Source organism: Yoonia sp. GPGPB17, assembly GCF_037892195.1.
GTDB lineage: Bacteria > Pseudomonadota > Alphaproteobacteria > Rhodobacterales > Rhodobacteraceae > Yoonia.
The window spans coordinates 513,627-571,297 of sequence record NZ_JATACI010000002.1 but is presented as its reverse complement, the minus strand read 5'-3'; the positions used below and the strand labels follow the sequence as shown (position 1 = coordinate 571,297).

53 protein-coding genes, 3 tRNA genes and 3 pseudogenes (2 of these 59 cut by a window edge) are annotated in these 57,671 nt (G+C 56.9%); 30 read left to right on the top strand and 29 right to left on the bottom strand.

The annotated features are described in order from the left end of the window. Positions 1-105, top strand: a pseudogene (locus tag QTO30_RS03210) (CoA-acylating methylmalonate-semialdehyde dehydrogenase); it begins 1,396 nt to the left of the window's first position. A gap of 3 nt (positions 106-108) precedes the next feature. On the opposite strand, the gene QTO30_RS03205 reads toward QTO30_RS03210, so the two are convergent. Continuing rightward, positions 109-1,095, bottom strand: coding sequence for a glycosyltransferase family 2 protein (locus QTO30_RS03205; RefSeq protein ID WP_340422463.1), 987 nt, complete (start codon positions 1,093-1,095; stop codon positions 109-111). A gap of 122 nt (positions 1,096-1,217) precedes the next feature. Between QTO30_RS03205 and QTO30_RS03200 the strand changes: the two genes are divergently transcribed. Genes QTO30_RS03200 through mmsB form a run of 3 tightly spaced genes read left to right on the top strand, consistent with a single transcriptional unit; the run spans position 1,218 to position 4,257 of the window. After that, positions 1,218-2,354, top strand: coding sequence for an acyl-CoA dehydrogenase family protein (locus QTO30_RS03200; RefSeq protein WP_340422462.1), 1,137 nt, complete (start codon positions 1,218-1,220; stop codon positions 2,352-2,354). Beyond that, complete coding sequence (locus tag QTO30_RS03195; protein ID WP_340422461.1) at positions 2,351-3,394, top strand: enoyl-CoA hydratase/isomerase family protein; 1,044 nt, start codon at positions 2,351-2,353, stop codon at positions 3,392-3,394. The genes QTO30_RS03200 and QTO30_RS03195 overlap by 4 nt, the downstream gene beginning before the upstream one ends. Then, entirely contained in the window at positions 3,391-4,257 is an 867-nt protein-coding gene (mmsB, locus tag QTO30_RS03190; protein ID WP_340422460.1) for a 3-hydroxyisobutyrate dehydrogenase, read from the top strand. The genes QTO30_RS03195 and mmsB overlap by 4 nt, the downstream gene beginning before the upstream one ends. A 12-nt stretch (positions 4,258-4,269) precedes the next feature. Here mmsB and uvrA read toward each other — a convergent pair. Further along, positions 4,270-7,128 (bottom strand): annotated as a pseudogene (gene uvrA, locus QTO30_RS03185) (excinuclease ABC subunit UvrA). A gap of 242 nt (positions 7,129-7,370) precedes the next feature. Here uvrA and QTO30_RS03180 point away from each other — a divergent pair. Further along, a complete protein-coding gene (locus QTO30_RS03180; RefSeq protein WP_340422458.1) occupies positions 7,371-9,872 on the top strand; it encodes a VWA domain-containing protein in 2,502 nt (833 codons plus the stop codon). A 71-nt stretch (positions 9,873-9,943) separates the two neighbouring features. Here the strand turns inward: QTO30_RS03180 and lpdA are convergent, their stop codons facing one another. The 5 genes from lpdA to QTO30_RS03155 all read right to left on the bottom strand — a co-directional run bounded on the left by lpdA (position 9,944) and on the right by QTO30_RS03155 (position 17,679). After that, positions 9,944-11,338 carry a dihydrolipoyl dehydrogenase gene (gene lpdA, locus QTO30_RS03175; protein ID WP_340422456.1) on the bottom strand — a complete coding sequence of 465 codons (1,395 nt, stop codon included), beginning with the start codon at positions 11,336-11,338 and terminating at the stop codon, positions 9,944-9,946. A 103-nt stretch (positions 11,339-11,441) separates the two neighbouring features. Continuing rightward, on the bottom strand, positions 11,442-12,023 hold the full coding sequence (locus QTO30_RS03170; RefSeq protein WP_340422455.1) for a DUF924 family protein: 582 nt from the start codon (positions 12,021-12,023) through the stop codon (positions 11,442-11,444). A 134-nt stretch (positions 12,024-12,157) separates the two neighbouring features. Then, positions 12,158-13,426: an MFS transporter gene (locus QTO30_RS03165; protein ID WP_340422453.1), complete on the bottom strand. Its 1,269-nt coding sequence runs from the start codon at positions 13,424-13,426 to the stop codon at positions 12,158-12,160. A gap of 96 nt (positions 13,427-13,522) precedes the next feature. Then, entirely contained in the window at positions 13,523-14,575 is a 1,053-nt protein-coding gene (gene queA, locus QTO30_RS03160) for a tRNA preQ1(34) S-adenosylmethionine ribosyltransferase-isomerase QueA (RefSeq protein ID WP_340422451.1), read from the bottom strand. Beyond that, a complete protein-coding gene (locus tag QTO30_RS03155) occupies positions 14,572-17,679 on the bottom strand; it encodes a YhdP family protein (RefSeq protein ID WP_340422449.1) in 3,108 nt (1,035 codons plus the stop codon). The genes queA and QTO30_RS03155 overlap by 4 nt, the downstream gene beginning before the upstream one ends. Positions 17,680-17,720: 41 nt before the next feature. Here QTO30_RS03155 and QTO30_RS03150 point away from each other — a divergent pair, with 41 nt between their 5' ends. The 5 genes from QTO30_RS03150 (at position 17,721) to QTO30_RS03130 (ending at position 21,201) form a co-directional block, all read left to right on the top strand. Continuing rightward, entirely contained in the window at positions 17,721-17,966 is a 246-nt protein-coding gene (locus tag QTO30_RS03150; protein WP_340422448.1) for a hypothetical protein, read from the top strand. Beyond that, complete coding sequence (gene bcp, locus QTO30_RS03145) at positions 17,963-18,430, top strand: thioredoxin-dependent thiol peroxidase (protein WP_340422447.1); 468 nt, start codon at positions 17,963-17,965, stop codon at positions 18,428-18,430. Before QTO30_RS03150 ends, bcp begins: the two co-directional genes overlap by 4 nt. After that, entirely contained in the window at positions 18,427-19,260 is an 834-nt protein-coding gene (locus tag QTO30_RS03140) for a ferritin-like domain-containing protein (protein WP_340422446.1), read from the top strand. Before bcp ends, QTO30_RS03140 begins: the two co-directional genes overlap by 4 nt. A 149-nt stretch (positions 19,261-19,409) precedes the next feature. Further along, positions 19,410-20,717: a M23 family metallopeptidase gene (locus QTO30_RS03135; RefSeq protein ID WP_340422444.1), complete on the top strand. Its 1,308-nt coding sequence runs from the start codon at positions 19,410-19,412 to the stop codon at positions 20,715-20,717. After that, a complete protein-coding gene (locus QTO30_RS03130) occupies positions 20,707-21,201 on the top strand; it encodes a bactofilin family protein (RefSeq protein ID WP_340422443.1) in 495 nt (164 codons plus the stop codon). The genes QTO30_RS03135 and QTO30_RS03130 overlap by 11 nt, the downstream gene beginning before the upstream one ends. Before the next feature lie 53 nt (positions 21,202-21,254). Here the strand turns inward: QTO30_RS03130 and QTO30_RS03125 are convergent, their stop codons facing one another. The 3 genes from QTO30_RS03125 to QTO30_RS03115 all read right to left on the bottom strand — a co-directional run bounded on the left by QTO30_RS03125 (position 21,255) and on the right by QTO30_RS03115 (position 25,819). Continuing rightward, positions 21,255-22,028: a DUF2189 domain-containing protein gene (locus QTO30_RS03125; protein ID WP_340422442.1), complete on the bottom strand. Its 774-nt coding sequence runs from the start codon at positions 22,026-22,028 to the stop codon at positions 21,255-21,257. 72 nt (positions 22,029-22,100) lie between these two features. Then, on the bottom strand, positions 22,101-23,225 hold the full coding sequence (gene prfB, locus QTO30_RS03120) for a peptide chain release factor 2 (protein WP_340422440.1): 1,125 nt from the start codon (positions 23,223-23,225) through the stop codon (positions 22,101-22,103). A 77-nt stretch (positions 23,226-23,302) separates the two neighbouring features. Beyond that, a complete protein-coding gene (locus QTO30_RS03115) occupies positions 23,303-25,819 on the bottom strand; it encodes a penicillin-binding protein 1A (protein ID WP_340422439.1) in 2,517 nt (838 codons plus the stop codon). A gap of 149 nt (positions 25,820-25,968) precedes the next feature. Between QTO30_RS03115 and QTO30_RS03110 the strand changes: the two genes are divergently transcribed. Together QTO30_RS03110 and QTO30_RS03105 are read left to right on the top strand one after the other, a co-directional pair. Then, positions 25,969-26,184 carry a hypothetical protein gene (locus QTO30_RS03110; RefSeq protein WP_340422437.1) on the top strand — a complete coding sequence of 72 codons (216 nt, stop codon included), beginning with the start codon at positions 25,969-25,971 and terminating at the stop codon, positions 26,182-26,184. After that, on the top strand, positions 26,178-26,588 hold the full coding sequence (locus tag QTO30_RS03105) for a class I SAM-dependent methyltransferase (protein WP_340422436.1): 411 nt from the start codon (positions 26,178-26,180) through the stop codon (positions 26,586-26,588). Before QTO30_RS03110 ends, QTO30_RS03105 begins: the two co-directional genes overlap by 7 nt. On the opposite strand, the gene QTO30_RS03100 is transcribed toward QTO30_RS03105, so the two are convergent. From QTO30_RS03100 to hemA, 5 genes and pseudogenes are all read right to left on the bottom strand, one after another. Next, entirely contained in the window at positions 26,585-27,739 is a 1,155-nt protein-coding gene (locus QTO30_RS03100) for an N-acetylmuramoyl-L-alanine amidase (protein ID WP_340422435.1), read from the bottom strand. The genes QTO30_RS03105 and QTO30_RS03100 overlap by 4 nt on opposite strands. Next, entirely contained in the window at positions 27,736-28,881 is a 1,146-nt protein-coding gene (locus QTO30_RS03095; protein ID WP_340422433.1) for a pyridoxal phosphate-dependent aminotransferase, read from the bottom strand. The genes QTO30_RS03100 and QTO30_RS03095 overlap by 4 nt, the downstream gene beginning before the upstream one ends. 13 nt (positions 28,882-28,894) lie before the next feature. After that, positions 28,895-30,058 (bottom strand): flavodoxin-dependent (E)-4-hydroxy-3-methylbut-2-enyl-diphosphate synthase, encoded by a 1,164-nt coding sequence (gene ispG / locus QTO30_RS03090; RefSeq protein ID WP_445327124.1) that lies wholly within the window; start codon positions 30,056-30,058, stop codon positions 28,895-28,897. Positions 30,059-30,139: 81 nt separating this feature from the next. Continuing rightward, positions 30,140-31,336 (bottom strand): annotated as a pseudogene (locus QTO30_RS03085) (helix-turn-helix domain-containing protein). A 116-nt stretch (positions 31,337-31,452) separates the two neighbouring features. Beyond that, the gene (gene hemA, locus QTO30_RS03080) at positions 31,453-32,676 is read right to left on the bottom strand and encodes a 5-aminolevulinate synthase (protein ID WP_340422432.1); all 1,224 of its coding nucleotides are present in this window, start codon (positions 32,674-32,676) and stop codon (positions 31,453-31,455) included. A 276-nt stretch (positions 32,677-32,952) separates the two neighbouring features. Here hemA and QTO30_RS03075 point away from each other — a divergent pair, with 276 nt between their 5' ends. Together QTO30_RS03075 and QTO30_RS03070 are read left to right on the top strand one after the other, a co-directional pair. Next, a complete protein-coding gene (locus tag QTO30_RS03075; protein ID WP_340422431.1) occupies positions 32,953-34,326 on the top strand; it encodes a M20/M25/M40 family metallo-hydrolase in 1,374 nt (457 codons plus the stop codon). Between the two features lie 45 nt (positions 34,327-34,371). Further along, on the top strand, positions 34,372-35,169 hold the full coding sequence (locus QTO30_RS03070) for an ATP-grasp domain-containing protein (RefSeq protein WP_340422430.1): 798 nt from the start codon (positions 34,372-34,374) through the stop codon (positions 35,167-35,169). Here QTO30_RS03070 and QTO30_RS03065 read toward each other — a convergent pair. The 9 genes from QTO30_RS03065 to tgt form a co-directional block, all read right to left on the bottom strand. Beyond that, positions 35,158-35,234, bottom strand: a tRNA-Asp gene (locus tag QTO30_RS03065). The two genes, QTO30_RS03070 and QTO30_RS03065, sit on opposite strands and share 12 nt — an antisense overlap. Before the next feature lie 104 nt (positions 35,235-35,338). Then, a tRNA-Asp gene (locus tag QTO30_RS03060) sits at positions 35,339-35,415 on the bottom strand. Between the two features lie 71 nt (positions 35,416-35,486). Continuing rightward, complete coding sequence (locus QTO30_RS03055; RefSeq protein ID WP_340422429.1) at positions 35,487-36,425, bottom strand: pirin family protein; 939 nt, start codon at positions 36,423-36,425, stop codon at positions 35,487-35,489. A gap of 165 nt (positions 36,426-36,590) precedes the next feature. Next, a tRNA-Val gene (locus QTO30_RS03050) sits at positions 36,591-36,666 on the bottom strand. 42 nt (positions 36,667-36,708) lie between these two features. Further along, the gene (locus tag QTO30_RS03045) at positions 36,709-37,269 is read right to left on the bottom strand and encodes a histidine phosphatase family protein (protein WP_340422428.1); all 561 of its coding nucleotides are present in this window, start codon (positions 37,267-37,269) and stop codon (positions 36,709-36,711) included. A gap of 24 nt (positions 37,270-37,293) precedes the next feature. Beyond that, on the bottom strand, positions 37,294-37,590 hold the full coding sequence (locus QTO30_RS03040) for an HU family DNA-binding protein (protein WP_340422426.1): 297 nt from the start codon (positions 37,588-37,590) through the stop codon (positions 37,294-37,296). A gap of 95 nt (positions 37,591-37,685) precedes the next feature. Continuing rightward, positions 37,686-38,120: a universal stress protein gene (locus QTO30_RS03035; protein WP_340422425.1), complete on the bottom strand. Its 435-nt coding sequence runs from the start codon at positions 38,118-38,120 to the stop codon at positions 37,686-37,688. 137 nt (positions 38,121-38,257) lie between these two features. After that, positions 38,258-40,663 (bottom strand): endopeptidase La, encoded by a 2,406-nt coding sequence (gene lon, locus QTO30_RS03030; RefSeq protein ID WP_340422424.1) that lies wholly within the window; start codon positions 40,661-40,663, stop codon positions 38,258-38,260. Positions 40,664-40,864: 201 nt separating this feature from the next. Beyond that, entirely contained in the window at positions 40,865-41,998 is a 1,134-nt protein-coding gene (tgt, locus tag QTO30_RS03025; RefSeq protein WP_340422423.1) for a tRNA guanosine(34) transglycosylase Tgt, read from the bottom strand. Positions 41,999-42,101: 103 nt separating this feature from the next. On the opposite strand from tgt, the gene QTO30_RS03020 reads away from it, so the two are divergent. The 8 genes from QTO30_RS03020 to tpiA all read left to right on the top strand — a co-directional run bounded on the left by QTO30_RS03020 (position 42,102) and on the right by tpiA (position 46,994). Then, complete coding sequence (locus tag QTO30_RS03020; RefSeq protein ID WP_340422421.1) at positions 42,102-42,353, top strand: hypothetical protein; 252 nt, start codon at positions 42,102-42,104, stop codon at positions 42,351-42,353. 70 nt (positions 42,354-42,423) lie between these two features. Then, positions 42,424-42,786 carry an SUF system Fe-S cluster assembly protein gene (locus QTO30_RS03015; protein ID WP_008234524.1) on the top strand — a complete coding sequence of 121 codons (363 nt, stop codon included), beginning with the start codon at positions 42,424-42,426 and terminating at the stop codon, positions 42,784-42,786. 84 nt (positions 42,787-42,870) lie between these two features. Then, on the top strand, positions 42,871-44,073 hold the full coding sequence (locus tag QTO30_RS03010; protein ID WP_340422417.1) for a glycerophosphodiester phosphodiesterase family protein: 1,203 nt from the start codon (positions 42,871-42,873) through the stop codon (positions 44,071-44,073). A 120-nt stretch (positions 44,074-44,193) separates the two neighbouring features. Continuing rightward, positions 44,194-44,835 (top strand): SatD family protein, encoded by a 642-nt coding sequence (locus QTO30_RS03005; protein WP_340422416.1) that lies wholly within the window; start codon positions 44,194-44,196, stop codon positions 44,833-44,835. 9 nt (positions 44,836-44,844) lie between these two features. Then, positions 44,845-45,546, top strand: coding sequence for a DUF3307 domain-containing protein (locus QTO30_RS03000; RefSeq protein WP_340422415.1), 702 nt, complete (start codon positions 44,845-44,847; stop codon positions 45,544-45,546). A 45-nt stretch (positions 45,547-45,591) separates the two neighbouring features. Then, positions 45,592-45,954, top strand: coding sequence for a HesB/IscA family protein (locus QTO30_RS02995; protein WP_340422414.1), 363 nt, complete (start codon positions 45,592-45,594; stop codon positions 45,952-45,954). Beyond that, the gene (locus tag QTO30_RS02990) at positions 45,954-46,253 is read left to right on the top strand and encodes a TfoX/Sxy family protein (protein WP_340422413.1); all 300 of its coding nucleotides are present in this window, start codon (positions 45,954-45,956) and stop codon (positions 46,251-46,253) included. The genes QTO30_RS02995 and QTO30_RS02990 overlap by 1 nt, the downstream gene beginning before the upstream one ends. A gap of 9 nt (positions 46,254-46,262) precedes the next feature. Further along, positions 46,263-46,994 carry a triose-phosphate isomerase gene (gene tpiA / locus QTO30_RS02985; RefSeq protein WP_340422411.1) on the top strand — a complete coding sequence of 244 codons (732 nt, stop codon included), beginning with the start codon at positions 46,263-46,265 and terminating at the stop codon, positions 46,992-46,994. Here the strand turns inward: tpiA and QTO30_RS02980 are convergent. Next, positions 46,991-47,818, bottom strand: a complete 828-nt coding sequence (locus QTO30_RS02980; RefSeq protein ID WP_340422409.1) for a cobalamin B12-binding domain-containing protein — start codon at positions 47,816-47,818, stop codon at positions 46,991-46,993. The two genes, tpiA and QTO30_RS02980, sit on opposite strands and share 4 nt — an antisense overlap. Before the next feature lie 212 nt (positions 47,819-48,030). On the opposite strand from QTO30_RS02980, the gene QTO30_RS02975 reads away from it, so the two are divergent. Continuing rightward, complete coding sequence (locus tag QTO30_RS02975) at positions 48,031-49,200, top strand: cytochrome P450 (RefSeq protein WP_340422408.1); 1,170 nt, start codon at positions 48,031-48,033, stop codon at positions 49,198-49,200. Between the two features lie 62 nt (positions 49,201-49,262). On the opposite strand, the gene QTO30_RS02970 is transcribed toward QTO30_RS02975, so the two are convergent. From QTO30_RS02970 to QTO30_RS02960, 3 genes are all read right to left on the bottom strand, one after another. Continuing rightward, complete coding sequence (locus QTO30_RS02970) at positions 49,263-50,006, bottom strand: DUF2145 domain-containing protein (protein WP_340422407.1); 744 nt, start codon at positions 50,004-50,006, stop codon at positions 49,263-49,265. Between the two features lie 12 nt (positions 50,007-50,018). Continuing rightward, positions 50,019-50,366, bottom strand: coding sequence for a hypothetical protein (locus tag QTO30_RS02965; protein WP_340422406.1), 348 nt, complete (start codon positions 50,364-50,366; stop codon positions 50,019-50,021). A gap of 114 nt (positions 50,367-50,480) precedes the next feature. Continuing rightward, complete coding sequence (locus QTO30_RS02960; protein WP_340422405.1) at positions 50,481-50,942, bottom strand: Lrp/AsnC family transcriptional regulator; 462 nt, start codon at positions 50,940-50,942, stop codon at positions 50,481-50,483. A 137-nt stretch (positions 50,943-51,079) separates the two neighbouring features. Here QTO30_RS02960 and cysG point away from each other — a divergent pair, with 137 nt between their 5' ends. From cysG to QTO30_RS02930, 6 genes are read left to right on the top strand one after another with little or no spacing between them, the layout of a single operon-like run. Then, entirely contained in the window at positions 51,080-52,471 is a 1,392-nt protein-coding gene (gene cysG, locus QTO30_RS02955) for a siroheme synthase CysG (protein WP_340422404.1), read from the top strand. Then, positions 52,471-52,773, top strand: coding sequence for a DUF2849 domain-containing protein (locus tag QTO30_RS02950; RefSeq protein WP_340422402.1), 303 nt, complete (start codon positions 52,471-52,473; stop codon positions 52,771-52,773). Before cysG ends, QTO30_RS02950 begins: the two co-directional genes overlap by 1 nt. Beyond that, positions 52,773-54,443 (top strand): nitrite/sulfite reductase, encoded by a 1,671-nt coding sequence (locus tag QTO30_RS02945; RefSeq protein WP_340422400.1) that lies wholly within the window; start codon positions 52,773-52,775, stop codon positions 54,441-54,443. Before QTO30_RS02950 ends, QTO30_RS02945 begins: the two co-directional genes overlap by 1 nt. Next, entirely contained in the window at positions 54,433-55,152 is a 720-nt protein-coding gene (locus QTO30_RS02940) for a phosphoadenylyl-sulfate reductase (protein WP_340422399.1), read from the top strand. The genes QTO30_RS02945 and QTO30_RS02940 overlap by 11 nt, the downstream gene beginning before the upstream one ends. Beyond that, entirely contained in the window at positions 55,149-55,559 is a 411-nt protein-coding gene (locus QTO30_RS02935; protein ID WP_340422397.1) for a DUF934 domain-containing protein, read from the top strand. The genes QTO30_RS02940 and QTO30_RS02935 overlap by 4 nt, the downstream gene beginning before the upstream one ends. 60 nt (positions 55,560-55,619) lie before the next feature. Further along, positions 55,620-56,477 carry a ferredoxin--NADP reductase gene (locus QTO30_RS02930; protein ID WP_340422395.1) on the top strand — a complete coding sequence of 286 codons (858 nt, stop codon included), beginning with the start codon at positions 55,620-55,622 and terminating at the stop codon, positions 56,475-56,477. Between the two features lie 73 nt (positions 56,478-56,550). On the opposite strand, the gene QTO30_RS02925 is transcribed toward QTO30_RS02930, so the two are convergent. Further along, the gene (locus tag QTO30_RS02925; protein ID WP_340422392.1) at positions 56,551-57,177 is read right to left on the bottom strand and encodes a hypothetical protein; all 627 of its coding nucleotides are present in this window, start codon (positions 57,175-57,177) and stop codon (positions 56,551-56,553) included. A 190-nt stretch (positions 57,178-57,367) separates the two neighbouring features. Between QTO30_RS02925 and infC the strand changes: the two genes are divergently transcribed. Then, positions 57,368-57,671: the 5' portion of a translation initiation factor IF-3 gene (infC, locus tag QTO30_RS02920; RefSeq protein ID WP_340425857.1), read on the top strand. Its footprint extends 251 nt past the window's final position; only the first 304 of its 555 coding nucleotides appear in the window; it begins with the start codon at positions 57,368-57,370; its stop codon lies beyond the right edge, outside the window.

The following is a 57,671-nucleotide window of genomic DNA, read 5'->3' as shown; positions in this document are numbered from 1 at the left end:
GGGCCGGACGCGTTCAAGTTCTATACGCGGACCAAAACGATCACCTCACGCTGGCCATCAGGGATCAAAGAAGGCGGCGAATTTTCCATTCCTTTGATGGAATAAAAGCTATTGCCGCAGAAAATCCTGGACGGGGTCATCATTGACCTCGTCTGATCGCGCATAAAGCGTACTGGATAGGCCGCGACGAGCGCGGATCACACCCGAGAGTTCTGCGACTGAATGAACAACCTCGGCAAATGACTTGTAATCATCAAACACCGCACGGACTATTTTGAAGAAACCAAATATCATGCAACGATTGGACATCAACAACACTGTTTTTAATTTCGGCCGATGCCCAGCCCTTACATAGTTCATAGTGGTTTGGTCGCGCCTACGCCGGTAGAGGTAAGAAAATGTAAGCCTTTTTGCTGGCCAGATTTCTGTTACCCGCGCATCCGAACTCCATCCAGTCAACCCACCGGCCGCTGCAACGTCCGCATAGAACTTTGTATCGGAGCCACCAGTGAAACGGTAAGTCTCATCAAACCGAATACCAAGGCGCTTCTGACTTGAAAGACGAACAATCCAGTTGTGAGTGTAGATATGCACTTTGGCCTCTTTGGGTGTACAGGTGTGCAAGGCTTTGGATGTCTGCAATTCGACAGATCTGTCTAGATAGTATCGCAAAACAAATTTATTCTGCTTCGAAAGAGCGGCGTTCGGCTCGGCAATCACGCTCCACGGACCGCCTACAAGCTCTAATGCGCGCCCTTCAATCGTGGCATAAAGCATGGTCAGCCAGTCTTGGTGTACAATTTGATCGTCATCGACAAACGTCAAAAAATCAAACTTTCCTTCATGCGCCATATCCAGCACGCGGTTGCGGGCAAACGGTATACCACGCTCTTTCTCAAATGATAACTGCACGTCAAAGGGCACTTTCGCACGCAATGTCTCAAGATGAGCATCCACGGTCGGTACATCATCATTTTCTGCAATCAGAACAGTGCATTCTACACCGTCAGGCACCTTCATTTGACCGAAACTTTCCACTAGGCGTACAAGGCCACCCGGTCGCCGATGAGTGATAACACCAAGCCCGATACGCACCTTCGCTGCCTGCATGCCGTGTCCCCCGTTCGCGCGGTGCCGGTCCAAATGACTGGCTTGCAAATGCAGGTGAATAGAACGAACCTCCTCTCCGATGTCCAGATACAAGACAGGCTGAACTGATGAACTTCGAACTGACCGATGAACAATCCGCAATATTCGATATGGCGCAGAGTTTTGGCGCAGAGCACATCGCTCCAAATGCGCGCACTTGGGAATCAGACGGCACGATCCCGAAAGAGCTTTGGACAAATCTTGCTGGGCTGGGGTTTGGCGGTCTTTATGTCTCTGAAGACCGTGGCGGATCGGGCCTGTCTCGGCTTGATGCCACACTGGTCTTCGAAGCGCTCGCGCAGTCATGCGCATCGGTTTCCGCGTTCCTTTCGATCCATAACATGTGCGCCCGTATGATTGATGCCTACGGGTCAGACGCGCTGAAAGATCGCATCTTGCCCAAAGCCCTGACGATGGACACGATCCTGTCGTACTGCCTGACCGAACCCGGCTCGGGCTCTGACGCCGCGGCGCTGAAGACAAAAGCAGCGCGCGACAACGCAGGCTATCAGCTGACCGGAACCAAGGCCTTCATTTCCGGGGGCGGCTATTCCGACGCTTACATCGTGATGGCGCGCACCAGCGATGATGGCCCAAAGGGGATCAGTGCGATTGTTGTCGAAGACGGCACGCAGGGCCTTTCGTTCGGTGGGTTGGAAGACAAGATGGGCTGGCGGTCGCAGCCCACCAGACAAGTGCAAATGGATAGCTGCTCCGTCCCGGCAGAAAACCTGTTGGGCGACGAAGGCATGGGCTTCAAATATGCGATGGCCGGGCTTGATGGCGGACGGCTGAATATTGCGGCCTGTTCCATCGGTGCCGCGCAATCCGCCCTCGATCAAACAGTCGCCTATATGGCCGAGCGTAAGGCCTTCGGCAAATCAATCGATCAGTTCCAGGGGCTACAGTTCCGATTGGCCGATATGGAAATCGCCCTGCAATCGGCCCGTACCTTCCTGCGACAGGCCGCCTGGAAACTCGACACAGGTGCACCAGACGCCACCAAGTTCTGCGCGATGGCCAAGAAACTCTGCACAGAAACCGGCAGCGACGTCGCCGACCAATGCCTGCAACTGCACGGTGGCTACGGGTATCTGGCCGACTACGGGATCGAAAAAATCGTGCGTGATTTGCGGGTGCACCAGATCCTTGAAGGCACCAACGAAATCATGCGCCTCATCACCGCACGCCACATGATCCAATGACGGATATCATCATCCGCAAGACCGGGCGCGCAGGGCATATTACGCTAAACCGTACCAAGGCGCTGAACGCGCTGACATGGGATATGTGTCTGGCAATTGAGGGCGCATTGGATGACTGGCGAAATGACCCCGATGTTGCGCTGATCCTGATAGATGGTGCGGGCGACAGGGCCTTTTGTTCAGGTGGCGATATCGCTGAGATGTACGCCTCTGGTCAACGGGGTGACTATGATTACGGGCGGCGGTTCTGGCGGGATGAGTACCGGCTGAATGCAAAAATCTATAATTATGACAAACCCATCGTCACCTTTCTGCACGGTTTCACCATGGGTGGCGGCGTCGGGGTTGGCTGTCATGGCGGGCACAGGATCGTCTGCGAAAGCAGCCAGATCGCCATGCCGGAATGCTCCATCGGTCTGGTCCCGGATATCGGCGGATCTTTGATTCTGGCCAAGGCGCCGGGACATTGTGGTGAGTTCCTTGGGCTAAGTGGCGACCGCATGGATGCTGGCGATGCAATCTATGTAGGCTTTGCAGATCACTATGTACCGCAAGAGGCGTGGGGCGATCTGAAACAGGCGCTCATCACCAGCGGTGAAAGCACGGTGATCGAGCATCATTGCCAAGCAGGCCCGCCAGCGCGCCTGCGCGCCTGGCAGGACGAAATCGACAGTGTCTTCGCAGCTGGAAATCTGGGCGACATTTACAATGCCATGCCCGATGCGCCCGGCCCTGCCATTGCGCATGTGCGCAAGCTGATGGACCGCAACGCCCCTTTGGCGATGGCCGTTGCGGCCCAGATTATTCAAGCGGCCCGCCACTCAGGGGGCATTGAGGACGCGCTCGATCGCGAATTCCGCTATACCTATCGCTGTGTCGCGCAAGGGGACTTTATCGAGGGGATCCGCGCGGCCATCATTGACCGCGACCGCGCGCCGAAATGGCAGCATGGCAGTTGGGGTGATGTATCAGACCATGACGTCGCAGAGATGACGCGGGATTTGTGCAAGGACGCACTACAATGGAAGGAAAACGCATGAAAATCGGGTTTATCGGGTTGGGAAACATGGGCGCGCCGATGGCCGCCAATCTGGCTAAGTCGCATGAGGTGACAGGGTTCGACACCAAAGCGCAACCTGAAAATCTGACACTGGCAGACAGCGCTGCGGCAGCAGCGAAGGGCGCTGATGTGGTCATCACAATGCTTCCAAACGGAGACATTCTGCGCGCTGTTGCAAAAGAGATTCATCCGGTCATGCAACCGGGCGCAATCCATCTTGATTGCTCGACCGTTGATGTCGAAAGCGCCCGCGCCGTCGCGGCACAGGCTGATGCCGCCGGTCTGCAAGCCGTCGACGCCCCGGTGTCCGGCGGCATTGGCGGGGCCACGAATGGCACGTTGACGTTTATGGCGGGCGGCCCGGCAGAGGCATTTGCAACGGTTCAACCACTCTTTGACATCATGGGCCAAAAGGCCGTGCATTGCGGCAATGCCGGCAACGGACAAGCTGCCAAGATTTGCAACAACATGATCCTTGGCGTCACCATGATCGCCACAAGTGAAGCTTTTGTTCTGGCGGATAAACTCGGCCTCGATCGCCAAGCCATGTTCGACGTGGTCAGCACATCATCGGGCTATTCATGGTCCATGAACTCCTATTGCCCTGCCCCTGGCGTTGGCCCGCAAAGCCCCGCCGATAATAACTATCAACCGGGCTTTGCCGCCGAGTTGATGCTCAAGGACCTGAACCTCGCGCAAATGGCGGCAGAGGCGGCAGACGCAGACACACCGATGGGCCAAGTCGCGCGCGACCTATACAAAAACTTTGTCGAAGACGAAGACGGAATAGGCAAGGACTTCTCAGCCATGCTCCCAAGATTTGAAGAACGCAGCCGAACCTAGCTTTTCGCTGACTTACTCGGCTGCCAATTTAGGCGTGTTCAGCATTTCCTTGAGGTAGCGTCCGGTATGGCTGTCTTCGATCTCGGCGACTTTTTCAGGAGTGCCAGTGGCCACGATGCGCCCACCGCCATCGCCGCCCTCGGGGCCAATATCAATGATATGATCGGCGGTTTTGACCACGTCGAGATTGTGCTCGATCACAATGACAGAATTTCCCTGATCGACCAATTCATGCAACACTTCCAAAAGCTTACGCACATCCTCAAAGTGCAGACCCGTCGTCGGCTCATCCAGAATATAGAGCGTGCGTCCTGTTGAACGCCGCGCCAGTTCTTTCGACAGCTTGACCCGCTGCGCCTCACCACCTGACAGCGTCGTCGCCTGTTGGCCCACTTTGATGTAACCAAGACCGACCCGCATCAGCGCATCCATCTTTTCGCGGATAGATGGGACGGCAGTGAAGAACTGCTGAGCATCTTCGACCGTCATATCCAGCACATCGGCGATGGACTTACCTTTGAACTTAATCTCAAGCGTTTCGCGATTATAGCGCGCGCCCTTGCAGGTCTCGCAGGTCACATAGACGTCGGGCAAAAAGTGCATCTCGATCTTGATGACACCGTCACCCTGACAGGCCTCACATCGCCCGCCTTTCACGTTGAAGCTGAAGCGACCGGGTTTGTACCCGCGCGCCTTTGCCTCTGGCATGCCCGCGAACCATTCGCGGATTGGGGTAAATGCGCCGGTATAGGTCGCCGGATTCGAACGCGGCGTCCGCCCAATCGGGCGCTGGTCAATGTCGATCACCTTATCCAGATGCTCAAACCCTTTGATTGTCTCGCATGGCCCAGGTGTTTGCCGCGCGCCATTGAGCTTCATAGATGCATTCTTGAACAACGTTTCAATCGTCAGTGTCGATTTCCCGCCGCCGGATACACCGGTCACGCAGACGAATTTTTGCAACGGAAAATCCACCGTGACGTTTTGCAGGTTATTCCCGGTGGCCTTCACCACCGTCAGCTTCTTGCCTTTGCCCTTGCGGCGTTTGTCAGGCACTGCGATCTCTTTCGCGCCGATCAGATACTGCCCGGTGATTGATCCTTCATTGGCCATGATCTCTTGCGGGGTGCCTTTGGCGACCACCTGACCGCCATGCACACCTGCCCCCGGGCCAATATCAAAGACATAATCCGCCTCGCGTATCGCTTCTTCATCATGCTCAACCACGATCACGGTATTGCCCTGATCGCGCAGGTTCTTCAGCGTCGTTAGCAAGCGACCATTGTCGCGCTGGTGCAGGCCAATCGAGGGCTCATCCAGCACGTAAAGCACACCTTGCAGACCAGAGCCAATCTGGCTGGCTAGTCGGATCTCGCTGGCTTTCGCCCCCCGACAACGTGCCCGAATTGCGCGACAGCGTCAGATACTCCAGCCCCACGTTATTCAGGAACCCCAGACGCTCGCGGATTTCCTTCAGAATCGCATGTGCAATTTCATTCTTTTGTTTGCTGAGTGCCGCCGGGACCTCAAGACACCAGTCATAGGCCTCTTTGATCGACATCTGCACGACCTGCCCCACATGCAGGCCACCGATTTTCACCGCCAAAGCCTCTTCGCGCAAACGGTAGCCACCGCAGGTGCCGCAATTGCGGTTGTTCTGGTAGTTCTCGAACTCTTCGCGATCCAGTTGCTATCGGTCTCACGATAGCGGCGTTCCATATTCGGGATCACGCCCTCAAAGGCACGTTCGACCTGATAGACCCGCCCGCCTTCATCGTAGCGAAACTTGATCTCTTCCTTGCCCGACCCATAGAGGAAAACCTGCTGTATCTTGGGATCAAGGTCTTTCCAGCGGGCATTTTTGTTAAACCCGTAGTGCTTGGCGATCGCCTCGATGGTTTGCAAGAAATACGGACTCTTGCCCTTCCGCCAAGGCGCAAGCGCGCCGTCGGCGATCTTCAATGTCACATCGGGTACAACAAGTTGTTCATCAAAGAACAACTCAACCCCCAGACCATCGCAAGACGGACAGGCACCAAAGGGGGCATTAAACGAAAAGAGGCGGGGCTCGATTTCCGGGATCGTGAAACCAGACACCGGGCAAGCGAAGTTTTCAGAAAATGTCAGCCGCTCAGGATCGCCCTCTTTTGGCGCCGTCTCCAAAATGGCGATTCCATCGGCCAGATCCAGCGCGGTGCGGAAACTATCCGCCAGCCGCGTCTCCAACCCTTCGCGCACGACGATCCGATCCACGACCACATCAATGTCGTGGCGAAACTTCTTGTCCAGCGTGGGCGGCTCATCCAGTTCGTAGAACTCACCATCAACCTTTACCCGCTGGAAACCTTGCTTGCGCAGCTCCAGAAATTCTTTGCGATACTCGCCTTTGCGGTCGCGGATGATGGGTGCCAGCAGATAACCGCGCGTCCCTTCTTCCAGCGCCATGACACGATCAACCATATCTTGGACCTGTTGGGCCTCAATCGGCAATCCTGTTGTCGGGCTGAACGGGGTCCCGGCACGGGCAAACAACAAGCGCAGGTAATCATAAATCTCGGTAATCGTGCCGACGGTCGACCGCGGGTTCTTCGATGTGGTTTTTTGCTCAATCGAGATCGCGGGCGATAGGCCCGAGATGTGATCAACATCAGGCTTTTCCATCATATCGAGGAACTGTCGGGCATAAGCCGAGAGCGATTCAACGTAGCGGCGCTGCCCTTCCGCATAGATCGTATCAAACGCGAGCGATGACTTGCCCGACCCGGACAGGCCCGTAATCACCACAAGCTGATCGCGCGGAATATCCACATCAATATCCTTGAGGTTATGCTCGCGCGCACCGCGGACTTCGATATTCTTTAACTCAGCCATTCTGACCCCCAGGAGTTCAGCGCTAACAGATAGCAGCCATTGGCAGACCCGCCACCCCCGATTTAGAACATTAAGTGAACAAATGCAAAATTTCTATCGACTGCTGACAAACCGGTGTCAAACGCCCAAACGGTTGGCCGGTTTCGCACATCGGGTCGGGATTTCCCTACTGTTGTCCGATTATTTATATACCAATGATGAACCCCATGATTTTCTGCAATAATCACATTTCAAAAGGCCCAATGATGCGAATTTTGTCGACCTGTCTGTTACTCGGAACCGTTTCCACCACCGCAATTGCCCAGGACCAACCCAATACAATCCTTGTGCTGGACGGCTCGGGGTCGATGTGGGGCCAGATTGACGGCACCGCCAAAATCACCATCGCACAAGAGGTGGTCAGCAGCCTGTTGGAAGACTTTCCTGCCGATCAAGGACTTGGCCTAACCGTTTACGGCCACCGCGAGCGCGGTAACTGCACGGATATTGAAACCATTGTCGCCCCTGCCCCCGGCACGGTCGGTGAGATCGTCACCGCCGTCAACGGGATCAAGCCACTCGGCAAAACCCCGATGACAGATGCGGTGATCGCCGCTGCCGAGGCGCTGCGGTACACCGAAGACAGCGCGACTGTCATTCTGGTGTCTGATGGCGTTGAAACCTGTAACCCAGATCCCTGCGCTGCGGCGCGTTTACTGGAAGAAGCCGGTATTAATTTTACGACCCATGTTGTGGGTTTTGACGTCTCGGACCCCGAAGCGCTTGCACAAATGCAATGTTTGGCCGAAGAAACCGGCGGGCAGTTCCTGACGGCCTCGAACGCAGATGAGTTGGACCTTGCCATGACCGCTATGGTGATGGAACCCGCACCTGTTCCCGAACCTGCACTAGTCAGCATGACATTTAGTGCGGTGATAGGCGAAGATAAAGCGCTGATCGACACGCCTGTTTTGTGGTCAATCAATGAGGGGGCAGAAGTTATCATTGCAGACCAGCAGGCAAACCCATTCGGGTTTGATCTGCCTGAAGGTGCCTATACCGCAACAGCCTATTCCATTGCGGGGGAAGAAACCGGCACGGCACAGTTCGTGGCGATCACCGGCGGCAGCACCGCACTCGAAATCATGTTCGAAGAAAAGCTGCCAACCGCACGTATCATCGCCCCCGCATCTGCTCCCGCAGGTGATACCATTCAGGTTGGCTGGGCTGGGCCCAACCTTGACGGCGACTATGTTGGCATTGGCAAACCAGACGCGACCGGAAATGCGCGGTGGGACAACTTCTTCTATGTCGCCGATGGCAACCCGCATGACCTTTTGATGCCGACGGAACCGGGCGACTATCTGATCAAGTATTACCTTGGCGAAGACCGCACGCCCATCGCAGAAACGCCAATCAGCCTGACACCAGTCACGGCGACGATTGAGGCACCGGCCGAGGCGGTGGTTGGTGCGGATGTCACCATCGTTTGGACTGGTCCCGCCTACGCGGGTGACTATATCGGGATTGGGCTGCCCGACGCGACGGGCAACGCCCGCTGGGAGAATTTCTTCTATCTCGACGGTGGCTCGCCGCAACAGCTGACAATCCCGACCACGGCCGGGACATATGAGATCAGTTATTTCTATGGACAGGATCGCACTGTCCTGACGACGGAAGTGATTACTGTCTCAGAAGTTGGCGCCACCATCACTGCCCCGACTGAGGCCGAGGCCGGATCGGAAATCGCGGTCACATGGACCGGACCAGATTACGATGGCGACTACATTGGCATCGGTCTGCCTGATGCGACAGGCAATGCGCGTTGGGAGAACTTCTTTTACACCGAAGATGGATCGCCCGCGACCCTGACGGTGCCGACGGAACCGGGCGACTACCTGATCCAGTACTTTCTAGGGCAGGATCGCGCCGTGCTGACAACGGTACCCTTCACTGCGACTGAAGTCACCGCATCACTGACGCTGCCCGACGAAGCAGTTGCCGGGTCTACAATCAATGTCGGTTGGACCGGCCCTGCCTATGACGGCGACTACATCGGGATCGGCGAAGTCGACGCGGCGGGAAATGCACGCTGGGACAACTTCTTTTACATCGAAGAAGGCGCTACCGGCGACCTGCTGGTGCCGATGAAGCCAGGAGACTATCTGGTACAGTATTTTCTCGGGCAAGACCGCGCTGTCTTGGTGACAGAGATGATCACTGTCACGGCGGTCAAGGTCGACCTGACAGCGCCTGAGACGGCCATCGCAGGTTCGACAATCAGCGTTGGTTTCGACGGACCAAGCTATGATGGCGATTATGTCGGCATCGGCGAAGTCGGCGCCACCGGAAATGCCCGATGGAATGGCTTTGCCTATACCGAAGACGGGACGCCACTTGATATCCTTGTCCCGGTCATGCCAGGGGACTACCTTATCCAGTATTTCGCGGGACAGGACCGTTCCACATTGCAAACTGTCCCGATCAGCGTGACAGCGGTGTCGGCGCAAATCATAGCGCCGGATACAGCACCTGCTGGCAGTGATCTGATCGTTGGCTGGGATGGCCCTGACTACGATGGCGACTACATCGGGATCGGCCTTGCCGGAGCCGAGCGCAGCGCCCAATGGGACAGTTTTGGATATACTGACAACGGGAATCCCCTAACGATCAGCCTGCCAGAAACGCCGGGGGATTACCTGATCCGGTACTTTGTCGGTCAGGACCGCACGCCTATTGCCAGCCGTCCACTGACACTTCAGTAGGTCCATAAAAACGAGAAGCCCGCACCAGTCAATCTGGTGCGGGCTCACTCGTTCTCGGCGGCTTTCGCGGCCTACATATGGATCACACGATCATAGGCATCCAAGACGCTCTCATGCATCATTTCGGACAGGGTCGGGTGTGGGAAGACCGTGTTCATCAGGTCTTCTTCTGTCGTCTCGAGCTGGCGGCCCACGACATAGCCCTGAATCAACTCTGTAACCTCTGCGCCCACCATATGTGCGCCCAGCAACTCGCCTGTCTTGGCATCAAACACGGTCTTGATCATGCCCTCAGGCTCGCCCAGTGCAATCGCTTTGCCATTGCCGATGAAGGGGAAGCGACCGACCTTGATGTCATATCCCAGTTCTTTGGCCTTCGCCTCGGAGTAGCCGACCGACGCCACTTGCGGATGGCAATAGGTGCAACCTGCAATGCTCTCTGGCCTGACCGGGTGCGCGTGCTTACCCGCGATCAGATCCGCGACCATCACACCTTCGTGGCTGGCTTTGTGCGCCAACCAAGGGGCACCTGCGATATCGCCAATGGCATAAAGGCCATCGACCCCGGTGCGGCAGAACTCATCGGTGACGACATGCGTGCGGTCAATTTTGACGCCCAGCTCTTCCAGACCCAGCCCTTCAACGTTGCCAACAATACCGACGGCAGAAATGACAGTGTCAAACTCCATCTTCTCGGTCTTGCCGCCCGTTTCGATATGCGCAGTGACTTTGCCCTTCCCGCGATCCAGTTGCTTGACCATGGATTTCTCCATGATCTTCATGCCCTGCTTGACGAATTGCTTTTTCGCAAAGGCGGAAATCTCAGCATCCTCAACGGGCAGCACACGGTCCATGACCTCGACCACGGTCGTGTCCGCACCCAAAGTGTTATAGAAGCTTGCGAACTCGATCCCGATGGCACCTGAGCCGATAACCAATAGCTTCTTGGGCATCTTCTTGGGCTCAAGCGCGTGCTTATAAGTCCAGACCAGATCACCGTCCGCTTCAAGACCCGGCAATTCGCGCGCGCGGGCGCCGGTGGCAAGCACGATGTTCTTTGCGGTTAGTTCATCGGTGCCCTTCTCGCCTTTGACCGAAACCTTGCCCTTTGCCGGGATCGTGGCCGCGCCCATGAAGACGGTCACTTTGTTCTTCTTCATCAGGTGACCAATGCCGCCGGACAGTTGCCCCGCAACCGAGCGGCTGCGCTTCACCACCGCATCGAGATCATAATCGACACCCGTTGCCTTGAGGCCAAAGTCCTTGGCGCGTTGCATCAGGTGAAACACCTCAGATGAACGCAACATCGCTTTCGTCGGGATACAGCCCCAGTTCAGGCAAATCCCGCCCAGATGCTCGCGTTCAACAATGGCGACCTTCATACCAAGCTGCGCGCCACGGATCGCCGCCACATAGCCGCCCGGTCCGGCACCAATTACGATAAGATCAAAATTCTGCGCAGCCATGCAGCGGTCCTCCAATTCCAAATTTAGTTGAACACTAAACTACTTTTGGCGCGACCTCTAGTGACCTTAGGTCATATCAGCTACCCGATGCATGCAAGAGGGGCTATTTTGACAATTCCTGCTGGGCGCGAATTGCCGCACCATAACCGCCCGCTTCCAAAAATGCCTGCTCTGCCGGGGTGGTTTTGCGCCCCAGCGCATCGTTGCGATAGGGAAACCGTCCGAAATCGCGGATGACAGCACGATGCGCACAGGCATGGTCAACATTGTTCGCCCCATGCTCTGGCATGCGTGTGTGGATCAACCGCACGGCACGATCTTGGTCGCAGAGGTTTTCAGCGTGCATCAGAGGCAGATAAAAAAATTGCCGCGCTGGTTCATCGATTTTCATGTCCCACTTTCGGTCAATCGCCATTTTGGCTGCCGCACGCGCAATCCCATCCGTTTCAAAAGCCTTTCCGCTATCGCGGAACATGTTGCGCGGGAACTGATCGGTCAGAATGATGTAGGCCAATGTGCCAGAAGGATACGTCAGCCAGAGGCTGAGTGCGCCATCTGCCGCCTCTTGCCATGTCTTTTCGAACTTGTCGCGGATTTTCGCGTCAAGCGCGGGGTCTGATTTATACCAATCAGCCGGAGCACACTCATCCAGCCAGAACGCCAATACCTCTTCGGGGCTTGCCACGACACTGCTCCTTGGTCGTTTACTTCTCTGTTACAATTGCAAGCAGACAAATCGCGGCCTGACAAGTGTTTAGATCAGCGCATGTGTCACTTGATCTTTCGAAGTGACATTTGCGGTGAATGGATAGGCAACTTTCAGGTCGGTGCCGGGTCCTCGCCCATGGCCGCTTCTTCTTCGATATAGACTTCTTGTGCCAACTCGGCGGCAATAGGCGTCGATGCGGCAGAGACGGGTGCATATGGCACCGCCTCTGTATCGATCTCATCACGGCTACGCTGGGTCGTGCGGTAAAGGCCATAGGTACCAACTGCGGCCAGCATAATCCCGGTAAAGAGCCAGAACCCGTTGTTGCCGATCACATCCATCATCAGGCCCACTGTCAGCGGCCCCAAGATCGCCCCGATCCCGTTGATGAACAACAGACCGCCCGAGGCTGCCGCCATATCTTCTTTCTCAAGATAGTCATTCAAGTAGGCAATCAGCAGCGCATAAAGCGGGTTTGACATCCCCCCCACAATGGCACCGCTGATCACGATGAGCAGGAAGTATCCTGGCACCAGGAAGGCGATCATAGATCCCGCCGCACCCACCAGCGAGACCCAAATGATCAGGGTCCGGCGGTCCATCCGATCCGACAGCCAGCCAATGGGGTATTGCAGGACAAGGGCGGCTACATAGATGGACGAGACAAAGAACGAAATCTCGCCCACGGTCAGCCCAACGCGGCTGCCATAAATCGCCGACATCCCAAACTGTGCCGAGAACACCCCGCCCAGCATGAACATCCCCACGCAGGCCAGTGGTGACGCGCTAATCAGGTCACGCAGCTTCATCGGTTTGGTTGCCTCGAATGCGGGCATAGGTTTGACCGACAGCAAGACAGGCGCAAAGGCCAGCGACACCATGATCGACGGGATAATGAACAGGACATAGCCCGACACATCGCCCCGGCTGACGATCCACTGCGCAAAGACGATGCCCGCCATCTGCACGATCATGTAGACAGATAGCGACTTGCCCCGGTTTTCGTTGCTGGACGCATCGTTCAGCCAGCTTTCGGCGGTGATGTAGACACCACAGAAACAAAACCCGATGATGACGCGGCCCACGGCCCAGGCCCATGGATCGATCAAAACCGGATAGGCAATGAGGACAGCCGAAACCATTGAGCCAAGGGCGGCAAAGACCCGTACGTGTCCCACCCTGCGGATCAGTTGCGGCGTATAACGCGAACTGAACAAAAAGCCCAAGAAATAGGCCGACATCACGATTGAGAGCGACAGGGTGCTAAAGCCCTCGGCTTCGCCCCGCAGGCCCAAAAGCGTGCCCTGCAGGCCATTGCCAACCATCAGCATGAACATGCCAACGAACAAGGCCCAAGAGCCGGTGAAGACCTGAAACATGACGCGCCCTTTCAGCCCGAAAACAGAATCGCCCTATCCCACGATTCTGCTTCCAAATCATCACACATTAGCGACGCCGTCTCGCCCGTTCGCGCCTCAATCGCGCGGCAAGAGAAGCGAGCTGTCACCGTATGAAAAAAAGCGGTATTTTTGGGCGATCGCGTGATCATAAATCACACGGATCGTGCTGGTGCCCATGAGCGCAGAGACCAGCATCATCAAGGTCGATTTGGGCAGGTGAAAATTGGTCATCAGCCCATCAGCGATCTGAAACGCGAAGCCCGGCGTGATGAATATATCTGTCGGCCCCTTCCAAGGCTGTATCACACCCTCTTTGGCCGCACTCTCAATCAACCGCAAAGCTGTCGTCCCGACGGGGATCACGCGATTACCTGCAGCCTTGGTCGCATTTATCTCAGCAGCAGCCTCTGGCGTGACCTCACCCCACTCGGCGTGCATCTTATGGTCACGTACATCATCGACTTTAACGGGCAGAAACGTGCCTGCGCCAACATGCAAGGTAACATGGGTGAACTGCACGCCACGTGCCGCCAACGCCTCCAACAGGGGGCCGTCGAAATGCAGTGATGCGGTAGGTGCAGCGACTGCCCCGGTATTGCGGGCCCAATAGGTTTGATAATCTTCTTTGTCTGCCTCATCCGCGGGGCGTTTTCCCGCGATGTAGGGCGGCAACGGCATCGCACCGACCGCATTCAGCGCCGCATCAAAATCATCGCCCGTGAGGTTAAACGCCAGATACCCCTGCCCGTCCGCGCGACCAACCACCTCAGCCGTCAGATCATCGGAGAAAACAATCACCTCGCCGTCGCGCACCTTCTTCAGCGGTTTGATCAGCGCCGACCAACTGCCGTCCGCGCGCGGTTCCAACAGGGTCACGTCCATTCTAGCGTTTGTCTCGCCCGCCTCACCTTGACGATGCCGGAGACCAAACAGTCGCGCCGGGATCACCTTGGTATCGTTCAGGATCAGCCGATCCCCGGGTTGCAAAATGTCAGGCAGCTCATTCACAGTCCGATCCTCAATCGCATTCCCCTGTGCCAGCAACAACCGGGCCGAGGACCGGGGGCGCGCAGGGCGTGTCGCGATCAGCTGTTCAGGCAGATCGAAATCAAATTCGCTAAGTTTCATTGTGAGATATCCGGTGCCGGTCTGCGAAAGATCTCGCGGAACATGCCCGGTGTCAGCGCCGACAGCGGGTTCACAGCCACCTGCGGCGCATCGGAGGTGCCGCGAATGGTGTAGTTGAACCCGATCAGCCCCTCGCCCCGCCGGGTCAGGAATGAGCCGATGCTGTTGACCAAGAAAAATGGAGACACGACGCCCTGCAGATCAATCTGTTTGCTGGCGAGCGTGTAGATGCCATCGACCGAAATGCCAAGACCCGGTCCAACCGCACTCGCCTGCGACACAATCACCTGATCAGGGGTCAGGCGGAACCGTGCATCGACCTCTTCAAAGGCCAGCCCCTGCCCGTCTAACTGCTGCAGCAACCCAACCACGCTGATCGCATCCAACAGGGCCGCAATCGCGGGCGCATCCCGCACGCGGATATCACGGACACGCAAGGTGCCGTCAAACGTCCCCGGCCCACCCGCAGGCAAGAGCGTCAAATCCGCCGAACCGCCCACGGCGTTGCGCATCAAACCTGCCGCGCGCAAAACGCCGCCTGCATCATCACTGCGCAGTTGCACGGCGGACCGCCCATTGCGCGGAGCCACGGTGCCCACGACGCTGGCCGCCCCATTCATCTGCCCCGTGAACTGCCCCCGGAACCCTTGCTGGCTGCGAAAATCACCCCGGAAATTCGTCAGCGATATCCCTTCGGTGACTTGCAACCGATCCAGCGCGATACTGACAGGTCCGCCCCCGCCTTGGCCCGCACCAAACTGTGCGTTGCGCAAGTCCAGCGATCCGCCGGAAATCTCTACACCCAAAGGCTGTCCCGGCCCTCTGCCGCGCAGGGTGATCGGCGCATTGAACCAACTGCCAATCCGCAGCTGGGTGAACTGTGCGGCCTGAAGCGCACCATTTGCATCCAGATCAATGCGACCGGCAGCCTGCAACCCACCGCCGCCGATCTCCAAGGTATCGATGTTTGGAACGTCACCCAGCGTGCCGGTCACCAACAGGTTGCCTGCGGTGCCGGCACTCTTGGACCAGCCCACGGCCGGTATGCCGACGGTCAATCCCCGCAAATCAGAGCTGAGACGGAACGCAGGCGGCACCTCCCTTTGGAAATCAATCACAAGCTGCCCGGTGCCATTCCCCTCAATCGTGCCGGGTGGCAGGGCGATGTTAAACTCATCCAGAAACGCCTGCGACAGCGCCACATTCGCATCAACCCGGCTGCCGGGGCGTTCAGGTTCTCCAAAGCGCTGGTCCCATGTCCCGATTGCCGTGACCTGCCCAACCCGGACGGGGCCTGTGATGTTCACGCCGCGTTTGCTGGCTGTCACATTCAAACGCGGGGCCGCAAGGATGCGCCCATTCAAAAGCACATCACTTCTGACGTTGCGCAGCTCTGACGTTATCTCAATCGCGACCGCATCCGGCGCCGGGCGCGGCTCGAGCGGCCAGGTGATCTGGCCTTGGGTGAATGCACGGCCATCCCCCAGCGTGACGGGCAGATTGGCTTTGTCCATATATTCGAAAGGCTTCTGGTTCAGAATCGCCAATGTCGCAGTCAACGAGCTGTCGACCTTCAGGTTCAAGATCGCCGGCGATGGGTTCAACCGTAGATCAACAATCGTAAAATCGGATCCTGCCAACTGCATCGGGCCACCTTGAGGCGCATTCACGACGCCACTGTCGAGGCTGACGACAAAGCGGTTGTTCTCAATGCTTGCGGCACCATGCGCGCGCGTGATCGGCGGAACATCCCGCAAAAACTTGATGGTGTTGTCGGCAAATTCAAACCCCAATGCGAACTGTGTGGCGCGTTCAGGCGCGATGCGGAACCCTGCGTTCACGTTCAAAAGGCGCCCTTCCGTCAGGTTGTTCGATATCCATCTGCGCGTGCGCGGCTTCATTGAGAGCGGCCAGAAGGCAACAAAACGCTCCGGTGCGACGCTATCGATATGTGCGTCGAGCGCCATCTGCCAACCTGCATCGGTCGCCACAAAGGTACCGTCCGCGCTAAGCCTTGTGTCTCCGTCGATCATGACGGCTTGCCCAATTTCGACCGCGAAGGGGTCAAACCGCAGACGCAGATCGACCGCAGCCTTTGGGATTTGGGGCGGCTCATCAAAGAAATCTGGCGGGTCTAGCGCAAGGTCGCTGAACTGAAACTGCGCCAACAGCGCGCGGGGCAAACCATCGCGGAATTCACGCAAATACGCGTCGCCATCGGCACGCAAGCTGCCCCATTCGGTCTCAAGGCTGAGCTCGCTGAAACTGATGCTGTCGCGTACCGGATCATAAGTGAAATAGGCCTTGGCGTCATCGAAGGCGATTGGCTGCGTCGCGGGGTTGGGTTGCAGAACGCCCTGCCCGATTTCCAGACTGGCATTCAGTGGCCCCAGGGCACCCGTCTCATCCAGCTGTGTGCGCAGCGCGGCTGTAATAGGCGCATCCACCCCTTGTAGCCAACTGAGCGCTGGAGATTGCGCCGCGATATCAACAGCCAAGGCATTGTCGAGGTTTATGCCGACAGAAGCCGTGCGACTGCCGCGCGGACTGCTGTAGTTCAAGCTGACCGACGTGACATCTGCCCCGCCCGACAACAACGAAAAGTTACCGCGGATTATCGTTTCGCCCCCACGCAGATCAAGTGAAACGATACCGCCATCGACAATCCAGCTGCGCCCGGCCCGTGCATCGTCAAAATTCACGATCAAACCATCGGCGCGCACGGTTTCCAAAGCCTCCAAAGCGGGGCGTTCAAAGACCTGATCGAACTGTTCCAACAACTCGGGCAAAGATCGGGCCTGCCCCAGATCATTGCCACCACTTGTCAGCGCGAAAGAAACCGTTCCATCGCGCGCGCGCCGCAGATTTACCTGTGCGCCGATCAACCGCACATCCTGCATCAGTGCCTCTTGCCGCAGGATCAACCCGCGCGGCGACATCAGCCCTTCGACAATCGGCACCCGGGTCAAAGTCAACCCGCCAGCATCGATCAAGCGGGTATCGACAAGGCGAACCGTCGGATGCAGATCACGGCCAATCCGTAACGTGATTTGACCAAACTCCAGCGTGGCACCTTCCAACACATCGCCAAGCCCGTTCTTCAATCCGTTCGACAATCCAACTGGGGGCTGTAATGTCGCGGTCGATGATCATCACCGCTGCTGCTGCTAAAAAGACCAATGGCAAAAGGCAGACGACAAAAACTGCACGCAAGCAAAAGACCCAGCCGCGCATGCCCCTGCGGCGCGCGGGTTTTTCATCGGCAATCTCGGTTTCGTCTGTCATGGCATCCCATTCGCTGCCGCATTTACGCGCCACAGGTCTTTATCTTTGCCTGTCACGAACTAAAACAAAACCAAGAAATCAATCGGCAGAAAGGACACCTCCATGACACAGCCCGCCATCGGCGAGAAAGCCCCAGAAATCAGCCTGCCCCGCGATGGCGGCGAAATCGTGAACCTGTCCGATTTTGCGGGCAAGAAGGTCGTCCTCTACTTCTACCCCAAGGACGACACCCCCGGCTGCACGAAAGAGGCGATTGGTTTTACCGACAGCGTCGATGCCTTTGCGGCGCTGGATACGGTGATCCTGGGCGTGTCCAAAGACAGCGTAAAGAAGCACGACAAGTTTGTGGCCAAACATGAGCTGAAGATCGCTCTGCTATCGGATGAAGAGGGCGATGTCTGCGAACGCTATGGCACATGGGTGGAAAAAAGCATGTATGGCAAGACCTACATGGGCATCGAACGTGCGACTTATCTGATCGGTGCTGATGGCAAGATTGCAGAAATCTGGCGCAAGGTCCGTGTACCCGGCCATGTCGACAAGGTTCTAGATGCAGTGCGTTCACTATGACGCTGACGGAAATGGCCGTCGCGGTGTTGACCACTGCCGACGGTCGCGAAAAGACAGCGCTTTCGCGGCGGTTCGCCGCGCAATGGCAAGACGCCCGGGACGCGGGCAAGACGATTGAGATCGGTCGCGCCAAACCACCCTTGCGCCCGTCACGCCCTGAGAAGCCGGAACTGCTTGACCCACGCGATGTGCCGCATCGCAAACCGGGATCAGAGGCCGGGCGGATCGCGCTTTTGCACGCCGTCGCACATATTGAACTGAACGCAGTGGACCTGCATTGGGACATCATCGCCCGCTTCTCAGACACCAAGTTGCCGCTGGGTTACTATGACGACTGGGTGAAGGCTGCCGATGAAGAATCAAAACATTTCAATCTGATGTGCGACTGTCTTGAAGCGCTCGGCAGTCACTATGGCGCACTGCCCGCCCATGCAGGCATGTGGCGCGCTGCGGAAGATACGGTTGATGATTTGATGGGGCGTTTGGCGGTGGTGCCCATGGTTCTTGAGGCACGCGGTTTGGATGTGACACCCGGTATGATCAGGATCTTCAAACAGGCCAAACTGACCCAAGCGGTTGAGGCCCTTGAGGTGATCTATGCCGAAGAGGTGCACCATGTTGCCTACGGTTCCAAGTGGTTTCACTTCCTGTGTGGACGTCATGATTTGGACCCAACCGGGGTCTTTCATGACTTAGTTCGCAAGTATTTTCATGGGCACTTGAAGCGGCCATTCAACGAAGAAAAAAGGGCGGAAGCCGGAATACCACCCGATTTCTACTGGCCGCTGGCTGGCACAACGCAAGCTGACGCAGAGGCAGTAAAGAAATAGGCAATTCCCCGCCCAAGCCCCAATGAACGCGGGATATCTGCGTAAAAATCGTGCAAATTTCTTGCAGGCAAGCGCCGAGGCACTTAAACGTATCGGGACGAAACCGGGTGGGCTCCGGCGACAGGCAACGGGACAGGACGAGCAGCACCGTGAGATCACGACTGACAACACGCATTCATGGCATTCTGGAACGCTTTCTGCCTGAAAAACGGTTGTTCCTGCGGTCGGACAGCGAAACACGCTTTATCCGTCTGACATCTGAAACACAGTTGGTCGGATGGACCGGCAGTATAATCGTCGTTGCATGGACCATCATTGCCACCGCGATCCTGCTCATGGACAGCATCGGCGCCGGGAACTTCCGTGCCCAGGCGCAACGTGATCAGCTGACCTATGAACAACGCCTGAATGCCTTGTCATCAGAACGCGACGCCCGCGCACTGGAAGCGCTGGCCGCACAAGAGCGCTTTAACTCTGCCCTGCAACAAATCTCAATTATGCAATCAGAGCTGCTGGCCACCGAAGAAAAGAGGCGCGAACTGGAAACGGGGCTCGAAGTTGTGCAAGCCACGTTGCGCGACACCATGCGCGCCCGTGAAGAGGCCCGCCAACAGGTTGCGGCCCTTTCATCAGAAAACATCGATGAAGGCTCTGCGTCGATCAGTGACGGCGCCGCAGGCACGGTGGATCTGCTGGCCAGCGCGCTTGCCGATACCGCGTCAGAGCGTGACCAGATCGCCGCAGATGCCGAATTCGCCATCGAACAGGCCCAGGAAATGCAGCTTGAGCTGCGCCTTTTGCAAGAGCGCAACGACCAGATTTTCCGCCAGCTGGAAGAAGCGATGCTTGTTTCCGTTGAACCGCTGGACGAAATGTTTCGCGCTGCGGGCATGAACCCGGACAATCTGATTGATCAGGTCCGTCGGGGCTATTCCGGTACCGGCGGGCCATTGACCCCGATCCAATTCTCGACGCGCGGCAGCGACCCTGACCCTGATGCACTGCGCGCCAACGCGATCCTGACCGCGATGGACCGGATTAACCTTTACCGGATTGCCGCTGAAAAAGCGCCCTTCTCGATCCCGGTGAAATCAAGCTTTCGCTATACCTCTGGCTTTGGGCCACGCTGGGGGCGGTTACATGCAGGTACAGATTTTGCGGCCCCGATCGGCACTCCGATTTATTCAACCGCCGACGGTGTGATCAGCCATGCAGGCTGGTCCTCGGGCTATGGCCGTTTGATCAAAATCCGCCATGACTTTGGCATCGAAACACGTTATGCGCATCTGAACTCGATGGATGTGCGCGTCGGCCAAAGGGTCTCGCGTGGCGAGCGCATTGGTGCTATGGGTAATTCTGGTCGTTCGACCGGGCCCCACCTTCACTACGAGGTCCGTGTCAACGGCAACCCCGTCAACCCCATGACTTATATAAGAGCTGGACAAGATGTTTTCTAAATCCAAAATCAACGAACCCGGACCTAACGCGTCCGATACCGACACGGCCAAAGGCACAGACGCTGCAAAGCCTGCAGGTTCTGATTTCAAGGCATCTGCTACGCCCAAGGCTAAGCCTGCCCCATCCATGCTATCCTCTGATCTGTTGATCACTGGTAACCTTAAGACATCCGGCGACATTCAGGTTGAAGGTCAGGTTGAGGGCGATATCCGCGCGCATCTTCTGACTGTTGGCGAAGGTGCGACCGTCAAAGGTGAAGTCGTCGCAGATGATGTTGTGGTCAATGGCCGCATTGTGGGCCGCGTCCGTGGCCTGAAGGTGCGCCTGACATCGACTGCACGTGTCGAGGGTGACATCATCCACAAGACAATCGCGATCGAAAGTGGTGCACACTTCGAAGGCTCCGTGCAGCGTCAGGATGATCCGCTTGCGACTGGGTCTAAGAAGATGCCAACAGCGGCAGCGACTGACGCCAAGTCGTAAGCGGCATTCGCTCTAATAAAATAGGGCGTCCTTCGGGGCGCCCTTTTTGCATCTTATGCCAAGGCGCGCCGATATAGATGCCACGTTGCATGCCCCAAGACAGGCAGAACGACCATCAATCCCAAAAACCATGGCAGCAGCGCCAGCAATGACAAGACTGCAATGATGCTGGCCCAGACCAACATGACAAAGAGGTTCGCGCGCACAGCTTGCATACTGGTCAGCATGGCGGTCACAAAGTCCACCTCGCGATGTAGCACTAAAGGCAAGCTGACCACGGTCATCGAGAACAGCACGAAAGCGAGTACAGCCCCGACACCAAGTTCCACCACAATCATCGCAATCCCGTTTGGTGTCAAAAACACCTCAAAACTATCGGTCACATTCGTCATGGTCGACAGCCCCATGAAAAGGGCAAAGATCATATGGGCCAGAAAGGTCCAGAACAGAAAGTAGATGACGATGATTGCACCTAGCCAAGGCAATTGCCGGGTCCGTTCATTCCAGACAATGCCCAGCACGCCGCCCCACTTAAGGGGTTCGTCCTTTTCCATACGACGGCTGACTTCGTAAAGACCGGCCGCCGCAAAAGGCGCGATCAGCGGAAACCCCAATGAGGTCGCCAAGGTCCACGTCACATGCCCTGCCCCGACCCACAGCATCAGAAACCCGCCAACCACATAAACCGCACTAAAAAACAAGCCAAACTGCGGTGCACGCCGAAAATCCCGCAGGCCCGCGCGCAGGCTTTCGGTGATGTCGGACAGGCTCAGATCCTGCACCACCAGTTTTTCGGTGCCACCGCTCAGCGTATCGGTTGATGTCATGCCACGGCTCCCAACGTTGCTGACCCTGGGACCATCATCACCCCAAGCATGCACCATTGGCAAGTGGATCGCTTACTCGGCGTTCGCCTCTGCCCGGCTTTTCCCAGAGACATCCATGGCCAGTGTGGCAGCCATCAGCCCATCCAGATCGCCATCCAGCACACCCTTGGTGTCTGACGTTTCAAAATTCGTCCGCAAATCTTTGACCATTTGATAAGGCTGCAAAACATAAGACCGGATTTGATTGCCCCAACCGGCGTCCCCGGCATTCTCGTGTGCCTCGTTGACCAAGGCAGAGCGCTTGTCCAACTCGATCTGATAAAGCCGGGATTTCAGTGCCTTCATCGCAATATCGCGGTTCTGGTGTTGCGATTTCTCGGAACTGGTCACAACGATTCCGGTCGGCGCGTGCGTGATCCGCACGGCTGAGTCGGTTGTGTTGACGTGCTGACCACCAGCGCCAGAGGACCGATAGGTATCAATGCGAATATCGGACGGGTTCACTTCAATTTCGATGTTGTCATCCACCACCGGATAGACCTTCACAGACGTAAAGGACGTGTGCCGCTTAGCCGCACTGTCAAAGGGCGATATCCGCACCAAACGGTGCACGCCGCTTTCTGACTTCAGCCAGCCATAGGCATTGTGCCCGCTGATCTTGTAAGACGCCGATTTGATCCCGGCCTCATCACCAGCCTGCTCGGCCTGTAGCTCCACCTTATAGCCCTTCTTTTCGGCCCATCGGACATACATGCGTGCCAGCATATTGGCCCAGTCACAGCTTTCCGTCCCACCGGCCCCGGCGTTGATCTCAAGGAACGTATCGTTGCCATCGGCCTCACCATCCAGCAGGGCTTCAAGCTCTTTCTTGGCAGCCTTATCTGCCAGAGCGGCCAAAGCGGTCTCAGCTTCCGCAACGACCTCGGCATCGTCCTCCATCTCGCCCAATTCAATCAGTTCAATGTTGTCGGACAACTCTTGCGAAATACCGTCATAGTTGCCCATCGCGTCGACCAGCAACTGGCGTTCGCGCATCAGTTTCTGCGCCGCTTCAGGATCGTCCCAGAGTGTTGGCTCTTCGACACGCGCGTTGAACTCTTCCAGGCGGTGCGGGGCTGTTTCCCGGTCCATCCGCTGTGCGAGCAAGCTGAGCGATTTCTCAATCGCTTCTACAGTATTTTGCAATTCTGCGCGCATGGGGCACCTGTCTTTGGTCGTCGATTTCCAGTGGAGTGGTCTTAGCGCGCCCATTGGCGCGCCACAAGCGCAAGGGCCTAGTAAAGACCGCCTGACGACAATGTGCCAAAGGTCGCCTTTTCACCAACGGTCGCAGTTTCGCCTGTTGATGTGGTCACCTGACGCTGTGCCGCTTGCGCCTCTTGGAACAGTGGCAAGTCGGCGCCCATCGCAAAGCCACCGTCAAACATGATCCCGAAAAGCGGCTCTTCCCCTGGGCGGAAGCATTCGCGCACGACGTTGTCGCCAGAGGCATCTTGCGGCAAACGTGCGCCGCTGAAGCGGTCGATGTTGATAAATTGGCAGTCTGCCGGTGTCCGGAACGGACCCGAGCCATATTTCTCGATCGCCTCACTCATGAAACGATTGAACACCGGACCACAGAACCCACCACCCGATGCACCGCGACCCAAGCTGCGGGGCGTGTCATAGCCAATGTAGCAACCTGCCACGATGTTCGATGAGAAGCCCACGAACCACACATCTTTAGCCTCGTTCGTCGTCCCGGTCTTGCCCGCAATTGGCACCGGCAGGTTCACAGTGCTGCTCGCAGTCCCGCGATCCACAACGCCCCGCATCATCGAGGTCAGTTGATAGGCTGTGATCTCATTCATCACCCGGTCGCGGTTGGTCATGATGCGCGGCGCGTCACCCTCGGGCAGGTTGGTTTGGTTACAGTCAAGGCACGTCCGCTGATCATGGCGATAGACGGTATAACCGTAGCGATCTTGCACACGGTCGACCAAGGTGGGTTCCACCCGCTCGCCGCCATTCGCAAACATCGCATAGGCCGCGACCATCTTGAACAAAGTCGTCTCATCAGACCCCAGCGAGGCCGCAAGCACGCGGTTCATATCTTCATACACGCCAAAGCGTTCTGCATAGCGCCCCACCGTATCAATGCTGATTTCTTGCGCCAAACGAATGGTCATCAGGTTCCGCGACCGTTCAATCCCGGTGCGCATCGGTGTGGGCCCGTAAAACTGGTTCGAAGAGTTGCGCGGCCGCCATGTGCCTTGCGGCGTGTTGAGCGTGATGGGCGCGTCCACAATGATCGTCGCGGGCGAATAGCCGCTGTCCAGCGCTGCGGCATAGACAAAGGGCTTGAAAGAAGAGCCTGGCTGACGCTGCGCTTGCGTCGCACGGTTAAAGACCGAATGCTGATAGCTGAACCCGCCTTGCATCGCGATCACACGACCGGTGTTCACGTCCATCGCCATGAAACCGCCCTGCACTTCGGGGACCTGCCGCAGCGACCAGCGTTCAAAGTTACCGTCCCCGTCCAACAAGCGGCGCACATGCACCACGTCACCGGCCGTATAGTTGTCAAAGAAGTCACCAACCAGCCAGCGGATATCGACGCGTGGCACCACAAAGGGTTCTGCTTCGGTGTCTTGGACACCTTCGATCCCGATCGTCAGTGTGTTCTCGGCCACCTCTCGGATCACGGCAGGATACCACTGACCGTCCAAATCAATGTCGCGCGGTACATTCGTCGCGGCCAAGGCGGCACGCCACGCGGTCTCATCGCCCAACGTGTCTTCGGGAATCGTTTGTTCAGTCCCACGCCAAATACCCTGGTCGCGGTCGTACTCTTCCAACGCGCGTTGCAGTGAATGGCGCGCGGTGACTTGCAGTTCAGGATCAACCGTTGCGCGGATCGACAGGCCACCCGAGAAAAACTCTTCCTCACCAAAGTTCTGGCTCAGCTGGCGACGGATTTCATCTGTGAAGTAGTCGCGCTCTGGCAGGCTATCTCGGAAGTCGTCATAGTCACCGCCCTGTACGGACAGCAGCGGCGCGTTACGCTCGGTGTCATAGGTCGCCTGATCGATATAGCCGTTCTCGAACATCTCGCGCAGGGTATTGTTGCGCCAGAACACGGCCGACTCGCGGTCGCGCACCGGGTGGCGGTTGCTGGGCGACTTCGGCAAGGCAGCAAGATAGGCGGCCTCGCCCGGCGTCAGTTCTGTCAACGGTTTGTTGAAATAGGTCAACGCTGCGGCGGTAACGCCAAAACTATTCTGGCCCAGAAAAATTTCATTGAGGTATAGTTCCAGAATACGCTCTTTGGGCATCGCGCCTTCGATACGCACCGCCAGAATGATCTCTTTGATCTTCCGCTCAACCGAACGGGAGCCATCCAACAGGAAGTTCTTCATCACCTGCTGCGTAATGGTTGAGGCCCCACGGACGTTCTCACCGCGCGATTCGACCGCGTCGACAAAAGCCGACACCATGCCCATCGCGTCATAGCCAGCGTGTTCATAGAAATTCTTGTCTTCGGCAGAGATGAACGCCTGCTTCACGATGTCGGGGATTTCCTCGGCGGGCGTGAACAAACGCCGCTCGACGGCGAATTCGTCAATGATCTGACCTTCGCCCGAATAGATTCGACTGATGGTTTTCGGTGTATACTGCGACAGGGTCTCATAACTCGGCAGGTCGCGCCCATACATGTAGAGCACCCCACCAATAGCCAGCGCACCCATGATGGCACCAAGGGTCAGCAGCGTAAAAAGACCGCCAAGAAACGAAAGAAAAAAGCGTACCACGGGATTTGGACCCAGTCCTGTCTGTTTAGCCTGCTTATACGCGGACAGGGCCCTGTGGTCAAAAGGTCAAACGCCAGGTTCGGCCAGAAGATGCCGGGCATTTGATCACTTTTTCAGCAGGCATTGCCTTACCGTGCGCGGGCGTGCATTTGACCCTTATGCAAGCCGAAGATGTCATTCCCGCATATGAGCGCCTGGGCCAAGCCTGGGCGAAGCAACGCAACCGCAGCCTGATGGAAAAGCAGTGGCTGGACCGCTTCCTTGCTGCGGCACCGCGTCCAATGGGTGCAGTGCGTGTGTTGGATTTAGGCTGCGGTTCTGGTCAACCAATGGCCACTTATCTCGCCGAGCGGGGGCCGTGCTGACCGGTGTGGATGCGGCCGACACGATGATACAGCTTTACGCGCAGAACATACCGCAAGCAGAGACGACAAAGGCCGATATGCGGACCATTAGCCTTGACCGCAGCTTTGACGCGATTTTGGCGTGGAACAGCTTTTTTCATCTTTCAGCAGATGATCAGCGACCTATGTTTGCCCGGTTTGCCACCCATAGCGCGCCGCGCGCGGCACTGATGTTCACCTCTGGCCATATGGCGGGCGAAGCCATCGGTAAGCTGGCGGATGCCCCGATTTATCATGCCTCACTTGACCCGGCCGAATACCATGCGCTGCTGACCGACAATGGCTTCAAAGTCTTGCGCTATACGCCTGAAGACCCCGAATGCGGACAACATACTGTCTGGCTGGCGCAATACGTCGGCCCCTAGCGGGCCAGCAGCACAACTGTGTCCCGGATGGCCCGCGCAATCCGCGCACGGCCTTCTGCGGTGGCCAGCACCGCGCGGTCCTCGGCGTTGGACAGAAAGCCTGCCTCAACCAACACGCTGGGAAAATCCGCCGCTGTCAGTACGGCAAACAGGCCCTCGCGCCTTGGGGTGTTGTTCATCAGAACGCCTTGCGCCTGCATTGACGCGACCAGCGCATCGGCAATGCGGCGGGCCTCTGGTCCGGTCTCTGCCCGGGCAAGGTCCATCAGGGCGGTGGCGATGCGATCATCCGCATTGTTCAGATCAACCCCGGCCAGCAGATCACCCCTTTCGTGACGTTCAACATGACGTTGCGCCGCCGCCGTCCCGCCACCGGTCGGCAGCGTATAGATCGTTGCCCCGCGCACAGCGTCCTCTTCCAGCGCATCAGCGTGCAACGAGATGAAAAGATCAGCCCCCACCTCGCGTGCAAATGTCAGCCGCGCGGAGAGGGGAACAAAGGTGTCAATGTCCCGCGTCATGACGGACTGAACGCCCTCTTGCGCATTCAGCATGACCGCCAGTTCCGCACCCATCAACAACATCAGGTCTGCTTCCTTGATCCCGCCGCGCACCGCGCCCGCGTCGATCCCGCCATGGCCGGGATCAATGACGACGACGAAGTCCTCACTCTGGGCCAGTTCTTGGGCCACCTTGGGGTCAAATCCGGTCACCACATCCCATCCGGGATCAGGTGGCGCACCGGCGGTCGCGGCAAATACCTCAGGGCTGGTTTGATCCAGTAAAATCGTCAGATCAGCACCTTCCGGCACCGACACCATCCCCGCCTCCGCTACGATCAGCGGTTCGGCCAAATCGACCACCATACGCGACCATCCCGGACGCAAAGCACCAAACCGTACATCTGCTGCACGGTCCCCGGACAAAAGTTCGGTTGCGTCAAGTCCGGCAAAGGAAGCGCCTTCAATGTCGATCACCAGACGGCGCGGTTCAGCCAAGGTAAACACACGATACGGCGTGATCTGATTAAGGCCGACGATCACCTCCAACGTCCACCAACCATCGCTGACGCTGGTACGGTCCGGGTCTATGCTGACCTGTGCGGCTGCGAAATTCGCCGTAAAAAGAAACGCCAAGGCCCACCGGATCATACCTGCCGTCCTTGCATGTACTGCGCCAGCCGGTCCAGCCCCTGCGTGATATCGGCCGTTGATCGGGCGTAAGAAAACCTGAGCCAGTGGTGCCCACGCGCCGCATCAAAATCAAGACCGGGCGTTACGGCGACGCCAGCGTGTTCCAGAATGTCAGCGGCAAAGGCCAAAGCGTCATCGGTATACTCTGACACGTCAACATAGACATAGAAGGCACCATCAGGTGGGGCAAACCGGGTAAAACCGGCAGACTTCAAACCGTCAATCATCAGATTACGATTGGTCGCATAGACCGCCTTATTCGCCTCAAGCTCATCCGTGCAGCCCATCGCATGTAAGGCCAGACGCTGGGCTGCATGCGGTGCGCAGATAAACATATTCTGGGCCAGTCGTTCGACCTGTCGCACGTGGTCTTCCGGCACAATCATCCAGCCAACCCGCCACCCTGTCATCGAGAAGTATTTGGAAAATGAATTCACCACATAGACATCATCAGTCACCTGCAAGGCACTGACGGGCGCTTTGTCATAGTCAATACCGTGGTAAATTTCGTCCGAGATCAAAGCCGCGTTTTGCGCCTGACACGCCGCCGCCAAAGCAGCGAGTTCATCTTGGTCAAGCATGGTGCCTGTGGGGTTCGCCGGAGAAGCGACAATCAAACCGTCCAAATCGTGGTCGGCCACATCCGTTGGTAAGGGCTGAAACCGTTGCGCAAAAGTTGTTGGGATATCAATCGGCGACAGGCCAACCGCCTTCAGAATCTGGCGGTATGAGGGATAGCACGGCGTGCCCAACCCAACCCGCGCGTCATTGTCAAACAGCGCCGAGAACGCCAGCAAGAAGGCCCCCGAGGCGCCGCTGGTGATAACCACGCGGGTCGGATCAAGCGTCACACCATACCAATCAGCATAGTGCTGAGCGATCCGTTCCTTTAATTCTGGCAGCCCAAGGGCCACCGTATAGCCCAGCGGATCAGCCATATCGGCGATCAGCTTGGCCTTCGCAGCTTCTGGCGCACCGGTGCCGGGCTGGCCGACTTCCATATGGATGATATGAAGACCCGCCGCCTCGGCCTTGCGGGCGGCTTCCATCACATCCATCACGATGAATGGGTCAACATCACCTCGATCAGAGCGTCTCATAGGCTGCCTTCTATCACTGACTGTACCACGGGTAAGGTGAATCTCGATCCAACTTACTCTGCCGCAACATCCTTTTGCGCATCCAGTTCGGCGGCCTTTTTTCGACCTGCTCAACGATATGATCAACCATCTCTGCGTTGGATTGCTTGTGGCTCTGCTTGCCCGCCAGATAAACCATACCCGACCCGGCCCCACCGCCGGTAAAGCCCACATCCGTCATCAGTGCTTCACCGGGGCCATTGACGACACAGCCGATGATCGAAAGCGACATTGGCGTCTTGATGTGCTCAAGCCGTTTTTCCAGTTCCTCAACCGTCTTGATCACGTCAAAGCCCTGCCGCGCGCAGGACGGGCAAGAAATGATATTGACACCGCGGTGGCGTAGGCCGAGGGATTTGAGGATTTCGTACCCCACCTTTACCTCTTCCACAGGATCGGCCGACAGGCTGACGCGCACCGTATCGCCAATCCCCATCCAAAGCAGGTTACCCAAGCCAATGGCCGATTTGATCGTGCCCGACGTGAGGCCACCGGCCTCGGTGATGCCAAGGTGAATGGGGGCATCCGTCGCTTCAGCCAACTGCTGATAGGCCGCAGCGGCCATGAAGACATCGGACGCTTTGCAGGAAATCTTGAACTCGTGAAAGTCGTTGTCTTGCAGGATCTTGATATGATCGAGGCCGCTCTCAACCATCGCATCCGGGCAAGGTTCGCCATATTTATCCAGCAGGTGCTTTTCCAATGACCCGGCATTCACACCAATCCGGATCGAACAGTTATGATCACGGGCCGCTTTGATCACCTCTTTGACGCGCTTTTCGTCGCCAATGTTGCCGGGATTGATCCGTAGGCAAGCCGCACCAGCCTCTGCCGCTTCGATCCCGCGTTTGTAGTGGAAATGAATATCCGCGACGATTGGGACAGATACCTCAGGCACGATCTCTTTCAGCGCTGCACTTGATGCTTCGTCCGGGACAGAGATACGTACGATGTCGGCACCCGCATCAGCAGCCGCCTGCACCTGGGCGATCGTCGCCTTGACGTCGGTTGTCAGCGTGTTCGTCATTGTCTGGACTGAAATCGGGGCGTCGCCACCCACGGGTACGCTGCCCACCATGATCTGACGCGATTTACGCCGATAGATGTTACGCCATGGACGGATATGGTTCAAAGACATCAGATTTCAGCTTTCGACTGCGCATTCTCTGAGCCTAACTTAGGCGGCAATCTGCACCACAGCAAGGCGGTGCACCTGCGATTAATCGCCCATGGCAACCTCGGCCACATTGACGATTTCTGCCAGATCTGTGTCAGCGTTCAAATCGGCGATGGCATAGGTTTCTGTAAGACTTTGCGCGGTCAATGCCACATTGGATGTGACAACACCCGCTGGCCCGACAGGACCATAGTGGACGCCGTTTACTGCGAAATACATCGCGCCGCTTTCGCCGACACGCAGGGTCGCGGGATCTTCTGTTGCAGGCACCACAAAATTCTGTCCCGGCTCCATTACACCTTCAAAAATGACGGTGCCGTCGGCTGACCGAACGCGCACCCAGGCGGGGCGGACGGCAACGAGTTGCAGTTCCGGCACATCCGGTTCCACAACCTGAATAGCAGGTGGCGCTTAAGAAATCCGCATCGGCCACCGTCAATTCTGGAATGGCTTAAGCACACCCGCATCAGGCACCAGCGCACCAATCGTGCCGGGGCTGAGCGTCGAAATGGGTGCATCGCGCGCGACCAATACGGGTACGTCCAGCGCCTGCGGGCGATAAAGCCGGTCCAACGCTTGACGCGAGGGCGCATCGAAACCTGCCAACGGATCACTCGGCTGGATCGCATTTGTCGCACCAGCCAAAGGATCAAGATCAGACAGAACAACGGGTGTTTGCTCGACCGGCGCAAACTGTACCTTCTGCACTTCCTGCAAAACGGTCCAGCCGCCATAACCCAAGCCACCGATCAAGGCGATCAGCACCATAACGGACCCAATGGCCCGCGGCTCTACACCAGATAAAACCGCCTCTCCGGCCGGAATGAACGGTGTCGCTGAGGATGAAAAGATATCCTTGCCCAACGGGGCAGCGGCCGGGTCAAATGTCTTGCCCTTCAGCGAAGAGGCTTCAGCTGACATACCATGCGCCGTCGCAAATCCGCTTTCATCGCAGAACGCCTGAAATGCATCATCGGGATCCATATCAAGATACCGGGCATAAGAGCGCACATAGCCTGCGATAAATCCGGGTGTGTCAAAAGCCGAAGGGTCGGCGTTTTCGATAGCGGCAATATAAGCGGCCTTGATCTTCAACTCGCGCTGCACGTCCAACAGGCTCTTGCCCATGGTCGCACGTTCGCCTCGCATCAAATCACCAAGGCGCAATTCATATGCGTCAAAGCCCGTGGCCTGCACGTCCTCCGATGCGTCTGCGCGCTTGAAGGTCTTCCCGATCATCGACTGTCCCGTCGCTTAATGCCCCTAAGCGCAGGTTGTGTAACGAATCGAAACAGTAATTGCGCCTAAAGCCTAAATAGCACGATCAGCAAAGTTATGCACAGGTGTATATAGGGTTAACCAGCCAGTTCAGCGCGATTCAGCGCACAATGTGACCAAAGTCCGTCCAAAGCGCCTACTAATGCATCCATTTCACGCGGCCCATGCACGGGCGACGGTGTAAAGCGCAACCGCTCTGTCCCACGTGGGACGGTGGGAAAGTTGATCGGCTGCACGTAAATCCCGAAATCGGCCAGCAACATGTCTGACAATTGCTTGGTATGCACCGGATCGCCCACGATCAGCGGCACGATATGGCTACCATGATCAATGATCGGCAGGCCCATGCCCTTCAGGCGCAGTTTCAGGATTTTGGCCTGAGTCTGGTGCCGTTCGCGCAGCGCCTGATCAGTCTTCAAATGGGCGACCGAGGCCGCAGCTCCTGCTGCGACTGCAGGTGGCAGTGATGTGGTGAAGATAAAGCCCGGCGCGTAAGACCGGATCGCATCACACATTTTCGCACTTGCGGCAATGTAGCCACCCATCACGCCAAAGGCTTTGGCCAGCGTGCCATTGATAATATCGATACGATCCATCAGGCCATCACGCTCGGCCACGCCCCCACCGCGCGGGCCATACATGCCAACAGCATGGACTTCGTCGATATAGGTCAACGCGCCAAACTCATTGGCCAAATCACAAATCTCTTCGATTGGCGCAAAATCACCATCCATTGAGTAGATGGACTCAAAGGCAATGATTTTTGGCGCCGCAGGGTCGTCGGCCTCCAGTAGTTCACGCAGATGTGCAAGATCATTGTGGCGGAAGATACGCTTGGCCCCGCCGTTGCGGCGGACACCTTCAATCATGGAGGCATGGTTCAACGCATCGGAATAGATGATCAAGCCCGGAAACAGCTTTGGCAATGTGCTGAGTGTGGCATCATTTGCGATATAGGCAGATGTAAAGAGAAGGGCTGCATCTTTGCGGTGCAAATCCGCCAGTTCAGCTTCAAGTTGCTTGTGATATACAGTCGTGCCGGAAATGTTGCGTGTACCGCCCGACCCTGCACCGGTTGCGTCAATTGCTTCGTGCATTGCAGCCAGGACAGCCGGATGTTGCCCCATGCCAAGATAGTCATTGCCACACCATACTGTCACAGGGGCTTCTGAGCCATCAGGCTTTCGCCACGTCGCGTGGGGGAACTGGCCGCGCTTGCGTTCAATATCAATGAAAGTCCGATACCGGCCTTCTTCGTGCAACCGTTCAATCGCTGTGTCCAACCGGGCGTTATAATCCACGTCTTTCGTCCTTTACTTCGGTACAAAAACCACATGATCTCGCGGCCTTTGAATCGTTCTAAACGTCATATAGGGCACCGCCGCGTCGAGCAAGACGTTACAAAGTGTCGCCCCTGATATGACCTTGATGTCGAAATCGGATGGATGCTGCGTTGATCTGGATCAAAACCCTCGTTGGCGACAGCATTTGTCTGCCGCAAACCTTAACCAGATCAGCTTGACCTCACCGCGTGTTAAGGCAACCGTGTGGCCAATCTAAATAGATAGGCCATGCTCATGACACTCGATCCCGTTCTCGCCCGTATTGACGCCGACCTGCCCCAGGCAACAGACCGTCTGCTAGAGCTGCTGCGCATCCCCTCCATCTCGACAGACCCCGCCTATAAGGACGATTGCGACACCGCCGCAGACTGGCTGGTCGCCGATCTGCAATCCATCGGATTTGAAGCCTCCAAACGGCCGACACCAGGACATCCGATGGTCGTGGCCCATACCGGCGGCGAAGGACCGCATATCCTGTTTTATGGCCACTACGACGTCCAGCCCGTTGATCCACTTGAGCTTTGGGATCGGGACCCCTTTGATCCACAGGTCGAAGATACGGCCAAGGGCAAGGTGATCCGTGGCCGCGGTTCCTCGGACGATAAGGGCCAGCTGATGACCTTCGTCGAGGCTTGCCGTGCATGGAAAGCGGAACATGGTGCCCTGCCCGCCAACATCACAATTTTCTTCGAAGGCGAAGAAGAATCAGGCTCCCCGTCCCTCACCCCTTTCATGGAAGAAAACCGCGCGGAACTGACTGCCGATATCGCCCTGATCTGCGATACCGGGCTTTACGGCGACAGCACACCCGCGATCATCACCCAATTGCGCGGGCTGTTGGGCGAGGAACTTACCATCACAGGTCCCAACAAAGACCTGCATTCAGGCATGTATGGTGGGCTGGCGATGAACCCGGCGCGTGTGCTGGCGCGCATCATTGCAGCCCTGCACGATGATAATGGGCGGATCACCGTACCGGGGTTCTATGATGGTGTGCCCGAACTCTCGAACGAGTTGGCCGCCGCATGGGACGACTTGAAATTCGATCACAAGGATTTTCTGGGCGAAGTCGGCCTCTCCGAACCCGCAGGCGAGGCCGGACGTCGGCCGCTGGAAATGATCTGGTCGCGGCCCACCTGCGAAGTGAACGGCATGTGGTCTGGCTATACCGGCGACGGCTTCAAAACCGTGCTGCCTTCCGAAGCCTCTGCCAAAATCAGCTTCCGGCTGGTCGGCACACAAGACCCGCTGAAAATCCGCGAAAACTTCCGCAAAATGGTGCAAGACGTGCTGCCCGCAGACTGCAGCGTCAGCTTCAGCGACCACGGCGCGAGTGCGGCCGGACAAATGACCACCACCCACCCTGCCTTCGATCAGGCGCGCAAGGCCCTGTCCGACGAATGGCCGAACGCGGCGGCCTATGTCGGCTGCGGCGGGTCCATCCCAATTGCGGGGCATTTCAAAGATATTCTGGACATGGACGCCATGCTGATCGGCTTTGGCAAAGATGACGACCAGATCCACTCACCCAACGAAAAATACGACCTGTCATCTTTCCACAAAGGGATCAGAAGCTGGGCACGGATTTTGGATGCGATGACGTCGTAAGCGTCACGGGGATCACAACCTGCCTGCACCTTTGGAACAATACAGATGCAATGGATTCTTCAGCAGTTCGAAGACACCGAAAGGCTCGCCAGCGCCCTCGATAAGCTTGGGATAGGCTATAGCATGCATAAAGTCATCCCATTTGTAGGCGCGCTCGATCCTGAACCCGCAATTGCTAACAGGGACGCGGTGGTATTGTTTGGTTCATATACGCTTTGGCGGTATGCAAAAGCGCACCATCTTACCCCTGGCGTCTTCAAGATACGTCCCTTTGTGCACGAGGCCGCTTGGCACCCATACCTCCTGAACGGTGCAGGTGCCTTGTTCATAACACTCAAAGACATCCCCAACACTTTGCCTGTCGATGGACCGGACTTGTTTTTCCGCCCGGTAAGCGACAGCAAAGAAGTCGCCGGTTCGGTCAAATCACGCGCTGAGATTATCGCGATAGCCGAAAAGGTATTGTCGATTGATCCCTCTGAAATTCCGGGTGGCTCACTTGAGCATGATACCCAACTGATGCTGACCCAACCTGTCAGCATTCAAAAAGAATGGCGGCTATGGGTCGTTGACAACAAGATCGTCACGTATTCCCTTTATAAGGAGGGGCGACGCGTCGTCTATCGACCCGAAATTGACGACGATGCACTGGCCTACGCCCAGCACCTCGTCGACGCAAACCGCGGCTATTCGCGCGCGTTTGTCATTGATATCTGCCGAACATCTGACGGCCTGAAAATGATCGAAACCAACTGCATAAATGCCGCAGGTTTTTACGCTGCCGATTTGGACAAGCTTGCATATGCAATTGATACATTAAATGGGATTTGGTGGCGCGGTTGACGGGGCTCGAACCCGCGACCCCCGGCGTGACAGGCCGGTACTCTAACCAGCTGAGCTACAACCGCGCGTGAAAGGCGGGATAATTGCGCCAGCGCAGCGCGTCAACGGCAAAACGCAAGGTGCGCTTACTTTTTGCGTGACATCAAAGATGTTGAGAAAAGAAAGGCAGTGGCGCGGTTGACGGGGCTCGAACCCGCGACCCCCGGCGTGACAGGCCGGTACTCTAACCAGCTGAGCTACAACCGCGCATCTGCTTGTTCAACTTACGCTGAACGTGGGCTGCTTCTAAGTGCGTCAGCAGCCCCCGTCAAGCGCCCTTAACGCTCTGGCAGCGGAATAAATTCTGCATCATCGCCGGGCGGTAATTGAAAGCGGCCATTTTGCCAATCACCGGCGCGCCAGGCTTCTTTCGCTTCTTCGATGCGTTCCTTGCTGGAGGCTACGAAGTTCCACCAGATGTAGCGCTCGCCCTCCATCGTCGCGCCGCCCAAGAGCATCACACACGCGCCTTGGGGGCCAGCCTTCATACTGACCCGATCACCGGGGCGAAACACCATCATCTTTCCGTGGTCATAGGTTTCACCGGCAATTTCAACAGAACCTTCCAGAACGTACGCGCCGCGATCCTCGTGATTGTCCGGCAGCGGCAGCCCTGCCCCAGGCTCCAATACCGCATCAAGATAGAACATCTCGGACGGTGTCTCGACCGGCGCACGCGCGCCGTAGGCAGCGCCCATGATCAGGCGCACCTGCTTGCCTTCGCCATCCATCAGCGGCAAGTCACCTTTCGGCGCATGGATGAAAGCGGCCTCGCGATCCTCGGCCCCTTTCGGCAAAGCAATCCAGGACTGGATGCCAAACAGGCTCTGCGGTTTCTTCAGTGCCTCACCGTCCATCCGTTCCGAATGGGTGATACCATGCCCTGCAACCATCAGGTTCATGGCACCCGGCTCGATCCATTGATCAGTACCAAGGCTGTCGCGATGGTGAATCGCCCCGCGATGTAGGTAAGTCACGGTGGCCAAACCTATATGCGGATGGGGACGGACATCAATGCCCTTACCCGTCACAAATTCTGCGGGGCCCATCTGGTCAAAGAAGATAAAGGGACCCACCATCTGACGACGGGGTGCAGGCAAAGCGCGCCGCACCTCAAAACCGCCCAGATCACGGGCGCGTGGGACGATTACGGTTTCAATGGCGTCCACGGAATCACCCGTAGGACAATCAGGATCAAGTGCAGGGTTCCAGCTCATGACGCTCTCCAGTTTGTAATTGAGACAAAGATAGCCTGTGCAAGAACGAAAGATAGGCCTACAAATGAATAGAAATTGTGCATCACCGCACAGATCAATACACGTAGGTCAGATTCGCTGAACCGGAGCAAACTTCTTGAAATTACGATGTAAGTGGACAAAATATGGTGGGTGATGAGAGGCTCGAACTCCCGACATCTTCCGTGTAAAGGAAGCGCTCTACCAACTGAGCTAATCACCCGACGTCGCACCGTTTAGACCAGCCGTGCGGGTAGTGCAAGCCTCATTCCAACAGGAATTGCTCACCGTTTTTTAAATGATAGACGCACCCCTGCCCGCCATGTGTCGTGCGGGTCGCATAAGCCTTTTCGCCAACAACCAATCCGCGGATCATACTGCTGGTGATCCCGTGGGTGACCAGCACGGCCGGTCCTTGCAGATTAGCCAAGAATTCACGGCAACGGGTTTTCACCCTGGCGAAACCTTCCCCATTCGGGGCAATCTCATATTGTGCCATAAACGGATCCTTCCCTTTCGGCATCGGCAGTTCATCCCGCAACCGACCCGACCAGTCGCCCACGCCGATTTCGCGTAGGCGGTCGTCGGTGCGGATATTGTCCGCGATCCCGGCCAGCGCAATACCAGCTGTCTGAAAAGCGCGCCCCTGTGGGCTGCTTAGAAAGGTAAAACCGCTCAGATCGAGATGCGCCAGAATGGCGCCTTGTCGCGCAGCATCGCGCCGTCCCTTATCCGTCAGCGGGGAATTCAGCTCACCCTGCATGCGGTTTTCGGCGTTCCACGTCGTTTCACCGTGGCGCAGGATGTAGAGTTCCGGATAGGTCATTGGCGGTCTCAGATCACGGCACCGCTACGCATCATCAGCCGCAATCGCTGCGTTTTTTGGGGTGCGCAGTTTGACGGTCATCACGCTGGCACCGCCTTCCAGAGCTTTGGCTTTGACCACACGTAGCTTACCAAGCGGCGATACATTCACCATGTAACCGTCGCGCAATGCATCCGCCAAAATGGCAAAGGCGGCTTCGACAGCTGGCTTGACATCGCGTTTCTTAAGATTGGTGCGCGCGACAACCTCATCTAGCAGGTCAGGTTTTTTCAGCAACTTTGCTGCGTCTTCGGCGACGGGCGTCTTTGGTGCGGTTGCCATATCGGCTCCTTGTCTGATCGGCGCCATTACCGCGCCTTTCAGAGCAGAAGGTCAAGTCGATAACGCTTACGACACCCCAAAGGTCGGCCGTCGGACTATTTCACCGTTAGAAAAGCGCAGGGCGCATCATGGGCTATTTTCTGCGATGTGCTGCCCAGCAAGAGGCTTTGCAGACTGCCGACGCCGCGTCTGCCGGTGACGATCAGATCAGAAGCTGTTTCCGTCGCGACGCTGACAGCTTCTGCCGATGGCGTCCCGTTGCGCACCAATTGGCTGGCCGGTTCGATGCCTGCATCGCGGGCCATCGTCGCGGCCTCTGCCATGACCACCTCGCCCGCCTTTGCGATCTCTGCGTCGGTGGGTGGAATCTCGACCGCACCCGATCCGACGGCAAGACCTGTTGAGGCCAGTTCCGGCGTATGGATGAGGTGGAGTTGGCTGTCGTAGTGCTTTGCAAGGTCGCAGGCGACTCCAAGCGCCCGCCACGCATGATCCGATCCATCGACGGCGACAGTGATATTCTTAAACATAATTGGTCCTCCCTCTGTGTAGGGAAACTCTAGAACACCATCGCAAAACCGCGTTGATGTGGGTCAATGGGTCTGTTGGGTAAAAAAGGCGCCTCCGGTAAAGAAGGCGCCTTTCAAGTTACGGACTTTGGTCGCGCTTAATGCGCGCGCGCACCCTCACCGCCGCTTTGCGCTTTGAGCGCGGCCGCGGCTGCTTCTTCTGCGGCCTCGTCCCACTCAATCGCCTCAGGTTTGCTGACAAGCGCATGCTCCAAGACTTCCGAGACGTGACTGACGGGGATGATTGTCAGCCCCTCTTTCACGTTGTCCGGGATTTCCGGCAAATCCTTGGCGTTGTCCTGCGGGATCAGCACAGTCGTGATCCCACCGCGCAATGCGGCCAGCAGTTTTTCCTTCAGACCGCCAATCGGCATGGCGTTGCCGCGCAATGACACCTCGCCCGTCATGGCGATATCCTTGCGCACAGGGATATTCGTCAGGACCGAGACAATAGACGTCACCATCGCCAGGTAGGCACTTGGGCCATCCTTTGGCGTGGCCCCATCGGGAACGTGCACGTGGATGTCGATACTGTCGAACTTCGGTGGCTTCACACCAATCTCGGGCGCAATGGACCGCACATAAGATGACGCCGCATCGATGGATTCCTTCATCACATCGCCCAGCTTGCCCGTGGTCTTCATCCGGCCTTTGCCCGGCAGGCGCAGTGCTTCGATGTTCAACAACTCGCCACCAACTGAGGTCCACGCCAGACCGGTGACGACACCCACCTGATCCATTTCCTCAGCCAAGCCAAAGCGGTGCTTTTCAACACCGAGGAAGTCGTTCAGATTGCCCGCGGTGACATTGATGATATCCGCCTCTTTCTTCACGATCATAGTGACAGCCTTGCGGGCCACCTTGGCCAGCTCACGTTCCATGTTCCGCACACCGGCCTCGCGGGTGTAGACACGCACCATCGCCAGCAAAGCGTCATCCGCAACCGAAAACTCTTTATCTTTCAAGCCGTGGTTTTTCATGACTTTTGGCAACAGGTGCTGCTTGGCGATCTCAACCTTTTCATCCTCGGTGTAGCCAGAGAGCGAAATGATCTCCATCCGGTCCAAGAGTGGCCCCGGCATGTTGTAGGAGTTTGCTGTGGTCAGGAACATCACGTTCGAGAGGTCATACTCGACCTCGAGATAGTGATCGACAAAAGTCGAGTTCTGCTCGGGATCAAGCACCTCCAACATCGCAGATGCGGGATCTCCGCGGAAATCCTGCCCCATCTTGTCGATTTCATCGAGCAAGATCAGCGGGTTCGTGGTTTTCGCCTTCTTCAGCGCCTGAATGATCTTACCGGGCATCGAACCAATGTAAGTCCGACGGTGACCGCGAATTTCGCTTTCGTCACGTACGCCACCCAGCGAGATGCGAATGAACTCACGCCCCGTCGCTTTGGCAACGGATTTACCCAGGCTGGTCTTACCCACACCTGGAGGGCCGACCAGACACATGATTGGCCCTTTGAGTTTCTTGGAGCGCTGCTGCACCGCCAGATACTCAACAATCCGCTCTTTCACCTTTTCAAGGCCATAGTGGTCGTTGTCTAGAACCTCCTGCGCCTTGTGCAGGTCTTTCTTGGTGCGCGATTTCACGCCCCATGGCACGCCCAAAATCCAGTCCATATAGTTGCGCACAACGGTGGCTTCCGCAGACATCGGCGACATGTTCTTGAGCTTTTTCAGCTCTGCATCCACCTTTTCGCGGGCCTCTTTCGACAGCTTGGTTTCAGCGATCTTGGCCTCAAGCTCATCAACCTCGTTTTGGCCTTCTTCGCCGTCGCCGAGTTCCTTCTGAATGGCCTTCATCTGCTCATTCAGATAGTACTCACGCTGGGTCCGCTCCATCTGGGATTTGACGCGGGTTTTGATCTTCTTTTCGACCTGAAGCACCGACATTTCGCCCTGCATCATGCCAAAGACCTTCTCCAGACGCTCGGACACAGAAAGCGTTTCTAAAAGCCCCTGCTTTTGGTCCACTTCAATGCCCAGATGCCCGGCGACCAGATCAGCCAGCTTCGCTGGTTCTGTCGCATCACCCACAGCGGCCATCGCCTCTTCCGGGATGTTCTTCTTTACCTTCGCGTAGCGCTCGAACTCAGCCGAGACGTTGCGCACCAAGGCTTCCACTTCAGCGGGGTCGCCTTCAGTCTCAGACAAATATTCGCAAGATGCCTCGAAAAAGCTGTCGTTAGGGACGAAATCCGTGATTTTGACACGTGCCCGGCCCTCGACAAGCACTTTGACGGTGCCATCCGGCAATTTCAGCAATTGCAACACATTTGCCAGCACACCGGCGCGGTAAATTCCGTCTTCTTTAGGGTCGTCCTCTCCGGGATCGACCTGACTGGATAATAGAATTTGTTTGTCATCCTGCATAACCTCTTCGAGGGCGCGGACGGATTTATCACGGCCTACAAACAGCGGCACGATCATATGCGGGAACACCACAATGTCGCGCAGCGGCAGGACGGGATAGGATGAACTCAACGGTTCTTGCATGCTCTTTTCCTTTTTTGGCAAGACACACCCGCCCCGCTTGGCGGCAACATGGCGCATCTCCTCTTGGCATCAATATGTGGGGTGAGGTGATGGGGGTTTCAACCAGACATATCTGTGCAATTGGCGAACAGTGCCTGTGACGGGCCAGAGTCGCAAGGCGTGAATACACAAAAAACCACCCAAATTCACCAAAATGCCAGGTCAGCAGAGAGGTTCAATATCACCTAGCGCACGCGTTGCATGAAAATCCGCCTCCCAAGCGGCGAATGCCCCCGCAGCTATCGCATCACGCATCCCCTGCATGAGCTCTTGGAAGTAGTGCAGGTTATGCCAGGTTAGCAGCATGCCAGCGATCATCTCATTCGCGCGGAACACATGGTGTAGGTAAGCGCGAGAGTAGTGGCGGCAGGCCGGACAGGTGCAGTGTTCGTCCAATGGGCGCGGATCATCCGCATGGCGGGCGTTTTTGATGTTCACGACGCCCCGGCGCGTAAACAGCTGGCCCGTGCGCCCAGATCGGCTGGGCAGCACGCAATCCATCATATCGACCCCGCGCTTCACCGCCCCCACGATATCGTCGGGCTTGCCAACACCCATCAGGTAGCGCGGTTTGTCCATGGGCAATTGATCGGGCGCAAAGTCGAGGGTGCTGAACATGGCCTCCTGTCCTTCACCGACCGCAAGGCCACCGATCGCGTAGCCATCAAACTCAACAGCCTTCAATGCCGCGGCGCTTTGGGCGCGCAGGTCTTCCTCCAAACCACCCTGTTGAATGCCGAACAGCGCATAACCGGGCCGGTCGCCGAATGCATCGCGCGACCGCTGCGCCCAGCGCATCGACAGTTCCATACTTTCGGCGATCCGCTTGCGGTCCGCAGGCAGTGCGGGGCATTCGTCAAAACACATCACAATATCGGACCCAAGCAGCTTTTGGATCTCCATCGACCGTTCCGGCGTCAGCTCATGCTTCGACCCGTCAATATGGCTTTTGAAGGTCACACCCTTCTCAGTCATTTTACGCAGGTCAGCCAGGCTCATGACTTGAAAGCCGCCGCTGTCGGTCAGGATCGGTTTGTCCCAATTCATGAACCTGTGCAGCCCGCCCAAGCGGTCGATGCGTTCCGCCGTCGGGCGCAGCATCAAGTGATAGGTATTGCCCAACAGGATATCGGCACCGGTCGCAGCCACGCTTTCCGGCATCATTGCCTTAACCGTCGCAGCGGTGCCAACCGGCATAAAGGCAGGCGTGCGGATATCGCCGCGGGGGGTTGAGATGACGCCGGTGCGGGCTTTGCCGTCTGTGGCGTTCAGAGTGAATGAAAAACGTTCTGTCATGCCCCCTCTTCACTGATCTGAGGAGAATTGCCAAGGTGCGACACGCCACTGCGCTCCGCGTTTTGTGATCACTCGGGCCGTAGCAGGGTGGTAATGTCGGGAAATGGATCAACTCTTACAACTTCTCAGCGTCTATTATGAATGCACGGCCCTCGCCGAAGCGCATCAACTGACCCAGATTGAGCGTTTTGCCTGCAACGAGACCTATCAACAAGCCAAACGCCTGTTTTTGGAGGGCGCTCTTGCGCGCCCCGGCTCGATACTCACAAAAGAACAGAACACCGAAGCCTATTTGTTGTTCAAGGCTTGGGAAGTCGAGAACGCAGCATTGGTTGCGGCGCTAAGGTCGCACTAAGCCCACGACCCCTTTACGGCCCCCAGCCCAAACCCTATATGTTTGCTCAGGAATTGCAGGGAACAATGCCATGACTGATAGCAACGCTCAGCTTGAAGGTGCACCGATGATTGCACCCTCGACCACGGACCATCCTTTGTACGAGGACGTCGTCAAAGCCTGCCAGTCTGTCTATGACCCTGAAATCCCGGTCAACATCTATGATCTTGGCCTTATCTATACGATTGACATCAAGGACGATAACGCCGTCAACGTGATCATGACCCTGACAGCCCCGGGCTGCCCTGTGGCTGGTGAAATGCCCGGCTGGGTTGCCGATGCCATTGAACCGCTGCCCGGTGTGAAACAAGTCGACGTGGAAATGACGTTCGAGCCGCAATGGGGCATGGACATGATGTCTGACGAAGCCCGGCTTGAACTGGGTTTCATGTAACTTCGGCAAATCGTCATCAAACCGTAAACTCCCCGTTACAATAGGCGCACATCCCGGCGCTCATGTTTAACAACGGAGTACGCTATGACGCGCTTTTCCCTGACAGTGATCGCAACCCTTGCGGCCACATCTGCCCTTGCTGACGCGCATCTGACCTACGGCCCACGCCCGGCCTTTTTGATTGACCAGATGGACGACAGCCCTTTGAAATCAAAGCTGCAATCCTGTGCCGCACAGACCCCTGCCCGTTCTGATTTCTCTATCGGGCACCGTGGTGCCCCCTTGATGTTCCCTGAACATACGGTTGAATCAAACGTTGCAGCAGCGCAGATGGGTGCAGGCATTCTTGAGTGTGATGTCACATTTACATCTGATCTGGAGCTGGTCTGCCGCCACGCCCAGAACGATCTGCACACCACCACAGATATCGTGGTGAGCGATCTGGCCGATCAATGCACCACTCCCTTCAGCCCCGCCAATGGTGACGATCCTGCCAGTGCCGAATGCCGCACGTCGGATATCACGCTGGCTGAGTTCCGGACACTCTCGCCCAAGATGGATGCATCCAACGCTGCCGCCACAACGGCAGAAGAATATCTTGGCGGCACAGCGGATTGGCGCACTGATCTCTATGTGAATAATACCACGCTGATGACCCACGCAGAGTCGATCGAGGTTTTCCGCAATCTGGGTGCGAAATTCACACCGGAACTGAAATCGCCGTCTGTCGAAATGCCGTTCAACGGCTTTAGCCAGGAAGACTATGCACAAAAGCTGGTGGATGAATATAAGGCTGCCGGTGTGCCCGCATCTGACGTCTGGTTGCAGTCTTTCAATATGGACGATGTTCTGTACTGGATCGCAAACGAACCTGAATTCGGCGCACAGGCCGTCTATCTGATGGACGAGTATAACATCGAAGGATACTCACCACAGGACCCAGCGACATGGCCAAACACCATGGAAGAGCTGAAAGCGATCGGAATCAACATCATCGCGCCCCCAACGTGGATGTTGTTGACGCTGGAAGATGGTCGGATTGTGCCATCAGCGCTGGCCAATGCGGCCAAAGAGGCCGATTTGCAGATCATCACCTGGACGCTGGAACGCTCTGGCCCATTGGGCAATGGTGGTGGCTGGTACTTCCAGTCTGTCGCTGATGTGACTGACAACGATGGTGATTATTTTGAAGTGCTTGATGTGCTGGCACAGCAGGTGGGCGTTGAAGGCGTCTTTTCGGACTGGCCTGCAACCACAACCTACTATGCAAACTGCATGGGCCTGTAATTGATCAGTTGCTCCGGGGGGATTGCACCCCGGAGCCCTTATGCAAGCTAATTTTATTGCTTCGCACAAAAGCAAATAAAAATACTTGCTATATATCTGAGCAAATGATAATCCTTGCTCATGTCAGATTCACTACTTTGCGCAGTTCTTACGGGCGACCTGATCAAGTCACGTCAGTCAGACACCGCAGCCGTTGAACAGACATTCGATATTCTGCACCACGCTGCACACCACTTCGGTAGCGCTTGGGACCAAGACGTCCGGTTTACCCGCTATCGCGGTGATGGCTGGCAGATTGTGCTGACGAAACCGGGTCTGCTGTTGGATGCCGCCCTGTATTTCATAGCACAGCTGAAAGCTGGCAAAACACGAATTGCCACGCGCATCTCGGTTGGGGTCGGCACCGTTGAAACGCTGGGCAGCCGGGATCTATCCGATGCAACGGGCCCCGCGTTCTTTGTATCCGGCGATCGTCTTGCCGATATGGGGCGCAACCGGATGATTGCGCTGGCGGGGCACGGGATCAGCAAAGAACAGGTCGCGATCATTGATCTTGCCGAATGGATCGCCGCCGGGTGGACGGCAACGCAGGCCGAAGTGATCGCGATCCAGCTTGAGGGGCATCTGACCCGGCATGAAGACATCGCTGAAAAGCTGGGTGTCACCAGACAGGCGATCCAAAGCCGCCTTGCGGGCGCTGGGCTATCCTATTTCGACAATGCGCTTTACGCTATGCGCACCCATGACTACGCATCGCACTAGGCCAATCACATGCTGACCACCGCCCTCGCCCTGCTTGTTGCACATCTGCTGGCCGATTATCCGCTGCAAAACAGCTGGATCATCGCCAACAAGAAAAAGCCCGCAGCGATGGGCGCGCATATCGGTGTCGTGTTCCTGCTGACACTACTGGCATTGCGTGGAGAAATACTGCCCGCCCTCACCATCACCGTGCTGCATCTGGGCATCGACTTAATCAAAACGCACATCGCCCCCGAAAGACTATGGGCCTACGTCGCCGATCAACTGGCCCATGTTGCGACAATCGCTGCCGTTTTGTGGTTCTGGCCGGACCTGGCCTTGCTTTGGCCAGACGCCACCATCTGGGTGCAATACCTGCTGGCCATCGGCGCCGGGCTGATCCTGTGTGTTCATGCTGGCGGTCCGGCGGTTGGGTTGCTGATGCAGGACTTCCATATGATGCCGCAACAAGGCCTGCCAGAGGCCGGTCGTATGATCGGCCTGTTGGAACGGGCGTTGATCTTCCTGATGGTCTTGGCGGGGCAACCCGGTGGCATCGGTTTTCTGATCGCGGCCAAATCAGTGCTGCGCTTTGATACAGCCTCAAAGGATCAGAAGGCCGGTGAATATGTGATTATCGGCACGCTGGCTTCCTTCGGGTGGGCGCTGCTGATCAGCTTTGCGACATTATCACTCATCACATTCTACGGCATTGCCCCCACCCCATCTTGAGCACGCACGCCAAACGCCCTACATATGGACGAAAGGAGCACTCACATGTTCGGCATTTCAGGCAAACAAGCGGTCAGCATCACTGATAAGGCGGCAGCACAGATTGCAAAGCTGATGGACAAAGACGGCCATCAGGGCCTGCGCATTGGCGTCAAGAAAGGCGGCTGCGCGGGAATGGAATACACCATGGACTATGTGACGGAGGTTGATCCGCTCGATGAAGTCGTCGAACAGGATGGCGCCCGTGTGATGATCGCACCAATGGCGCAGATGTTCCTGTTCGGAACCGAGATCGACTATGAGGTGTCGCTGCTGGAATCCGGCTTCAAATTCCGCAATCCGAATGTGGTCGATGCCTGCGGATGCGGCGAGTCGATCAAGTTTGACGAAAACATCTCGGTCACCTGATGGCCCTTGCGGATGCGGATATCGCATTCGCGACCGATCTATTTTCCGAGCTTGGCAAAATCAGCATCCGCAAAATGTTTGGCGGCATGTGCCTTTACCTCGATGGCGCGGTTTTCGCGCTGATGAGCAGCGACGGCACGCTGTATCTGAAGTCAAAAGGCAACATCGTCACAGAACTGGCAGATGACGGCGCCACCCAATTTCACAACATGCCCTACTGGTCCATTCCCGAGGCAGCCCTTGACGATCCGCAAGAGGCCTGCACATTAGCAAGACGCACTATTGCTTCACTGACCTAAGGACCTGCCATGCCCCGTAAAATCGCCGCCGGAAACTGGAAGATGAACGGGATGCAAAGTACCTTATCAGAACTGCAGAGACTGGAAGACAAACACGGCGATGCGGACATTGCGATCCTTATCTGCCCCCCTTTCACCTTGATCAGCGCGTGCGAGGACACCCCTTTCGATATCGGCGGGCAAGACTGCCACGCAGCAGAGGCTGGCGCGCATACCGGCGATATCAGTGCCGAGATGCTGGCAGATGTTGGTGCCAGCTACGTGTTGGTCGGCCACTCTGAGCGGCGCACCGACCATGGCGAAACCGATGCACTGATCGCGGCCAAGTCTAAAGCAGCATATGATGCCGGTCTGATTGCGGTGATCTGTATTGGCGAAACGCTGGACGAGCGCGAAGCCGGCACCACGCTGGATGTGATTGATGCACAACTTGCCGGATCCGTGCCCGATACCGCCGATGCGCTCACGACAGTGATCGCCTATGAACCGGTTTGGGCCATTGGTACGGGTAAGGTCCCAACCACTGATCAGATCGCCGAAGTACACGCTCATATCCGCGCACGCCTGCAGGACCGTTTTGATGACGGGTCAGAGTTTTCACTGCTTTACGGCGGATCGGTCAAAGGCAGCAATGCCGCCGATATCTTTGGTGTTCCGCATGTGAACGGCGCGTTGGTTGGTGGGGCCAGTCTGACGACCGCAGATTTTTCACCAATTATTGCAGCGCTTGAAGCGGCCTAAGGGTCTTCGATCACGTGGCGCAACGCGCTGACGGCTGTTTCGATATCCTTGATCATCGCATCAGCCCCGACCAACTCCAGAATATCCGGGTGGTGATCTAGAATGTTTCCCGCCACCACCAGATGCGCCAGCGGATGCGAAATCCGGATCGCCAGGACCAGCCGGGTCAGCGACTCGATCATATCATCGGAATTTGCCACCAGCACGATCGCGCGATAGTTGCGTTGGTCGGACTGGTCGACCAGCATCTCATGGCCCAGCCCTACCATCATATCCACATCCCAACCTTCACGGCGGAACACGTCAGTCGCAATTTCTATACCCAAGGTATGAGTTTCACCGGGCACGAGGGCGAACATCGCAGGCCATTCATCCCGCTCTGCCAGGATACCGGGCGCAATCACATGACGCAGGCCACGGATGATACGATACAGCTTGCCGCAGGCCAGTGTGACGTCGATGAATGAGATTTCATCATTATCCCACATCTGGCCCAGGCGACGCGCAGCACCGGCGACATAACCCAGATAGATAGCATCGACAGGCACCCCGTCGCGGCGGGCGGCCAGAATGAACTGATCAGCGGCGCTATCTCTTTTTTCGGATAGCAAAGCTGCACACAACAGATCAATATCCGTTGCCGTTGGCAGATCTTCTTTATTCACAGTACGTGGCATTCTGAATGCAAGACGCCGAACAACTTCGCGCGCCAGCGCCGAGACAGCGTCGTGCGGCAACTCTCTTTCAGCCGCCCTGAATTGGCGGTCAGCTTTGCGATATTCCGAGCGATCAAACGCTTCTTCGTCCATAGGCGCTTTGACCATGAACGCCCTCCCCTTGTTGGTCCAGTGTTCTCGTCACTGCGTCCGTCATCCAGACGATTTTTGTATCCAACTGTATGCAGAATAGCACAAATTTTAGGCGCTCTGGGCGCGTCAGAACGTCGCGGCAGCCCGCCACTATACAATTTCAGGTTGTATTCTAGAGTGCTCCGTTCGCACTTGCAATACATACAAGCGTCGGACAAACCTGCGGCATGCAAAAGTTCAGTCAAACGCCTACCGACCCCCTCTTTGTGCAAGATCCGTATCCGTTCTATGAAAGGGCGCGCCAATCGGGTGATTTCATCTGGTGGAATGACTACGACATGGCCTGCGCTGTCTCGCACAAAATGGTACATACCGTACTGCGTGACCGGCGGATGGGTCGCGAATGCCCGCCAGAACTTGCGCCTGACATCCCAGAACATCTGCAACCTTTCTACAATGTCGAGGCCCACTCCATGTTGGAGCTGGAGCCGCCCCGCCATACCCGCCTGCGCGCTTTGGTACTGCGCGCCTTTACCAGCCGGACAATCGCCGCACTTGCGCCCGATATCCGTGCGCTTTGCCATCTGTTGATTGATGACTTCCCCGATCAACCCTTTGATCTGCTGACACTTTACGCCCAACCGGTCCCTGTCATCATCATCTCGCGCCTGCTGGGTGTCCCCGAAGAGCGTGCGGATGATCTGGTGCGTTGGTCAAACGCAATGGTCGCCATGTATCAGGCCCGCCGAACGCCCGAGATTGAAGCCACCGCTATCGCCGCAACCAATGACTTTGTTGCATTCATGCGGGGCTACATTGCTAAGCGACGGAAAACGCCGACCGATGATCTGATTTCAACACTCATCGCGGCCGAAGCGGACGGCGAGAAGCTGAGCGAAAATGAGCTGATCACAACCTGTATCCTGCTGCTGAACGCTGGCCACGAAGCGACTGTGCACACTATTGGGAACGGCACCAAGACGCTGCTGGAACACGGCGTGACCGAGATTGCCGACACCACCGTTGAAGAGATCATTCGCTACGATCCGCCCCTGCATATGTTCACCCGCTGGGTGTATGAGGAGGTCACCTTGGGCGCTCACAGCTTCAAACGCGGGGATCAGATCGCGTGCCTTTTAGCAGCCGCCAACCGAGATTCGCGGGCCTATGCTCAACCAGAAGTATTCGACCCCACCCGCAAAGGTCCGCAAAACACCAGCTTTGGGGGCGGCATCCACTTTTGCGTCGGGGCACCATTGGCAAGACTGGAACTGCAAATCGCTTTGGGGGTTCTATTTGAACGGTGCCCCAACCTGCGTCTGGTCGGGGCACCGCAATATGGCGATGTGTATCACTTTCATGGGTTAGAGCGGTTGATGGTGACAACCACCCCCTGAACTAGAAACGCACGACTTGCGTCGGTGTGATCCGATAAATTTCGTCATGCAGATCATTGTCTTCAATGAAGCGCGCGAGCGACCCGAACGTGGCCGTACCCACGTTCGCCCCATGATCGGCCGTTGTCAGCGCTTGTGATGCAGCTAAGCGCAAAAAGGCGCTGCAGACCGTTCAACGGCACCGGTTGTGGTGTAAAGTAGGCCGCGATATTGGCTTTGATCTGCGCGGGATCGCTGGTGTCATAAAGTGCCGCCATCAACACATCCAACGTATGTTCCGTACAGTTCTGAAACTGTCCAGACCGCGGATTGGCCAACACCGAATAGCGGCTGTTGTGCAGAGCGGCGTAAGTCGGGCTGGCGATCACGTCAATCAGCTGACGTTGCAGGCGTGGGTCAGGGATTATGATGCCCGCATCAAGGCTGTGGGCGCTAAGCAAAAAAAAGTCAGCTGGTGTATCCTGCACCAGATCGCTTTGGGTCAGATCACCCTCACGCTGATAGAGGTTATAGACACGGTATCCCGTGCCTGTGCTGCCATCCGCCTGCGTGATCCGCGAATATACCCAGAATGCCACATGGGTGTAGTTGATCCCATCAGGCAAAACGGCAGGGTCGCGCCCCACACGCGACACGATGGCCACATTGGCGCCGCGTGCGGCCAGATCGCGTTGCACTTTGTTTGAGAATGCCGCGACATCTTGCGCTGGCAGTATGGGGTTGCCTGCCGCACTGCTGCCCGCCGAGGATGCTATCGGGAAGAGCGTCATGACCAGAAGTAGGACGGCTGTAAGAATGCGTGTCATTGCCCTGCCCCCTTAGTTCAACCGCGGCGGGCCGTTGGGCGCCAAGCAATTTGGTGTCTGTGCGGCATGGCAGTTCGGTGTTGGCGCGCCAAGGGTGGTATCCAAAACATCGACACCGGCATTGACAGAGGCGGTACCAACACCTTCGACTGCGGCCCCGGTCACCGCAAGGACCGCGCCAGTTGCTACAACCGGCACCGCCGAAACAGTTGCGGCCCCAGACGCAACAGCACTTGCCCCATGGCTGGCAGCCTGCGCGCTGTGATCTGCTGATTGGGCGGTGTGCTGCACACTGGGTGCCGCGCAGGCCGTGGCCAATGCGAGCGTTGAAAGGACCAGAGTGATCTTGAACGGCTGCATGTTTTCGCTCCATTTTTTGAACATTGTTCAGGTATCTATTGGAGCGGGCAGAATCAGTCAACAGATTTATTGAACTGTGTTCACAATGGTATGGAAAACCGGACCTTCTGCCGCTCAGAGTGGCAATGCCACCGTCGATTTGATCTCTTCCATCGACAAAAGTGCTGTCACATTGTGCACTTTCACCTCTGATATCAGCGCTTGATAGAAGGTGTCATAGGCCCGCGCATTCTGGACGCGCACTTTCAGGATGTAGTCGATATCGCCTGCCAACCGATGCGCCTCTTGCACTTCTGGTCGCGATTTCAACGCCTTGAGGAACCGTCCTTGCCAATCGGCATCATGCTCTGAGGTACGGATCAACACAAAGAAACAGGCCTCAAACCCCAGCGCCTCAGCATCAAGCAGAACGGTGTGCTGCCCGATGATTCCGGCCTCACGCATCTTGCGAATGCGATTCCAAACAGGTGTCTTGGACGACCCCACCGACTTAGCAATTTCGTCCAGTGACTGTGCCGCATCGGCTTGTAGCGCTGCCAAAATTTTCCGGTCTGTGGCGTCAATCCGTACCGACATTCTTAATTCTCCGATTTTGCAGGACAGATGGTCCTAACTCAGGTTCAACTGGAACAAATGTCCTTAATTTCCCCTTTGGGGAGGCAATTATCAGAACGCTGTTCTATATTGAACCCAAGAAATCGTAAGGCGAACCCATGCAGCACTTTCCTATCTTCCTTGCCGTCGCAGGCCGCCGCATTGTTCTGTCTGGTGGCGGCGATGCCGCGATGGCCAAGCTGCGCCTGCTGATGAAGACCGAGGCGCGGCTCACTGTCGTCGCCGCAGACATCGCCGATGACATCCGCAAATGGGCCGCCCAAGGTAAGCTGCAAATCATTGAGCGCGCGATGGCACCGGGTGATGCGCTCTGTGCCGCCTTGTTCTACGCCGCCAATGAAGATGATGCCGAAGACGCCCGCGTTTCCGCGATCGCCCATGCCGAAGGCGCGTTGGTCAATATCGTCGATAACCTCGCCGATAGCCAGTTCATCACCCCCGCCATCGTTGATCGTGATCCGGTGACCGTTGCCATCGGCACAGAAGGCGCAGCGCCAGTTTTGGCCCGAGCGATCAAAGCCGACCTGGAAGAACGCCTGCCCACCTCGCTCGGCCTGCTGGCGCGCATCGGCAAAACCTTCCGCCACGCGGTTGAGGTGCTGCCGATGGGGCGCAAACGGCGTGATTTCTGGACATCCTTCTATTTTGGCGCGGGGCCTAAAGCTCTTGCCGACAAAGGCGAAGATGGCGTGATCCCTGCGCTTGGGGCACTGCTGGACAACCATGTCATGAAGACAACCAAAGAAGGCTCTGTCGATCTGGTTGGCGCAGGCCCGGGTGATCCTGAGTTGCTGACGCTGAAAGCGCGCAATGCTTTGGACAAAGCCGATGTCGTGATCCATGACCGCCTGGTCACAGGCGAAATCCTCGAGCTGGCACGTCGCGAGGCGATCATCATTGATGCAGGAAAAGAGGGTTTTGGCAAATCCATGGCCCAATCAGACATCGACGCGCTGATCGTACAACACGCGCTGGACGGGCACCATGTTGTGCGCCTCAAGGCGGGTGATCCAACCGTGTTTGGTCGTCTTGATGAAGAAATCGAAGCCATTGAAGCCCACGACATCCCTTACCGCATTATCCCCGGCATCACCGCCGCCTCTGCGGCTGTCGCGAACATCGGGCAGAGCCTGACCAAGCGACACCGGAACTCTGCCGTGCGTCTGATCACCGGGCATGACACCAAGGGATACGCGGATCACGACTGGAAGGCACTCGCCCAACCGGGTGAAGTGGCCGCGATCTATATGGGCAAAAAATCTGCGCGCTTTATCCAGGGCCGCCTGCTGATGCATGGCGCCGACCCAGCGACGCCCGTGACGATCATTGAGAACGTTAGCCGAACCAATCAGCAGATCATTGCAACAACACTGGCCGAACTTGAACCGACCCTGACACAAGCCAACCTGCAAGGGCTTACGATCACCTTCTATGGCCTCGCCCCGCGCGATGCTGTCGCCAATTCACGTCAACTCAAGGAGTTTGCATAATGCCTCGTATTTTCACTCCCAAAGTCGTCACCGCCAATGCGCTGCTGGAAGGCGACGCGGTTTGGTTGACAGAAGCCGACACATGGACCCGCGACATCAGCAAGGCAGAGTTATTGACCGATGAAGCCCACGCCGATTTGCGGTTGCTCGAGGCACAAGCGCGCGTGGACGAAATCGCAGGCGCTTATCTGGCTGATGCAAAACCCGGTGCCAACGGCCCAGAGCCGACGCATTTCCGCGAAGAATTCCGTACGCGCGGCCCATCCAACTATGCCCATGGCAAGCAAGTGGAGCTTTCTTAATGTACACCTACAACGACTTTGACGAAGCCTTCGTCCGCTCCCGCGTGGCCCAGTTCCGTGGGCAGGTAGAACGCCGGATCAATGGGTCCCTGACCGAGGATGAATTCAAACCATTGCGCCTGATGAACGGCCTCTATCTGCAATTGCATGCCTATATGCTGCGGGTTGCCGTGCCTTATGGTACGTTGAACCCTGCCCAGATGCGCCAGCTGGCCTACATCGCGGACCGGTGGGACAAGGGCTATGGCCATTTCACCACGCGTCAGAACATTCAGTACAACTGGCCCAAGCTGCAGGATGTGCCGGATATGCTTGAGGCTTTGGCCGATGTCGGGATGCACGCGATCCAGACCTCCGGAAACACGATCCGAAATGTGACAGCCGACCATTTCGCAGGCGCTGTGGCGGATGAAATCGAAGATCCGCGCCCTGTGGCTGAACTATTGCGCCAATGGTCCACCGATCACCCGGAATTCCAGTTCCTGCCACGCAAGTTCAAGATCGCCGTCACAGGTGCCGCACACGACCGTGCCGTCACCAAGGCGCACGATATCGGTCTGCGCATGGTCCGCAACGACGTTGGCGAACCGGGTTTCGAAGTCATCGTTGGTGGCGGCCTTGGGCGCACCCCAATGGTCGGCAAGGTGTTGCGGTCATTCCTGCCGAAGGGGGACCTGCTGCCCTATTGCGAGGCGATTGTCAGCGTCTACAACCTGCTGGGCCGTCGCGATAATAAGTACAAGGCACGCATCAAGATCACCGTGCATGAGAATGGGTTGGAGAAAATCCAAGAGCTGGTGGAAGAACGCTTTGCTGCCATCAGCGAAGGATTCACCGGTCACGATCAGGCTTTGCTGGCCCAGATCGAAGATGCCTTCGCACCGCCTGCTTTCGTAAGCCAATCAACCGACGGCTACGAAGCCGCGCGTCTAGCCAACCCGGCCTTCCGGTCATGGACCGACACGAACCTTTCTGCACACAAGGCAGACGGTTACGCCATCGTATCGATCAGCATCAAGAAACACGGTGCGACACCCGGCGATGCGACCTCTGACCAGATGCGCGTGATGGCCGATCTGGCCGAACAATACGGCCATGGTGAGCTGCGCATCAGTCACGAGCAGAACGTGATCCTGCCGCATGTTCACAAGGCTGACCTTGCGGCTGTTTATCAGGCGCTGCGCGAAGCTGATCTGGCGACGGCGAACATTGGCCTAGCGTCCGATATCATCGCCTGCCCCGGCATGGATTACTGCGCACTGGCAACTGCGCGCTCGATCCCAATCGCACAAGAAATCGCCACGCGTTTCGATGATCTGAAGATCGAACACGAGATCGGCGCACTGAAGATAAAAATCTCCGGCTGCATCAACGCTTGCGGGCACCACCACGTGGGCCACATCGGCATCCTTGGGCTCGACCGTGCGGGTGTCGAGAACTACCAGATCACATTGGGTGGTGACGGCACCGAGACGACAACCATCGGCGAACGCGCGGGCCCCGGCTTTAGCGCTGAGGATATCGTGCCCGCGATTGAGCGTTTGGTCACAGGTTACCTTGGCCTGCGCAACGACGCTGATGAAACCTTCCTGCGAACCTACCGCCGCCTTGGGATGGAGCCGTTCAAGGCGATCCTGTATCCAGCAGAGGACAAAGCAAATGCCGCTTAAGGAACTGACCGAGCGCCGCAATATCCTGCACCAAAAAAGTGACGCACAAACGGTGCTGCGTCATGCGCTGACGGACATCCAAATCGGGAAAGTCGCCTTAGTGTCCTCTTTCGGGGCCGAAAGCGTTGTACTCTTGCATATGATCTCCGAGATCGACAAGGCGACGCCAGTGATATTTCTCGACACTGAAATGCTGTTTCCCGAAACGCTGACCTATCAGCGTGAGGTTGCGATTGCGCTGGGGCTGACAGATGTGCGCGTGATCACGCCTGATCGCAACGCCGTGCTGGTCGAAGACGTGGATGGGCTGTTGCATCAGGCGGATACAGACGCCTGCTGCGATCTGCGCAAGACAAGGCCTTTGGCCGCAGCACTTGATGACTTCGACGGCTGGATCACCGGGCGCAAGCAGTTTCAGGGCGGCCAGCGCGCGCAGCTGCCGCTGTTTGAGAAGGAAGGTCGTAAGATCAAAGTAAACCCATTGGCGAAATGGTCTGCGCAAAACCTGCAGGATTACATGGTCAAGCATGATCTGCCGCGCCATCCACTGGTTGCGAAGGGCTATCCATCCGTTGGCTGCATGCCCTGCACAACCCGCGTGAGCGAACATGAAGATCAGCGCGCAGGGCGCTGGCGTAACAGTACAAAAACTGAGTGTGGTATCCATTTCGATACCTCTCACACCACAAAAGAAGGACAAGCGGCATGAGTGTGATTGTGACTGATACCGGCTTTGCCGCCGATGATTTTGCATGCGGCTTTGTGGGTTTGGGTGAGGTCGCAGCAAACGATTGCGATTATGGGATCGACCTGCCATCCGATACCCCACCAAATGCGCTCATTGGTCTCGACAACGCCGCGATGATCCGCATTGATTTTCCCTCTTCAGCAGATGGGCGCGGCTTTACATTGGCTGCGATGCTGCGTCGTGCGGGCTATAAGGGCCGGTTGCGGGCAAAGGGCCATGTGTTAGCTGACCAATACGCTATGGCCCGCCGCTCCGGCTTTGACGAGGTTGAAATCGATACCGCCCTTGCGGCCCGTCAGCCCGAAGACCAATGGCAATTCCGTGCAGATTGGCAAAACCACAACTATCAGGCCCGCCTGCGCGGCTAAACCCCCTTCCCCTGATCCAAATCAATGACTAAACCGGAGGGCGGCCCTATCAGGGTTGCCATGACACATATGACCGAGCAGACACCCGTGACCCTAGACACCGCCAAAGCCGTCCCCACCCTGCCTGACGCGCAGACTGTGACGGACGTAAAACACTACACTGACCGTTTGTTCTCGTTCCGGGTGACGCGGCCTGCATCGCTGCGGTTTCGGTCGGGTGAGTTTGTGATGATCGGTCTGATGGGTGATCCGCACCCTGAAACCGGCAAACAAAAGCCGCTGCTCCGCGCCTACTCCATCGCCTCCCCCTCTTGGGATGAAGAGCTGGAGTTCTATTCCATCAAGGTTCAGGATGGCCCGCTCACCTCGAAACTGCAGCACATCCAGCCGGGCGATGAGTTGATCTTGCGCCCGAAACCCGTTGGCACATTGGTGCACGATGCCCTGATCCCCGGTAAGCGTATCTGGTTCTTTGCCACCGGCACTGGCTTTGCGCCTTTCGCGTCGCTTCTACGTGAACCTCAGACTTATGAAGACTATGATGAGGTGATCATCACCCATACCTGCCGAGAAGTAGGCGAGTTGACCTACGGCCGTGATCTGATTGAAGCGCTCAAGGATGATGAATTGCTCAATGAAGTCATCGGCGAAGGCTTCTGGAAGAAGATCAAGTACTATCCCACCACCACCCGTGAAGAGAGCCCGAAGATGGGGCGGATCACGGACCTGATGCGCTCTGGCGAAGCATTTGCCGATCTTGGCGTTCCGCCCTTGTCGCCAGAAACAGACCGGGCGATGATCTGCGGCAATCTAGCGTTTAACCTTGAGCTGAAAGAGATGCTGGAAGAATACGGGCTGGTCGAAGGCGCAAATTCAAACCCGCAGCACTATGTGGTTGAGAAAGCGTTTCTGGACTAACTTTCTGTAAAACCAAAGGAAAAGGCCACGTCATATGTGACGTGGCCTTTTCTTTGTTCAGCTGTGCTTTGGCTTAGAGGCCCAAGGCCTCGCGGATATTGGCCAGAACGGGCTCGAGCAGCAGCGGGTTGTCTTTTGCAGAATCGACAGCCGCTGTCATCAGTGACTTCATGTCATCAGACAAGTCTGAGTTTGCTACAAGCTCTGTCACCTTACCGGCGTCGAATCCATCGACGGTCAGCAATTCACCAGCCATCGACATCAGATCTTCACCTGCTTCGGCAACTTCTGCGGCAGCGTCTTCCACGGCTTCCTCGTCTGCGGCAGCAGCTTCCTCGGCCGCAGCTGCGGCCTCTGCGGCGGCTTGCGCTGCCGCTTCTTCAGCAGCTTGGGCTGCAGCTTCCAATTCAGCGGCAGCAGCAGCGGCGGCTTCCTCAGCTGCAGCGGCAGCTTCTGCGGCAGCAGCTTCTTCCGCGGCAGCGGCAGCAGCTTCTTCGGCGGCCAGCGCCTCTGCTTCCGCTGCAGCTTGCGCAGCGGCGGCTTCGGCAGCAGCAGCAGCTTCGGCGGCGGCACGTTCCGCCTCTTGGGTTGCGCCTGTTAAAACGCCGACGGCTTCACCCGGGCTGCGCCCTTCGGCAGCGTATTGGTAGCCAAAAAAGCCAACGATCGCCACGATGACGAGAATGAGTATTGCACGCATGAGTCATCTCCTTTTTCCAAACTTAGTCATTTGGGCCCCCATGGACCTTGCGCCTGCATATGTCAGATGGGCTGCAAAAGTGAAAGTGCAATCACCGAGGAAAAATCAGCAGAAAACCGCATCATTTGCGGGTTGAAGCCGGGCATGCGGGTGTTTAGTTTGGCCATCACCGAGATGGAACAATCAAAGGATAAAGACCATAGGACGCAGACCTCATAACGCGCCACCACAACGTGACACAGGCCCCCGCATCAACGAACGCATCCGGGGCCCCGAAATCCGCCTGATTGGCGCAGAAGGCGAAAACGTCGGTGTTGTGACACCGGAACGTGCGATGGTGATGGCAGACGATGCCGGCTTGGACCTGGTCGAGATTTCACCAAACGCCAACCCACCGGTCTGCAAGATCATGGACTATGGCAAGTTCAAATACGAGACTCAGAAAAAAGAAGCTGAGGCGCGTAAAAAGCAAAAGATCATCGAGATCAAAGAGG

What these genes read in the sequence shown, in the direction of transcription:
- QTO30_RS03200 (WP_340422462.1), top strand. Translation starts at nt 1,218, where the DNA reads ATGAACTTCGAACTGACCGATGAACAATCCGCAATATTCGATATGGCG.
- QTO30_RS03195 (WP_340422461.1), top strand. Translation starts at nt 2,351, where the DNA reads ATGACGGATATCATCATCCGCAAGACCGGGCGCGCAGGGCATATTACG.
- mmsB (WP_340422460.1), top strand. Translation starts at nt 3,391, where the DNA reads ATGAAAATCGGGTTTATCGGGTTGGGAAACATGGGCGCGCCGATGGCC.
- QTO30_RS03180 (WP_340422458.1), top strand. Translation starts at nt 7,371, where the DNA reads ATGATGCGAATTTTGTCGACCTGTCTGTTACTCGGAACCGTTTCCACC.
- lpdA (WP_340422456.1), bottom strand. Translation starts at nt 11,338, where the DNA reads ATGGCTGCGCAGAATTTTGATCTTATCGTAATTGGTGCCGGACCGGGC.
- QTO30_RS03165 (WP_340422453.1), bottom strand. Translation starts at nt 13,426, where the DNA reads ATGTTTCAGGTCTTCACCGGCTCTTGGGCCTTGTTCGTTGGCATGTTC.
- queA (WP_340422451.1), bottom strand. Translation starts at nt 14,575, where the DNA reads ATGAAACTTAGCGAATTTGATTTCGATCTGCCTGAACAGCTGATCGCG.
- QTO30_RS03150 (WP_340422448.1), top strand. Translation starts at nt 17,721, where the DNA reads ATGATCATCACCGCTGCTGCTGCTAAAAAGACCAATGGCAAAAGGCAG.
- bcp (WP_340422447.1), top strand. Translation starts at nt 17,963, where the DNA reads ATGACACAGCCCGCCATCGGCGAGAAAGCCCCAGAAATCAGCCTGCCC.
- QTO30_RS03140 (WP_340422446.1), top strand. Translation starts at nt 18,427, where the DNA reads ATGACGCTGACGGAAATGGCCGTCGCGGTGTTGACCACTGCCGACGGT.
- QTO30_RS03130 (WP_340422443.1), top strand. Translation starts at nt 20,707, where the DNA reads ATGTTTTCTAAATCCAAAATCAACGAACCCGGACCTAACGCGTCCGAT.
- QTO30_RS03125 (WP_340422442.1), bottom strand. Translation starts at nt 22,028, where the DNA reads ATGACATCAACCGATACGCTGAGCGGTGGCACCGAAAAACTGGTGGTG.
- prfB (WP_340422440.1), bottom strand. Translation starts at nt 23,225, where the DNA reads ATGCGCGCAGAATTGCAAAATACTGTAGAAGCGATTGAGAAATCGCTC.
- QTO30_RS03100 (WP_340422435.1), bottom strand. Translation starts at nt 27,739, where the DNA reads ATGATCCGGTGGGCCTTGGCGTTTCTTTTTACGGCGAATTTCGCAGCC.
- QTO30_RS03095 (WP_340422433.1), bottom strand. Translation starts at nt 28,881, where the DNA reads ATGAGACGCTCTGATCGAGGTGATGTTGACCCATTCATCGTGATGGAT.
- ispG (WP_445327124.1), bottom strand. Translation starts at nt 30,058, where the DNA reads ATGTCTTTGAACCATATCCGTCCATGGCGTAACATCTATCGGCGTAAA.
- QTO30_RS03075 (WP_340422431.1), top strand. Translation starts at nt 32,953, where the DNA reads ATGACACTCGATCCCGTTCTCGCCCGTATTGACGCCGACCTGCCCCAG.
- QTO30_RS03070 (WP_340422430.1), top strand. Translation starts at nt 34,372, where the DNA reads ATGCAATGGATTCTTCAGCAGTTCGAAGACACCGAAAGGCTCGCCAGC.
- QTO30_RS03055 (WP_340422429.1), bottom strand. Translation starts at nt 36,425, where the DNA reads ATGAGCTGGAACCCTGCACTTGATCCTGATTGTCCTACGGGTGATTCC.
- QTO30_RS03045 (WP_340422428.1), bottom strand. Translation starts at nt 37,269, where the DNA reads ATGACCTATCCGGAACTCTACATCCTGCGCCACGGTGAAACGACGTGG.
- QTO30_RS03040 (WP_340422426.1), bottom strand. Translation starts at nt 37,590, where the DNA reads ATGGCAACCGCACCAAAGACGCCCGTCGCCGAAGACGCAGCAAAGTTG.
- QTO30_RS03035 (WP_340422425.1), bottom strand. Translation starts at nt 38,120, where the DNA reads ATGTTTAAGAATATCACTGTCGCCGTCGATGGATCGGATCATGCGTGG.
- lon (WP_340422424.1), bottom strand. Translation starts at nt 40,663, where the DNA reads ATGCAAGAACCGTTGAGTTCATCCTATCCCGTCCTGCCGCTGCGCGAC.
- tgt (WP_340422423.1), bottom strand. Translation starts at nt 41,998, where the DNA reads ATGACAGAACGTTTTTCATTCACTCTGAACGCCACAGACGGCAAAGCC.
- QTO30_RS03020 (WP_340422421.1), top strand. Translation starts at nt 42,102, where the DNA reads ATGGATCAACTCTTACAACTTCTCAGCGTCTATTATGAATGCACGGCC.
- QTO30_RS03015 (WP_008234524.1), top strand. Translation starts at nt 42,424, where the DNA reads ATGACTGATAGCAACGCTCAGCTTGAAGGTGCACCGATGATTGCACCC.
- QTO30_RS03010 (WP_340422417.1), top strand. Translation starts at nt 42,871, where the DNA reads ATGACGCGCTTTTCCCTGACAGTGATCGCAACCCTTGCGGCCACATCT.
- QTO30_RS03005 (WP_340422416.1), top strand. Translation starts at nt 44,194, where the DNA reads ATGTCAGATTCACTACTTTGCGCAGTTCTTACGGGCGACCTGATCAAG.
- QTO30_RS03000 (WP_340422415.1), top strand. Translation starts at nt 44,845, where the DNA reads ATGCTGACCACCGCCCTCGCCCTGCTTGTTGCACATCTGCTGGCCGAT.
- QTO30_RS02995 (WP_340422414.1), top strand. Translation starts at nt 45,592, where the DNA reads ATGTTCGGCATTTCAGGCAAACAAGCGGTCAGCATCACTGATAAGGCG.
- QTO30_RS02990 (WP_340422413.1), top strand. Translation starts at nt 45,954, where the DNA reads ATGGCCCTTGCGGATGCGGATATCGCATTCGCGACCGATCTATTTTCC.
- tpiA (WP_340422411.1), top strand. Translation starts at nt 46,263, where the DNA reads ATGCCCCGTAAAATCGCCGCCGGAAACTGGAAGATGAACGGGATGCAA.
- QTO30_RS02980 (WP_340422409.1), bottom strand. Translation starts at nt 47,818, where the DNA reads ATGGTCAAAGCGCCTATGGACGAAGAAGCGTTTGATCGCTCGGAATAT.
- QTO30_RS02975 (WP_340422408.1), top strand. Translation starts at nt 48,031, where the DNA reads ATGCAAAAGTTCAGTCAAACGCCTACCGACCCCCTCTTTGTGCAAGAT.
- QTO30_RS02970 (WP_340422407.1), bottom strand. Translation starts at nt 50,006, where the DNA reads ATGACACGCATTCTTACAGCCGTCCTACTTCTGGTCATGACGCTCTTC.
- QTO30_RS02965 (WP_340422406.1), bottom strand. Translation starts at nt 50,366, where the DNA reads ATGCAGCCGTTCAAGATCACTCTGGTCCTTTCAACGCTCGCATTGGCC.
- QTO30_RS02960 (WP_340422405.1), bottom strand. Translation starts at nt 50,942, where the DNA reads ATGTCGGTACGGATTGACGCCACAGACCGGAAAATTTTGGCAGCGCTA.
- cysG (WP_340422404.1), top strand. Translation starts at nt 51,080, where the DNA reads ATGCAGCACTTTCCTATCTTCCTTGCCGTCGCAGGCCGCCGCATTGTT.
- QTO30_RS02950 (WP_340422402.1), top strand. Translation starts at nt 52,471, where the DNA reads ATGCCTCGTATTTTCACTCCCAAAGTCGTCACCGCCAATGCGCTGCTG.
- QTO30_RS02945 (WP_340422400.1), top strand. Translation starts at nt 52,773, where the DNA reads ATGTACACCTACAACGACTTTGACGAAGCCTTCGTCCGCTCCCGCGTG.
- QTO30_RS02940 (WP_340422399.1), top strand. Translation starts at nt 54,433, where the DNA reads ATGCCGCTTAAGGAACTGACCGAGCGCCGCAATATCCTGCACCAAAAA.
- QTO30_RS02935 (WP_340422397.1), top strand. Translation starts at nt 55,149, where the DNA reads ATGAGTGTGATTGTGACTGATACCGGCTTTGCCGCCGATGATTTTGCA.
- QTO30_RS02930 (WP_340422395.1), top strand. Translation starts at nt 55,620, where the DNA reads ATGACACATATGACCGAGCAGACACCCGTGACCCTAGACACCGCCAAA.
- QTO30_RS02925 (WP_340422392.1), bottom strand. Translation starts at nt 57,177, where the DNA reads ATGCGTGCAATACTCATTCTCGTCATCGTGGCGATCGTTGGCTTTTTT.